Annotated in this window: 53 protein-coding genes and 2 tRNA genes (1 of these 55 cut by a window edge); 18 read left to right on the top strand and 37 right to left on the bottom strand. The window is 62.1% G+C overall.

The window, feature by feature from the left end; genetic code table 11:
• Positions 1-968, bottom strand: the 5' portion of a protein-coding gene (locus tag PQQ53_RS23080) for a DUF3734 domain-containing protein (RefSeq protein WP_408326372.1). It extends 271 nt beyond the left edge of the window; only the first 968 of its 1,239 coding nucleotides appear in the window; the start codon lies at positions 966-968; its stop codon lies off the left edge, out of view.
• Between the two features lie 10 nt (positions 969-978).
• A complete protein-coding gene (locus PQQ53_RS23075) occupies positions 979-1,776 on the bottom strand; it encodes a 3-hydroxybutyrate dehydrogenase (protein WP_408145136.1) in 798 nt (265 codons plus the stop codon).
• 223 nt (positions 1,777-1,999) lie between these two features.
• Between PQQ53_RS23075 and PQQ53_RS23070 the strand changes: the two genes are divergently transcribed.
• Positions 2,000-2,971 carry a potassium channel beta subunit family protein gene (locus PQQ53_RS23070; protein WP_408145134.1) on the top strand — a complete coding sequence of 324 codons (972 nt, stop codon included), beginning with the start codon at positions 2,000-2,002 and terminating at the stop codon, positions 2,969-2,971.
• Positions 2,972-3,176: 205 nt separating this feature from the next.
• On the top strand, positions 3,177-4,022 hold the full coding sequence (locus PQQ53_RS23065; protein WP_408326369.1) for a 23S rRNA (adenine(2030)-N(6))-methyltransferase RlmJ: 846 nt from the start codon (positions 3,177-3,179) through the stop codon (positions 4,020-4,022).
• A gap of 52 nt (positions 4,023-4,074) precedes the next feature.
• Here the strand turns inward: PQQ53_RS23065 and PQQ53_RS23060 are convergent, their stop codons facing one another.
• On the bottom strand, positions 4,075-5,115 hold the full coding sequence (locus PQQ53_RS23060; RefSeq protein WP_408145132.1) for an ABC transporter substrate-binding protein: 1,041 nt from the start codon (positions 5,113-5,115) through the stop codon (positions 4,075-4,077).
• A gap of 356 nt (positions 5,116-5,471) precedes the next feature.
• Here PQQ53_RS23060 and PQQ53_RS23055 point away from each other — a divergent pair, with 356 nt between their 5' ends.
• The gene (locus tag PQQ53_RS23055; protein WP_408326367.1) at positions 5,472-5,714 is read left to right on the top strand and encodes a hypothetical protein; all 243 of its coding nucleotides are present in this window, start codon (positions 5,472-5,474) and stop codon (positions 5,712-5,714) included.
• A 249-nt stretch (positions 5,715-5,963) separates the two neighbouring features.
• Here PQQ53_RS23055 and PQQ53_RS23050 read toward each other — a convergent pair whose 3' ends face one another.
• Positions 5,964-6,110, bottom strand: coding sequence for a DUF3563 family protein (locus PQQ53_RS23050; RefSeq protein WP_121315127.1), 147 nt, complete (start codon positions 6,108-6,110; stop codon positions 5,964-5,966).
• Between the two features lie 304 nt (positions 6,111-6,414).
• A complete protein-coding gene (gene cueR, locus PQQ53_RS23045) occupies positions 6,415-6,837 on the bottom strand; it encodes a Cu(I)-responsive transcriptional regulator (protein WP_408145128.1) in 423 nt (140 codons plus the stop codon).
• 126 nt (positions 6,838-6,963) lie between these two features.
• Here cueR and PQQ53_RS23040 point away from each other — a divergent pair, with 126 nt between their 5' ends.
• Both PQQ53_RS23040 and PQQ53_RS23035 read left to right on the top strand, forming a co-directional pair.
• Positions 6,964-7,197: a heavy-metal-associated domain-containing protein gene (locus PQQ53_RS23040; protein ID WP_408145126.1), complete on the top strand. Its 234-nt coding sequence runs from the start codon at positions 6,964-6,966 to the stop codon at positions 7,195-7,197.
• Between the two features lie 13 nt (positions 7,198-7,210).
• Positions 7,211-8,131 (top strand): dTDP-4-dehydrorhamnose reductase family protein, encoded by a 921-nt coding sequence (locus PQQ53_RS23035; protein WP_408326364.1) that lies wholly within the window; start codon positions 7,211-7,213, stop codon positions 8,129-8,131.
• Between the two features lie 93 nt (positions 8,132-8,224).
• On the opposite strand, the gene PQQ53_RS23030 is transcribed toward PQQ53_RS23035, so the two are convergent.
• The 7 genes from PQQ53_RS23030 to PQQ53_RS23000 all read right to left on the bottom strand — a co-directional run bounded on the left by PQQ53_RS23030 (position 8,225) and on the right by PQQ53_RS23000 (position 18,205).
• The gene (locus PQQ53_RS23030; protein WP_408326361.1) at positions 8,225-11,818 is read right to left on the bottom strand and encodes an error-prone DNA polymerase; all 3,594 of its coding nucleotides are present in this window, start codon (positions 11,816-11,818) and stop codon (positions 8,225-8,227) included.
• A gap of 5 nt (positions 11,819-11,823) precedes the next feature.
• Positions 11,824-13,593, bottom strand: coding sequence for a Y-family DNA polymerase (locus PQQ53_RS23025; RefSeq protein ID WP_408326358.1), 1,770 nt, complete (start codon positions 13,591-13,593; stop codon positions 11,824-11,826).
• The gene (gene imuA / locus PQQ53_RS23020; RefSeq protein WP_408145118.1) at positions 13,493-14,332 is read right to left on the bottom strand and encodes a translesion DNA synthesis-associated protein ImuA; all 840 of its coding nucleotides are present in this window, start codon (positions 14,330-14,332) and stop codon (positions 13,493-13,495) included. Before imuA ends, PQQ53_RS23025 begins: the two co-directional genes overlap by 101 nt.
• A 510-nt stretch (positions 14,333-14,842) precedes the next feature.
• Positions 14,843-15,193: a ribbon-helix-helix domain-containing protein gene (locus PQQ53_RS23015; RefSeq protein WP_408326355.1), complete on the bottom strand. Its 351-nt coding sequence runs from the start codon at positions 15,191-15,193 to the stop codon at positions 14,843-14,845.
• 151 nt (positions 15,194-15,344) lie between these two features.
• Complete coding sequence (locus tag PQQ53_RS23010; RefSeq protein WP_408157556.1) at positions 15,345-16,931, bottom strand: GMC family oxidoreductase; 1,587 nt, start codon at positions 16,929-16,931, stop codon at positions 15,345-15,347.
• Positions 16,932-17,011: 80 nt separating this feature from the next.
• Positions 17,012-17,695: a twin-arginine translocation signal domain-containing protein gene (locus PQQ53_RS23005; RefSeq protein WP_408145112.1), complete on the bottom strand. Its 684-nt coding sequence runs from the start codon at positions 17,693-17,695 to the stop codon at positions 17,012-17,014.
• 111 nt (positions 17,696-17,806) lie between these two features.
• Positions 17,807-18,205, bottom strand: coding sequence for a VOC family protein (locus tag PQQ53_RS23000; protein ID WP_408326353.1), 399 nt, complete (start codon positions 18,203-18,205; stop codon positions 17,807-17,809).
• Between the two features lie 359 nt (positions 18,206-18,564).
• Between PQQ53_RS23000 and PQQ53_RS22995 the strand changes: the two genes are divergently transcribed.
• Entirely contained in the window at positions 18,565-18,975 is a 411-nt protein-coding gene (locus PQQ53_RS22995; protein ID WP_408145108.1) for a PTH2-like family protein, read from the top strand.
• Between the two features lie 33 nt (positions 18,976-19,008).
• Here PQQ53_RS22995 and PQQ53_RS22990 read toward each other — a convergent pair whose 3' ends face one another.
• The 3 genes from PQQ53_RS22990 to PQQ53_RS22980 are packed head-to-tail and all read right to left on the bottom strand — an operon-like array spanning position 19,009 to position 22,188.
• Positions 19,009-19,533, bottom strand: coding sequence for an Lrp/AsnC family transcriptional regulator (locus PQQ53_RS22990; protein WP_408157550.1), 525 nt, complete (start codon positions 19,531-19,533; stop codon positions 19,009-19,011).
• A 6-nt stretch (positions 19,534-19,539) separates the two neighbouring features.
• Positions 19,540-21,201, bottom strand: coding sequence for an acyl-CoA synthetase (locus PQQ53_RS22985; RefSeq protein ID WP_408326350.1), 1,662 nt, complete (start codon positions 21,199-21,201; stop codon positions 19,540-19,542).
• Positions 21,202-21,249: 48 nt separating this feature from the next.
• Entirely contained in the window at positions 21,250-22,188 is a 939-nt protein-coding gene (locus PQQ53_RS22980; protein WP_408326347.1) for an SDR family oxidoreductase, read from the bottom strand.
• Positions 22,189-22,365: 177 nt separating this feature from the next.
• On the opposite strand from PQQ53_RS22980, the gene PQQ53_RS22975 reads away from it, so the two are divergent.
• Both PQQ53_RS22975 and PQQ53_RS22970 read left to right on the top strand, forming a co-directional pair.
• A complete protein-coding gene (locus tag PQQ53_RS22975) occupies positions 22,366-23,070 on the top strand; it encodes a TetR/AcrR family transcriptional regulator (protein WP_408326344.1) in 705 nt (234 codons plus the stop codon).
• 254 nt (positions 23,071-23,324) lie between these two features.
• Entirely contained in the window at positions 23,325-24,191 is an 867-nt protein-coding gene (locus tag PQQ53_RS22970) for a hypothetical protein (RefSeq protein ID WP_408145098.1), read from the top strand.
• A 164-nt stretch (positions 24,192-24,355) separates the two neighbouring features.
• On the opposite strand, the gene PQQ53_RS22965 is transcribed toward PQQ53_RS22970, so the two are convergent.
• Positions 24,356-25,264 carry a LysR family transcriptional regulator gene (locus PQQ53_RS22965; protein ID WP_408326341.1) on the bottom strand — a complete coding sequence of 303 codons (909 nt, stop codon included), beginning with the start codon at positions 25,262-25,264 and terminating at the stop codon, positions 24,356-24,358.
• 150 nt (positions 25,265-25,414) lie between these two features.
• Here PQQ53_RS22965 and PQQ53_RS22960 point away from each other — a divergent pair, with 150 nt between their 5' ends.
• The 3 genes from PQQ53_RS22960 (at position 25,415) to PQQ53_RS22950 (ending at position 29,982) form a co-directional block, all read left to right on the top strand.
• Positions 25,415-27,541, top strand: coding sequence for a 3-hydroxyacyl-CoA dehydrogenase NAD-binding domain-containing protein (locus tag PQQ53_RS22960; protein ID WP_408326338.1), 2,127 nt, complete (start codon positions 25,415-25,417; stop codon positions 27,539-27,541).
• Positions 27,542-27,621: 80 nt separating this feature from the next.
• Positions 27,622-28,830, top strand: coding sequence for an acyl-CoA dehydrogenase family protein (locus tag PQQ53_RS22955; RefSeq protein ID WP_408157538.1), 1,209 nt, complete (start codon positions 27,622-27,624; stop codon positions 28,828-28,830).
• A gap of 12 nt (positions 28,831-28,842) precedes the next feature.
• Positions 28,843-29,982, top strand: a complete 1,140-nt coding sequence (locus PQQ53_RS22950; protein WP_408326336.1) for an acyl-CoA dehydrogenase family protein — start codon at positions 28,843-28,845, stop codon at positions 29,980-29,982.
• A gap of 366 nt (positions 29,983-30,348) precedes the next feature.
• On the opposite strand, the gene serC is transcribed toward PQQ53_RS22950, so the two are convergent.
• The 4 genes from serC to PQQ53_RS22930 form a co-directional block, all read right to left on the bottom strand.
• Positions 30,349-31,443, bottom strand: coding sequence for a 3-phosphoserine/phosphohydroxythreonine transaminase (serC, locus tag PQQ53_RS22945; protein ID WP_408145090.1), 1,095 nt, complete (start codon positions 31,441-31,443; stop codon positions 30,349-30,351).
• Positions 31,444-31,463: 20 nt separating this feature from the next.
• Positions 31,464-32,711, bottom strand: a complete 1,248-nt coding sequence (locus PQQ53_RS22940; protein ID WP_408326333.1) for an ATP-grasp domain-containing protein — start codon at positions 32,709-32,711, stop codon at positions 31,464-31,466.
• Positions 32,712-32,795: 84 nt separating this feature from the next.
• On the bottom strand, positions 32,796-32,993 hold the full coding sequence (locus tag PQQ53_RS22935) for a hypothetical protein (protein WP_408145086.1): 198 nt from the start codon (positions 32,991-32,993) through the stop codon (positions 32,796-32,798).
• A gap of 352 nt (positions 32,994-33,345) precedes the next feature.
• The gene (locus tag PQQ53_RS22930) at positions 33,346-34,275 is read right to left on the bottom strand and encodes a LysR substrate-binding domain-containing protein (protein ID WP_408326330.1); all 930 of its coding nucleotides are present in this window, start codon (positions 34,273-34,275) and stop codon (positions 33,346-33,348) included.
• Positions 34,276-34,488: 213 nt separating this feature from the next.
• Between PQQ53_RS22930 and PQQ53_RS22925 the strand changes: the two genes are divergently transcribed.
• The 5 genes from PQQ53_RS22925 to PQQ53_RS22905 all read left to right on the top strand — a co-directional run bounded on the left by PQQ53_RS22925 (position 34,489) and on the right by PQQ53_RS22905 (position 39,122).
• Entirely contained in the window at positions 34,489-35,403 is a 915-nt protein-coding gene (locus tag PQQ53_RS22925; RefSeq protein ID WP_408326327.1) for an amino acid ABC transporter permease, read from the top strand.
• Between the two features lie 26 nt (positions 35,404-35,429).
• Positions 35,430-36,203, top strand: coding sequence for an amino acid ABC transporter ATP-binding protein (locus tag PQQ53_RS22920; protein ID WP_408326324.1), 774 nt, complete (start codon positions 35,430-35,432; stop codon positions 36,201-36,203).
• 49 nt (positions 36,204-36,252) lie between these two features.
• Positions 36,253-37,575 carry an LLM class flavin-dependent oxidoreductase gene (locus tag PQQ53_RS22915; protein WP_408145078.1) on the top strand — a complete coding sequence of 441 codons (1,323 nt, stop codon included), beginning with the start codon at positions 36,253-36,255 and terminating at the stop codon, positions 37,573-37,575.
• Positions 37,576-37,647: 72 nt separating this feature from the next.
• Entirely contained in the window at positions 37,648-38,148 is a 501-nt protein-coding gene (locus PQQ53_RS22910; protein ID WP_408326321.1) for a flavin reductase family protein, read from the top strand.
• A gap of 59 nt (positions 38,149-38,207) precedes the next feature.
• Positions 38,208-39,122 carry an ABC transporter substrate-binding protein gene (locus PQQ53_RS22905; RefSeq protein ID WP_408145074.1) on the top strand — a complete coding sequence of 305 codons (915 nt, stop codon included), beginning with the start codon at positions 38,208-38,210 and terminating at the stop codon, positions 39,120-39,122.
• A 547-nt stretch (positions 39,123-39,669) separates the two neighbouring features.
• On the opposite strand, the gene PQQ53_RS22900 is transcribed toward PQQ53_RS22905, so the two are convergent.
• From PQQ53_RS22900 to PQQ53_RS22830, 15 genes are all read right to left on the bottom strand, one after another.
• A tRNA-Pro gene (locus PQQ53_RS22900) sits at positions 39,670-39,746 on the bottom strand.
• Positions 39,747-39,809: 63 nt separating this feature from the next.
• Positions 39,810-40,226: a MerR family transcriptional regulator gene (locus PQQ53_RS22895; protein ID WP_408326318.1), complete on the bottom strand. Its 417-nt coding sequence runs from the start codon at positions 40,224-40,226 to the stop codon at positions 39,810-39,812.
• A gap of 45 nt (positions 40,227-40,271) precedes the next feature.
• Positions 40,272-40,682 (bottom strand): integration host factor subunit alpha, encoded by a 411-nt coding sequence (locus PQQ53_RS22890; RefSeq protein WP_075301562.1) that lies wholly within the window; start codon positions 40,680-40,682, stop codon positions 40,272-40,274.
• Positions 40,683-40,751: 69 nt separating this feature from the next.
• Positions 40,752-43,187, bottom strand: coding sequence for a phenylalanine--tRNA ligase subunit beta (pheT, locus tag PQQ53_RS22885; protein WP_408145044.1), 2,436 nt, complete (start codon positions 43,185-43,187; stop codon positions 40,752-40,754).
• Positions 43,188-43,349: 162 nt separating this feature from the next.
• A complete protein-coding gene (pheS, locus tag PQQ53_RS22880; RefSeq protein ID WP_168663730.1) occupies positions 43,350-44,363 on the bottom strand; it encodes a phenylalanine--tRNA ligase subunit alpha in 1,014 nt (337 codons plus the stop codon).
• Between the two features lie 157 nt (positions 44,364-44,520).
• On the bottom strand, positions 44,521-44,880 hold the full coding sequence (rplT, locus tag PQQ53_RS22875) for a 50S ribosomal protein L20 (protein WP_006052502.1): 360 nt from the start codon (positions 44,878-44,880) through the stop codon (positions 44,521-44,523).
• Positions 44,881-44,909: 29 nt separating this feature from the next.
• Positions 44,910-45,107: a 50S ribosomal protein L35 gene (gene rpmI, locus PQQ53_RS22870; protein ID WP_006052501.1), complete on the bottom strand. Its 198-nt coding sequence runs from the start codon at positions 45,105-45,107 to the stop codon at positions 44,910-44,912.
• A gap of 261 nt (positions 45,108-45,368) precedes the next feature.
• Positions 45,369-45,893, bottom strand: coding sequence for a translation initiation factor IF-3 (gene infC, locus PQQ53_RS22865; protein WP_075643546.1), 525 nt, complete (start codon positions 45,891-45,893; stop codon positions 45,369-45,371).
• Between the two features lie 50 nt (positions 45,894-45,943).
• Entirely contained in the window at positions 45,944-47,851 is a 1,908-nt protein-coding gene (thrS, locus tag PQQ53_RS22860) for a threonine--tRNA ligase (RefSeq protein ID WP_408157520.1), read from the bottom strand.
• A gap of 253 nt (positions 47,852-48,104) precedes the next feature.
• Positions 48,105-48,181: transfer RNA gene (locus PQQ53_RS22855), tRNA-Val, on the bottom strand.
• Positions 48,182-48,332: 151 nt separating this feature from the next.
• Positions 48,333-50,576 (bottom strand): RelA/SpoT family protein, encoded by a 2,244-nt coding sequence (locus tag PQQ53_RS22850; RefSeq protein WP_408145038.1) that lies wholly within the window; start codon positions 50,574-50,576, stop codon positions 48,333-48,335.
• 63 nt (positions 50,577-50,639) lie between these two features.
• The gene (locus tag PQQ53_RS22845) at positions 50,640-50,993 is read right to left on the bottom strand and encodes a RidA family protein (RefSeq protein WP_408145036.1); all 354 of its coding nucleotides are present in this window, start codon (positions 50,991-50,993) and stop codon (positions 50,640-50,642) included.
• An 81-nt stretch (positions 50,994-51,074) separates the two neighbouring features.
• Positions 51,075-51,989, bottom strand: a complete 915-nt coding sequence (locus PQQ53_RS22840; protein ID WP_408145034.1) for an alpha/beta fold hydrolase — start codon at positions 51,987-51,989, stop codon at positions 51,075-51,077.
• 293 nt (positions 51,990-52,282) lie between these two features.
• Positions 52,283-52,924 (bottom strand): CoA transferase subunit B, encoded by a 642-nt coding sequence (locus PQQ53_RS22835; protein WP_408157518.1) that lies wholly within the window; start codon positions 52,922-52,924, stop codon positions 52,283-52,285.
• Between the two features lie 2 nt (positions 52,925-52,926).
• Positions 52,927-53,631, bottom strand: coding sequence for a CoA transferase subunit A (locus PQQ53_RS22830; RefSeq protein ID WP_007181110.1), 705 nt, complete (start codon positions 53,629-53,631; stop codon positions 52,927-52,929).
• Positions 53,632-53,890: 259 nt separating this feature from the next.
• On the opposite strand from PQQ53_RS22830, the gene PQQ53_RS22825 reads away from it, so the two are divergent.
• Complete coding sequence (locus PQQ53_RS22825; protein WP_408326529.1) at positions 53,891-54,436, top strand: LuxR C-terminal-related transcriptional regulator; 546 nt, start codon at positions 53,891-53,893, stop codon at positions 54,434-54,436.
• 135 nt (positions 54,437-54,571) lie between these two features.
• On the opposite strand, the gene PQQ53_RS22820 is transcribed toward PQQ53_RS22825, so the two are convergent.
• Together PQQ53_RS22820 and PQQ53_RS22815 are read right to left on the bottom strand one after the other, a co-directional pair.
• The gene (locus tag PQQ53_RS22820; RefSeq protein ID WP_408326314.1) at positions 54,572-55,003 is read right to left on the bottom strand and encodes an acyl-CoA thioesterase; all 432 of its coding nucleotides are present in this window, start codon (positions 55,001-55,003) and stop codon (positions 54,572-54,574) included.
• Between the two features lie 169 nt (positions 55,004-55,172).
• A complete protein-coding gene (locus PQQ53_RS22815; protein ID WP_121315208.1) occupies positions 55,173-55,949 on the bottom strand; it encodes an SDR family oxidoreductase in 777 nt (258 codons plus the stop codon).
• Between the two features lie 188 nt (positions 55,950-56,137).
• Between PQQ53_RS22815 and PQQ53_RS22810 the strand changes: the two genes are divergently transcribed.
• A partial coding sequence (locus PQQ53_RS22810; protein WP_146124425.1) for an FAD-binding protein occupies positions 56,138-56,248 on the top strand: 111 nt, incomplete at its 3' end.

Here is a 56,248-nt window from a genome sequence, read left to right as displayed (position 1 = left end):
CGCTCCAGCACCTCGCGCAGCACGTGCCGGAAACGCTGCGAGCGCTGCAGCATGTCGGTCACGAGACGGGTACGGCTCGAATACTGGATGTCTTTCATGCGCCCCTGAACATCCGTGATGTTATCCGGCACTGGTCCGATCGCGCTCCACAGATCGACCTGGAACGCGAGCGTGTCGCGACGCGGCGTGGTCTGGATCACTTCGTAGAGCGGCGTGTTCGACATCAGGCCGCCGTCCCAGTAAAACTGGCCGTCGATTTCAACCGCCGCGAAGCCCGGCGGCAACGCGCCTGACGCCATGAAATGCTCGGGCCGCAGCGTGGTGTGCGTGTTGTCGAAGTACGCGAAATTGCCCGTGCCGCAATTGACCGCGCCCACCGACACGCGCATTTCACGCGAATTGATCCGGTCGAAATCGCAGAGCGCCTCGAGTGTGGCCTTCAGCGGTGCGGTGTCGTAGTAGCTGGCCATTTGCGGCGGCCCGGACACCGTGGGCAACGGCGGCGGAAACCGCGGCACGAAAAAGCCCTTTTGCCCTTCGACGAGCGCGCCTAGCGCCTGGCTCGCCGTAAAGGCCTTGCGCACCGCGTCGCTGGAGTTGAAGAGTGCATGCTCGATGAAAGCCGGCAATGGCGGCCCGAACGCCGGTTGGCAGATCGTTTCCCAGAACTGCAACAGCCGCTCGACCCGCTTCTCCTGCGGATTGCCGGCAATGATGGCCGTATTCAAGGCGCCAATCGAAATGCCCGCCAGCCAGTTGGGTTCGATGCCGGCTTCGTCGAGCCCCTGAAAGACACCCGCCTGATACGCGCCCAACGCACCGCCGCCCTGCAGCATCAGCGCGACGGTTTCGTAGTTGGGCAAATGGATGCGCCGGCCGGGGTGGGCGGCGGCGGCCGAACCGGCGCCGTCGCCCTCCCCGTCGCCGGGCGCACCCACGCGCGCCCGCTTGAGATTGCGTTGCGCCATGGGCGCCTCCTTATTGCATATACCAGCCGTGGCTCACAATGAAAGACTGGCCGGTCAGTGCCGCCGTCGGGAAGGTGGACAGGAACAGCACCGTCTGCGCGACGTCTTCCACCGTGGTAAAGATGCCGTCGACCGTGCCGCCCAGCATCACGCGCTTGACGACTTCTTCCTCGCTGATGCCGAGTTCCTTGGACTGCTCGGGAATCTGCTTGTCGACGAGCGGCGTGCGCACGAAACCCGGACACACCACATGCGAGCGCACGTTATGCTTCGCGCCTTCCTTGGCCAGCACGCGCGCGAGCCCCAGCAGCGCATGCTTGGCCGTCACATAGGCGGACTTCAGCGGCGACGCTTCATGCGAATGGACCGAACCCATGTAGATCACGATGCCGCCGCGATCGTCCTTGTACATGTGCTTGAGCGCGGCCTTTGTCGTGAGGAAGGCGCCGTCCACATGGATCGCCTGCATCTTCTTCCAGTCCGAGAACGAATAGTTTTCGATCGGATTGACGATCTGAATGCCGGCGTTGGAAATGAGAATGTCGATCGAGCCGAGTTCGGCCGCGATTTTGTCGATGCCCTGATTGACGGCCTCCTCGCTCGTGACGTCCATCGCCACGCCGATTGCCTTACCACCGCCTTTCGTGATTTCTTCCGCAACGGCGTTGGCGCCGTCCTGGTTCAAATCGGCGATCGCGACCGCCGCGCCCGCCGCGCAAAGAGTCAGCGCGATCTGCTTGCCGATGCCGCTTGCCGCGCCGGTAACCACGGCGACCTTGCCGTTCAGATTCGTGTTCAGAGACGACATCCAGAACCTCCATGCAGTTGATGAGCAATGAGACCACAAGCCGCAAGCGGCATGCAGTCAGCCAAACGACATAGGCCGTTCGGCCGAATGCTGCATTGCGGCCAACGCTGCTATTGTGCATGAACCCTGTGAACGCCATAGGTAAAACGCACATCGCGCTTTATCTCTTTAAACTGGATGTTTTCGGCGCAATGCCGGCAGCATCACCCACAAGGAGACATGCATGAATTATCGACGTCTGGGCCGCTCTGGCCTGCAAGTCAGCGAATTGTCCATCGGCTCATGGGTCACTTACGGCAACCAGGTGGATCATCGCGCGGCGCGCGAATCGCTGGCGGCCGCCCGCGACGCGGGAGTCAACTTCTTCGATAACGCCGAGGTCTACGCGGGCGGCCAATCCGAGGAAATCATGGGCCAGGCGCTGAAGGAACTAGCGTGGCCGCGCGTGAGCTACGTGGTGTCCACGAAATTCTTCTGGGGGCTCACGGAAGCGCCGAACCAGTACCACACGCTGAACCGCAAATATCTGCTGAACGCGGTCGACGCGTCGCTCAAGCGCCTGCAACTCGACTATGTGGACCTGGTGTTCTGCCATCGTCCCGATCCGAACACGCCCGTCGAGGAAACCGTCTGGGCGATGAGCGACATGATCACGCGCGGCAAGGCGCTGTACTGGGGCACCTCCGAATGGAGCGCCGACGAAATCCGCGCCGCTTACGAGATTGCGGAGCGGCACCACCTGCACAAGCCGGTCATGGAGCAGCCGCAGTACAACCTGTTCCACCGCAAACGCGTCGAGCAGGAGTACAAGCGGCTTTACGAGGATATCGGCCTCGGCCTGACCACCTGGAGCCCGCTCGCGTCCGGCCTGCTCACCGGCAAATACCGCGACGGCGTACCGGCGGACAGCCGCGCGCAGTTGCAAGGCTATGACTGGCTGCGCAAGCAGGTCACCGATGCGGGCAAGAACAGCGTGGTCGGCAAGCTCGGCGCGGTGGCCGACGAGTTGGACTGCACGATCGGGCAACTCGCGATTGCCTGGATTCTGAAGAATCCGAACGTCAGCACGGTGATCACGGGCGCGTCGCGGGTCGAACAGATCGGCGAGAACATGAGGTCCGCCGAGGTGGCCGCACGAATCACGCCGGAGATCAGGCAGCGCATCGAGGAAATCGTCGGCGACGCCTACGACTGAACGGATTTTCGCCGGAGCGCGTGACGTGGCCCGGGCGGCAGCGGGGCCATGTCACGCGGAACTTACCCAAACCGCAGCGCGGCGTCGCGTACAATACGCGGCCGCGCTGCACACCGGCGCCGTTTGCCCGCTGTGCCGCCGCATTGCACCGCGCACCGCCGAATCCGCCCTGGACCGGCATGCCCTCTTTCAGCGTTTCCTCATCATGCTCAGCTACCGCCACGCCTTTCATGCAGGCAATCACGCCGACGTTCTGAAACACGCCGTCGTGTTGCAGCTATTGCGTTACCTCGGCCAGAAGGACAAAGCCTACTGGTACATCGACACGCATGCGGGCGCCGGCGTCTATTCGCTGAAGGAAGGCTATGCGACCAAAACCGGCGAATTCCAGACCGGCATCGCCAGACTGTGGGAGCGCAACGATCTGCCGCCGCTCTTCGCCGACTACGTCGAGGAAGTCAGCGCGCTCAATCCGGATGGCCAGTTGCGCTTCTATCCGGGCTCGCCGTACATCGCGTGGCGGCAGTTGCGCGAGCAGGACCGCATGCGTCTGTTCGAACTGCACACCACCGAAATCGACGTTCTGCGCCACAATTTCCGCGACGCGGGCCGCCGGGCGATGCTCTACGCGGGCGACGGCTTCGACGGCATTCTCGCGTTGCTGCCGCCTGCGCCGCGCCGCGCGCTGGTGCTGCTCGATCCGTCGTACGAGGACAAGCGCGACTACACGCGCACGCTGCGCTGTGTCGAAGAGAGCCTGAAGCGCTTTCCGACCGGCACCTATGCGGTCTGGTATCCGCAGGTGAAACGCCCGGAATCGCAGCGCTTTCCTGATCAGTTGAAGAAGCTGCAGGAGCGCAACTGGCTCCACGTCAGCTTGACGGTCGGCAATCCGCCCGAGGACGGCTTTGGACTTTTCGGCAGCGGCATGTTCATTCTGAACCCGCCGTATACGCTGGCGAAAATGCTGAAGGACCAGATGCCCTGGCTCGTCAAGGCGCTCGGCGAGGACAAGGCTGCCGGGTTCAAGGTCGAGTATCGCGGCGACTAAGCTTTGCCGCGGATGGCGTCCGGGCCATCAACGCGCACAGCCGGATTCCCGCTCACTTCAATTGCGCCGCTGCCTTGCGCGCGAAATCGTTCGTATAGGTAGCGTTCAGATCGATCTTCTTCGGATCCAACCGGTCATCGAACGAGGCCAGCGCACGCAGCGAGGTCGCCGGGCCGTCGGCCGGCATCAAGCCATCCGGCGAATACGCGTCGCGCACGTTGTGAAAGGCTTCGACATACAGTGCCGAGTCGTTGAGCAGATAAGCCGGGGGCACCATCTTCAGCAGATCGGCATCGCTCGCGGTCTGCAACCAGTGGTTGGCGCGCACGATCGCATTGGTGAGCGCCTGAGTCGTCTTCGGATTCTTCTGAATGAAGCTCTCGGATGCATAGAGCGTGGCCGCGGGCATCGTCCCGCCGAACACCTCTTGCGTGCCTTTCACGGTGCGCGTATCGACCAGCACCTTGATCGCCCCGCTACGCGTCAGCTTGGTCATCATCGGATCGACGTTCGAGAGCGCGTCGATCTGGCCGCCGCTGACCGCCGCCAGCACCGTGGCGCCGCTGCCCACTCCGATCGCTGAAATGTCGCTGCGTTGCACGCCGGCTTTGCGCAACGCCACGGTCAGCACGAGATCCGTCGACGAACCCGGCGCGCTCACGCCGACTTTCGCGCCCTTGAAGTCCGCCAGCGACTTGAGTTGATCAGCCTTCGACTTCACCACCGCGACGACGATCTGCGGGGCGCGGCCCATCAACACGAACGCCCGGTAGTGCTGCCCCTTTGCCTGCATGAACAGCGTGTGCTCGAACGCCCCCGCGCCCACGTCGGCGCTGCCGCCCACCACCGCCTCCAGGGCTTTCGATCCACCCGCGAAATTCTCGAGCGCGACGTCGAGCCCTTCGTCCTTGAAGTACCCCAATTGATGGGCGGCAAGTACCGGCAAATAGTAAAGGCCGGGCAAACCGCCGACGGCCATCGTCAGCGAGGGCATTTCAGGCGCGTCTTTGGCGAGCGCGACGCCCGGCGGCACGGCAAGTGCGAAGAGCGTTACGCAGGCGCTCGCGGCACGGCGGAGCCAGTGAGTGATCATTTGATGTCTCCTCGTTCTATTGCGTCCAAAGCATTGAAGCTGCGCGATACACATCGCCCGAGCCGCTAGCGAGACACTGCGAAACGATTGTCGTCGGAGCGTTTAGCGCACGCCATGCGCCCAAACCCCAATGCCGCGCCGCGCGCCATTCGCCGCGCATGCGCACGCCGGCGAGTTTGGCAAACGCGTGGATGCGCGAGAGCCCGGCAAAGCGTTTGCCGGGCGTGGAAACATCAACGGGATGGGACGCAAGCGCGGGAAGAAAACGCGCCGAAGACGCTTATTGCGGACGAGGCACCGGACGGGGCGGCGGCCGCGAGCCACCGCCCACAGGCAATTGAATATACGGTGCGACGATGATCGGTGTCGACGAATCCGGCGGCGCCAATTCGGCCGGCGTGGCGATTGGCTGCGCGCCAACGATCGGCTGCCACGACGTCGGTCCGGTGCGCATGACCGTGCCGCTCTGCCCGTCGTTGATGCCGCCCTGCGAGTCGAGGATGACTGGCCTGCGCGCGCTGTCCGGCGTGGCCACTGCGTTCGACACGGCGCAAACCGTCGTCAGCAAAGTCGCGGCGGCTACGGACAGGATGGACTGAAGCGAGCGGATAGAAGACATGGGCGGAGCGGTTTGGTTTGAGAATGCCGGATTGCGCTGAGCACGCTTTACCTTACCTCGGTGCCAGCCGCGAAGCTAGTCGTTATTCGCCACGCATAGTGCGCAAGCGCCTACCGCGAGAAAATTCTCGGGTCCAAATGTGACAAAGCCCCGAATCGACGGGGCTCAATGCTGTGCTGCGATCGCCGCGCAATAGGCGCCGGCGGGTCCAACTCGAAGCGGATGAAACTTACAGCGAATAGCCGCTGGTTTCGAGCGAACGGATACGCTGTTCGAGCTGAACGATATCCGACGACGATGCCAGGTAGGCTTCGCGGCGGTTGCGCTCGGCGGTTTCAAACCAGGTGCTCAGCTTTTCAAGAATGTATGCAAACATGATGTTCTCCAAGGATCAGATCGAATCCCCGGTGAAGTTGGACATCAGGGATTTCCCGTAAAAGGGTTAACCCGCATTATAGCCCTATGGTGCAACCGCGCTAGTGAAATGCCCGCATGATGTGCATTCCGTTTTGGAATGGTGCACGCTTGCGGTGCATCTAAACTCTTGATTTAGTTCGGTTCAGAGAGAATTTCAAGTCAGATAGAATGCCGCTCCGCATTTTCAAGCACTTAATTGGTGCAAATTGCCTCCGGTTGCGATAAATTTGCATCTCGGGTTGCACCTGCCTCCGTCCACCGCGTTAGATCGGGTGACAACCCTTCCCCGACACCAGGTCGGTATCGGCAAGGCGTTCGATGATGGGGCAGTCGGGCCGGTCGTCGCCGTGGCAATGGTCGGCGAGATGCGCGAGGGTATCTCGCATATCGGTGAGCTCGGCGATCCGGCGGTCGAGTTCCGCGACGTGCTCCAGCGCGATCTGCTTCACTTCGGCACTGGCGCGCGAGCGATCGTGCCACAGCGCCAGCAGCCGGCGAATGTCTTCAACCAGAAACCCCAGGCGACGCGCCTGGCGGATGAAGCGCAGCGAATGAACCTCCTGCGGACCGTATACGCGATAACCGGCGCTCGTGCGCGACTTCGCCGTCAACAAACCCACGCTTTCGTAATAGCGAATCATCTTCGCCGTGACGCCCGACGTGCGGGCCGCTTCACCGATATTCATGACCGTTTTCTCCAGGGTATGAGTCGATCGTACACCTTCCCATGATGGGAAGGTCCAGCCGCTCGAGTACGGATCGGCAGGCATAATCCAACTACTTCCATTCTGATTTTTCCCGAGGCAATCCCGATGACAATCGAATTCAAGGTAGAGGGCATGAGCTGCCAGCACTGTGTCGCGGCGGTCACGAACGCCATTCGTGAACACGATGCAGCCGCGCAGGTTCAGGTGGATCTGGCGTCCGGCCGTGTGGTGGTCGACTCGGCGCAAACGGTCGACGCGCTGAAAGCCGCCATCGACGAAGCCGGCTACACGGTCATCGCCGTCTCGAACGGGACGGCAACCGGCGGCGCAAACCACTAGGCGGACGCACATCATGTTTAAAGTTGCCGTTATTGGCGCCTCCGGGCTGGTCGGCCGCGCGCTCGTCGACGAACTGGCGCAGCAAGCCGGCTGGGAGGTCGTTGCCACGGCGTTCAGCCGGCCGGCTCCCCATACCGTCGCACTGGATATTCGCGACGCGCAGGCGGTCGAGCAGTTCGTCGAGCGCGAAGCCCCGGACGCGCTCGTGATAGCCGCGGCCGAGCGCCGGCCGGATGTGTGCGAGCACAATCCGGCGCTCGCGCGCGCGCTGAATGTCGATGCGGTGCGCACGCTGGCCGCGGCGGCACACCGGCGTGGCGCATGGACGCTGTCGATCTCCACCGACTACGTGTTCGACGGCAGCCATCCTCCCTATCGGCACGACTGCGCGCCCGCGCCGCTCAACGCGTATGGGTGGAGCAAGCTCGAAGGCGAGCGCGCGCTGACCGAGACCACCGACCTCGGCTGCGTGCTGCGTTTGCCGCTGCTGTACGGCCCGATCGTCAGTTGGGCGGAATCGGCGGTGACGAGTCTCGTGCCGGCGATTGCCGCATCGGCGGCATCGGACGGCAAGCCCGCCATGATGGACGCGTGGGCGATCCGCTATCCCACCTTCACGCCGGATGTCGCGTACGTGATCCGGCAAATGCTCGAACGGCATGCGCACGGCGCAGCGATCCGCGGCATCGTGCAATGGTCGGGCGACGAACCGATGACCAAGTATGAGATCGCCTTGCGCCTCGCCGAAGCCTTGCGGCTCGATGCGCACCTGACGCCGCAATCCACCCCAACCGATGCGACGCCTCGTCCGCATAATTGCCACCTGGCGTCGGAGCGCCTCGAGGCGCTCGGAATCGGCCGCCGCACCCCGTTCGACGCGGCGATTCGGCGCGTGCTGGCCGCGTTTCCCTGGCGCGGCGAGACACCCGTCTGATATCGGATCAACACGCGGATCAACACGCGGATCAACACGCGGATCAACACGCGAGTCAGGATGCGGGGAATCTGCCCGCCCTGGCCGCGACCCTCAATGAAAATCGCGGCTCGTCGTGGCCAGCTCGCCAAGCCACTCGCTGTAATCCTCCAGACGATGGGCGACGAGATGGACCACCTCTCCGCGGTTTTTCTTTTTCGCCTGTCCGGTACGGTTGGCGCTCATCACCTTGCCCTCACCGCCCTCGTTGACGGCATGGGCGCCGCCCGTGGCGACGCCGTCGTCGCGTTGCAAGACGCCGTAGACCGCCAGCAGCGATGAACCCAGCAACGCCTTGCGCTGCTTTTCCACCAGCGACGGCCAGACGATCACGTTGATCGAACCGGTCTCGTCTTCGATGGAAACGAACACCGTGCCGTTTGCCGTGCCCGGCCGCTGCCGCACGGTGACGATGCCGCATGCCCGCGCCAGCGTGCCGTGCCGGCACGCGGCAAGTTCGGCCGCCGTGCGAAAGCGCTGCTGCGCGAGGCGCGCACGCAGCAGCGCGAGCGGATGACGATTGAGCGTGAGTCCGAGGCTCCTGTAATCGTCGACGATCTCGCGGCTTTCCGTTGCGCGCGGCAACGCCAACGGCGCTTCGGCGATCGGTGCATCGCGCAGCAGCTTCGGCACCGTGTGCTGCGCGGTCACGGCCCACCACGCTTCACGCCGATGGCCCGCGATACTGGCGAGCGCATTGGCCGCCGCCAGCGCTTCGAGATCGCGCCGCGTCAAGGCCGCGCGCCGCGCCAGATCGTCGACGTCGGCAAACGGCGCGTCGTGGCGGGCGGCCATGATGCGCTCGGCGGCCCCTTGCGCGAGTCCCTTGATCAGATGCATGCCGATGCGCACCGCCGGACCACGCGCGCCATAGGTGTTCGACGGTTGAAATACGCGCGCGGTCAAACGCTTTGCCGCGCGCCGGATCGTGCGGCTCACCGTCAGGCGCCGCAGAGACAGATCGCGCAACTGCTGCCCGGACAGTACGGCGTACTGACGATGCAAACAGGTCTCGTCCGGGGAAATCCGCCGCCCTTCCTCATCGCGCCGCTCGAACGTCGACTCCCAATCGCTCAGCGTCACGTCGGGAGGCAATACCTTGACGCCATGGCGCTTCGCATCCTGCACGAGTTGCGACGGCGAATAAAATCCCAACGGCTGACTGTTCAGCAAACCGGCCAGGAAAGCAGCCGGCTCATAGCGCTTCAACCACGCGCTGAGATAGACGAGCAACGCGAAGCTCGCCGCGTGACTCTCCGGAAAACCATACTCGCCGAATCCTTCGATCTGGTTGCAGATGCGGTCGATAAACGCCTGCTCGTAGCCGCGCTTGAGCATGCGGTCGCTCAAATCCTTCTGATACTTCGCGAGGTTGCCGCTGCGCCGCCATGCGGCCATCGCGCGCCGCAACTGATCGGCCTGCTCACCGGTATATTTCGCCGCAACCATCGCCAGGTGCATGACCTGCTCCTGGAAAATCGGCACGCCGAGCGTGCGTTCGAGCACGGGCCGCAATTCGTCCTTCGCGTAGTCGATCGGCTCGAGCCCCTGCTTGCGGCGCAGATAAGGATGCACCATGCCACCCTGAATCGGCCCCGGCCGCACGATCGCCACTTCGATCACGAGATCGTAGTACTTGCTCGGCTTCAGGCGCGGCAGCATGCTTTGCTGCGCACGCGATTCGATCTGGAACACGCCGATCGTGTCGGCATGGCCGCACATCTCGTAGACGGCGCGATCCTCGCGCGGAATGTCCTGCACCCTGAATGTCGGAAAGCCGCGTCTCAACGCGACGAATTCCAGCGCGCGCCGAATCGCCGACAACATGCCGAGCGCGAGCACATCGACTTTCAGCAGCTTGAGCGCATCGATATCGTCCTTGTCCCATTCGATCACGCTGCGGTCTTTCATCGTCGCGTTTTCGATCGGCACGAGCCGCGACAGCTTGTCTTTCGCGATCACGAAGCCGCCGACATGTTGCGACAGGTGACGCGGAAAACCGCGCAACTCCTGAGTCAGTTGAATCAGACGCTGTGTGATGTGCGAGTGGGCATCGAAGCCCGCTTCGGCCAGATATCGGGCGACCGCATCCGGGCCGTCCCACCATTGCTGCGACTTGCTGATCCGCTCGATCAACGACACCTCGAGACCCAGCGCCTTGCCGACGTCCTTCAACGCGCTGCGCGCGTGATACGTGATCAGCGATGCCGTCAGCGCGGCCCGATGACGGCCGTACTTCGTGTAGATATATTGAATCACCTCTTCGCGGCGCTGATGCTCGAAGTCGACATCGATATCGGGCGGCTCCTTGCGGGCGCGCGAGATGAATCGCTCGATCAGCATGTTCATCCGCACCGGATCGATCTCGGTCACATGCAGGCAGTAGCAGACGATCGAGTTCGCCGCCGACCCTCGCCCCTGGCACAGGATGTTTCGGGAGCGGGCAAAGCTCACGATATCGTGCACCGTCAGAAAATACTTCTCGTATTTCAGATCGGCGATCAATGCCAGCTCGGTCTCGATCTGCTGGATGCGCTTCAGGTCCATGCCGCCCGGCCAGCGCTCCGTTGCACCGGCCATTACCAGCTTGCGCAGATGGCTCGCCGGCGACTCGCCGGCGGGCACCAGTTCCTGAGGGTATTCGTAGGCGAGATCGTCGAGCGAAAAATGGCATAGCGCGGCGATACGCAGCGTTTCTTCGAGGGTATCGCGCGGATACAGTTTGCCGAGCCGCTGGCGCGTGCGCATGTGCCGCTCCGCATTCGCCTCGAGCGCGTGGCCGCAGGCCGAGAGCGGCTTGACGAGGCCGATGGCGGTCATCGTGTCCTGGAGCGGCTTGCGCGAGCGCGTGTGCATCAGCACGCCACCTGCCGCGACCAGTGGCAAGCCGCTCGCATCTGAAATCATCCGCAACGCGTCGATCTGAAGATCGTCGCTGCCGGTTTGCCACAGTTCGAGTGCGATCCACGCGCGATCAGCCGCGAACGATGCGAGCCAGTGCGCGCAACGCAGTGTGTGCGACAGCGTCGCCGTCCGCTGCGGCACGAGTATCAGCACGCAATCGGGCAGGCCTTGCAGATGCGTCAGATGAGGCAACGAATCGGTGAAGTCGGAAGGACCGAGGCGGTAGCTGCCTTTGTCCGCGCGCGAGCGCGCCAGCGTGATCAGTTCGGACAGGTTGCCGTAACCGTTGCGGTCGATGGCTAGCGCCACCAGCGTGCAGAACGGCTCGCCGGTATCGTCGGTCAGATTGAGTTCGCTGCCGATGATCAGGTGGGGAATGGGTTTTAACGGCCCGTTTTCTGGGGGGTTTTCTGGCAAGGCCGTTGCCGTTGCCGCGTCGTCTGAAGGTGCTTGCGCTTGCGCCGCCCGGACCTTCTCCTCGCGCTCCTTCTGCTGGCGCTCCCGTTCCTGTCTGATCTCCCTCAGCCTCGTGTGGGCACGCACGACGCCCGCGAGCGAGCACTCGTCGGTGATAGCGAGTGCGCTATAGCCGCGCGACATCGCCTGCTCGACGAGTTCCTGCGGATGCGAGGCGCCACGCAGGAAAGAGAAATTGGTCAGGCAATGCAGCTCTGCATACGCCGGCAAGTGGGCCGCGGATGCCTGCTGCGGAAGGCAGGATGGCTGAAGCTCAGAAGTGGTCATGATGCTCAGCCGAACAAACCCTGCAAATACCACTCGCCCTTGATCCGCTCGCGATACACCCAGAACATGTGGCCACGATCGTCGGCCGCGACGTAGTAATCACGCTCGACGATATTGCCGTCCCACCACCCCGCTTCAATCCGCTCGGTACGTGTGAGCATCGTCAGCGGCCGGCGATAGATCGGCCGCTGGTCGCGCATCATCAGGCGTAGCGGCTTATCGAGCATCCAGAGGGGACGAGGCTGCGCAGGTAACGCGCTGTCGGGCAGATCGAGCAATGACTGCGCGTCGCCTGGTTGGCCCATGGATGAAAGCGCGATTTCAGGATCGTTCGATTCGGATGTGCATGAGGTTGCCTGAGTTGCTTGCCCCTGCGCTTCGCCGTCCACGCTCCCCGCTCCGGCAGCGTGCCGCAACTCATCGGTTAGCCAGGTCTTATCCGCTTTGACTTTTGTCCGTCCCTTCACCGGCGAGCGCTTCTTGCGTGCAAACGCCTGCGCCTCGTAGGCATCGACGCGCATTGCCCGCTCAGGGCGATGGTCGTCCTGCACCGACATCTGCAACACGTTCTCCGGTCCCAACCTCGCGCTCAAGCGCTCGAGCAGACGCGCAATCGAATCGCCATCCGATTCGGGCATGGGGAATAACGTGTCCGACTTCCCGGCATATTCGCCGATCTGGTCGGCAACCAGTTTCAACTCGATGACGGGCGCCGCCAGAACGGTCTGATTCAATTTTTCCCGCAACAGCCAGATCAGATGTTCGGCATCGCGCGACGGAATCGCCCACGCGACCTTCAGACTCGATGTCTTCGGAGCATGACGGGAGGCCAATTCATGCTCCAGCAGCAACGTATAACCGCTGAGCGCCGCATGATGCGCGCTCAACCAGCCGGCCAATTGCACGATCAGCCGACGCGCGGCGAACAGTAATGCATCGGCGTGATCGACTCGCGACGGCAACTCCAGTTGCGCATGAAACGACGCCGGCGCACGAAACGCTTCGCGCGGATCGGCGCGCGTGCCGTACGCCTGCGCGAGCAGGTCCAGAATCGCGCTGCCGAAACGCCGCACGACGCCCGAGCGCGGCAAACGACGCAAATCGGCCAGCGTCGCGCAGCCGACGTGCGCGAACGCATCGCGATGCGCCGGCGCCACCGGCAGCAGCGACACGGACAGACCATCGAGCACATGCGCGAGCGACGTCTCCTTGATCACATGCCAGCGACGCCCCTGCCGGGCGCAACGTGCCTGCGCCAATAGCCACGCGCCCCAGGCTGTCGGCGCACAGGCGATGCGCGCCGTATAGCCGAACTCCTTCACCGTGGCCTGCACACGCGACAACAACATGCGCAAGCCGCCGAACAGCCTCAAGCCGGAGCCGACTTCCAGCAACAGCGTGTGCGCGTCGGCGAGCGATACTTTCGGCGTGTAGGTCAGCAACGCAAGCGCTATTGATTCGAATGCCTGAGTTTCGCGGGTAGCGTCGGCGGCAAGCAGCTTGAGCCCCGGCGCCAGCGCCAATGCGTAAGAGCGCGAATGGCCCGCCTGCACGCCGGCGCGCAATGCGTCCAGGTCCGGCATCAGAACGTGCGCGTGATCGGCCAATGCATAACAGCGCCGCTCGGCGATGCCTGCCGCGGCTGGCGGCTGGCTTGCCTCGCGGTCGCACGGTTCACACCGATTCGGTTTCGCGGGCAAACCATCCGGAAGCGACGCGAGAGGCTTCACCGCTTCCAGCGACAAGAGTGGCAATGTGACTGCGATCCACAACATGTTTGACCTCTGTTCCTTGATGGCGGCCGATTCCTTTTTCCGGCAACAAGGCGCTTTGTAAAGGCAGAACGAGACGAAGAGGTTCGGCTAGCGCAGGCCCGCGACGCTTGAAGATATCGATCGACAGGCCAATCTCCTGCAGCCATTGGCGACGATTGATCGTCTGCGCATCGGCCGGCAAGAGCGGCTCGCAGATCATTCGCAATGGCGCGGGTGAAGATTGCGCGGCCGCCTCGACAGGCCGGATCAAAAATGCCAGCGAGGTGGACTCCTGAGCCGCCACTTGCAGGCGCCGAACCTTATCGGCACGCGCATGCGGCAGCCACACCAGCACCGCGCCGATGCCGTCCTGCTTCAATGCCTGAGTGGCGGCCCACAGTGCCTGATCTTCATTTGAGCGTACCCATAAGACGCGCCCGACATCGATGCCCCAAGCCCTCAATGCCCCGGCACACGGCTGATAAGGAGGCGACACGAACAGGACATGCCGTTCGGTCTGCGTCGTCAACTGGCGAAGTGAATGGGCCAGCAAGCGTATTTCGCCTACACCACCATGCTCGATCAGTAATTCCGTCAGGCCGCCTGCCGACCAGCCTTGTCCCGGCAACACACGATCCAGGGCGGCGTAGCCGCTGGAAATCACGCGCGAGCCCGATTCGGCAAGCTCGTTGCCCTGCCACACCTGACGCCGCAATTGCGACGACAGCGTGGTCGTCGCAAGCTGGATCGCTGCTGCCATAGACACGCTCTTTGAATAGGGAATGCTCCGCCCTGCCCGGCATTGAGCTACGCATAAGGCGATCGACGGTACTGTATATTTATACAGTATTTTGGGATGGATGTTAAGGCACGCAGTAGAAGTGGATGTCGGCAGAAGCTGCTCTACGACGCGAGAGGAGCAAGCAGTCGATCATTCCACATTGTGGGATTATCGGTCGGACTGTACGCCGGGCTTAGGGTAGAGCGGCGCATCACGTGGCAAATGAGGAATAAGAACTGCGAAGCACTGATTCAGTTGCCGGTGGGCAACCATGACGTCGGGCATCAGATTCGTATCCGGATCGACACTCAATGACTCTCTGGATGCCTGTTCCACCGAGCGGTGAGCGACCTCGCCCGAAAACTCGCCACGTCGTCGCCGCGTCCGGATTGCGCTTTCGTGTCGAGTGCTGCTTGCGCTCCTGCCTTACCCACAGGACGTTTTCTGTCTTCCGGTATCCGCGCCTGAATTCAACCGCCGGCTTCCACCTCAAACGGTCTTCAGAATTCTCGGCCGTGCCTCATTCACCACGGCCGGCAAGCCAGGCGGCGTGTCGCCAGTACTCGCCCCCTTCTCTGTGCGCATCGACAGATAGCGCAGACAGCACACCCGCAAAAACGACGCAAAATTGGTGGGCATCTCGCCACGCAACGCGATCAGTTCGTCATACAGCTTCACGGCGAACTGACTGGTCGTCAGGTTTTCGCGCGCGGCGATTTCGCACAGCACGTCCCAGAACAGATTCTCGAGCCGCACCGTCGTGATCACGCCGTGAATCCGCAGCGAACGGGTGCGCGATTCATAGAGGATCGGATCGGCGTTGATGTAAATCCCACACATGGCCTGCACTCCCGGTTTGGCGGCGAACATGCCGTGGCGTGTTTCACTGCTTCACTGCGCCACGGCATGCGGCCCGACTGCGTCAACTTACGCCGGCATCCGTCGCCCGACAATCTGGTCGAACCCGCATGCGGCCCCACGGTTTGCACGCTCACACCGCGCGCTTGCCCATCTGCGACGCGATGTGATCGGCCTGGCGGATCGCCAGCGTAACGATCGTCATCGTCGGGTTTTCGGCCGCGCCGGTGGTGAACTGGCTGCCGTCCGCGATGAACAGGTTCGACACCTCGTGCGTCTGGCCGAAGCGATTGCACACGCCGTCTTCGGCTCGCGCGCTCATGCGCGCTGTGCCGAGGTTATGCGTGGACGGATACGGCGGCACGCGATACACCGTCTTCGCGCCGGCGGCCTCGTACACCGCCGTGCCCTGTTTGAACGCATGCTCGCGCATCGCTTCGTCGTTCGGGTGATCGTCGAAATGCACGTTGGGAACCGGCAGTCCGTACTGGTCCTTCACGTCCGCATTCAAGGTCACGCGATTGGTCTCGCGCGGCATGTCCTCGCCGACGATCCACATACCCGCCGTGTACGCGTACTGGTCCATCGCCTGGGCGAACTTCGGCCCCCACGCGCCGGGGTCGAGAAAGGCCGCGTAAAACGGCAGTCCGAGCGAGATGGTCTCCATGTGATAGCCCCCCGCGAAACCGCGCTGCGGGTTGAACACCGCTTCGTCCTCGATGATGCCGGCCATCGTGGTGCCCTTGAACATGTCCACCTGATCGTTGAACACCGCATACACCGAACCCGTGGTGTGGCGCATGTAATTGCGGCCCACCTGCCCCGAGCCGTTCGCGAGACCTTGCGGAAATTTGCTCGAATGCGAGTTCAGCAGTAGACGCGGCGTCTCGATCGCATTACCGGCCACCGCGACGATGCGCGCCTTTTGCCGCTGCAATTTGCCGTTGGCGTCGTAGTAGAGCACCTCTTTCGCCTTACCGCGCGCGTCGGTTTCGATTCGCACGACATGCGCCTGGGTGCGCAACTCCATATGCTTCGTGGCCTGCGCGCGCGGCAACTCGGTATAGAGCGTCGACCACTTCGCACCGGTGCGGCAGCCCTGAAAACAGAAGCCGCGCTGGAAGCAATGCGCGCGATCGTCACGCACTACGCTATTGATCGCCATGTGCCCGGTATTGCATTCCTTGTAGCCGACTTTCATCGCGCCGGCCGACATCACCCTGAAGTTGTTGTTGCCCGGCAAGCCCGGCAGACCCTCAGTGCGCGTCACGCCCATCTTCTTCTCCGCGCGATCGTAGTACGGATCGAGTTCTTCGCGCGTGAGCGGCCAGTCGAGCAGGCTGGCGTCCTTGATGTCGCCGTAGGTGGTCCTCGCCTTGAATTCGTACGGTTTGATGCGCAAGCTCGCACCGGCCCAGTGCGTGGTGGTGCCGCCGACGGTCTTGCAGATCCATGCGGGTAGATTCGGAAAATCCTTGGCGACTCGCCAGGTGCCCGACGTGGTGCGTTTGTCGAGCCACGACAGCATCTGGAACGAGCCCCATTCGTCGGTCGTGAAATCGGCCTGCGTATGCAGCTTGCCCGCTTCCAGCACCACGACGTCAATACCCTTCTGCGCGAGTTCGTTGGCGAGCGTGCCGCCGCCCGCCCCCGAACCGATGATCACGACGACCTTGTCGTCGTTGTGCGAAAAACGCACCTTGTTGTTGTCCTGATCCATATCCTGTCTCCGCTGTCGGCAGCAGCAAGTGCTTCAGCACTTGCTCCGGGCCCATGCAAGATGGTTGCTGTCGTGATTGATTAGCTATCCGTAGGGATCGGCCCACTCGCGCCCGGCGGCGGATCGGGCAACCACGAGAGGCTGTTGAAACCCTTGTTCAGATAACCGCCGTCGCCCGCCGATGCGCCGTAGCCGAAATGGGCGTACGCCATCGTGTTGCTGTACAGCGAGACCACCGCCGTGCTGCGCACCGTGTTGAAAAACGGCGAACCCGCGAGCGCCGCGACATCCTCCGCCTGCGCGGCGGGCTTGCGCGTGAGCCAGTTCGAACCGGCCTGCGCGTCGAGCTGTTTGACGCCGTCGGCAAGTTGCTGGCGCACCGCCGGATCGGCCTTGGCTTTCGCGTCGAGGTCCTTGACCACCAGCGCGTAGACCGCGTTGTCGAGCGTCGCGTGCGGATAGAGTTGGCGCGTGAACGCGAGGATCACTTCGCCCTGGTGCGTGTCGAGCCCCTGCAGTTCGAGCGCCCACGCACGGCTCGGCGCGAGCGTCGACAGAACCGACGAGAACGCGAGCGTGCCCATCAGCACGCCGGTGCCTTTGAGCAGTTCGCGCCGCGTGAGCGGAATGCGCAGTGCCGCGGCGCCAGCCTGCGTCGCGCGTTGCTCGTGATCGTGATCGTGTTCATGGGGATGCTCGTGCCGATGGCGATGCGCGGGACGCGCGTGATCGGACGCGACGATCGGGATGACCGTTGACTTCATGTTTGTCTCCTGTCGACCCGAGTTGGCCCTTTAGCGCCTCACTCGGGTCCCATGCAAATGGTTGTTGTGGGGTACACCAACTGCGCGCGGCGGCCGCCTCGCTGACTTTTACTATTGATAGTGGCCGTAGCGTTCAAGCACTTCGATCTTGTAACCGTCCGGATCCTGAATGAAAAAATAGCGCGCCAGCAACTCGCCATTGTCGTGATGAAATTCGCGCAGATCGTTGGGCGTCATGCCCAGATCGATCAACCGCTGACGCTCGCTTTTCGCATCGTCGACACAGACCGCGACGTGACCATAGCCGTCACCATGCGAATACGGTTCGGCGCGGCCTTTATTCCAGGTCAGCTCGATCTCGGCGTCGGCTTCGTCGTTGCGCAAATAAACGAGCGTGAATTCCGGAAAGTCGAGCCGGTGCGATACGTCGAAATTGAAAGCCGTTTGATAGAACTGTAGCGAACGCGTCAGGTCCTGCACGCGGATCATCGTGTGGATGAGTCTGGCCATCGCTGTCCCCTCCTGTGTGAATCCAGTTTAGGAGGCCGCGCACGCGAGTGGTAATGCACGGCTAAATCGGGCCAGGGACTTGCCCTATGTTGCAAGCGCGTCGACTGCACGGACTTCGTTCGCAAGCGAGCGGTGCAACTGGCGATGCACGCGCTGCCGGCGGCAGGTTGCGTTGCAGCACCCGACCTGGATCAAGCCGGCTCGTGCCGAACCCTATCAGGCAAAACCCGACATCGGCGCCGCGCTAACGCGAGTTCGTCGAAGCCTATTCGTTTTTGCCGCGCGCCCATCCCCACGCGCGGCGATTTTCCATAAGATTCGACTGTGGAGTCTCTCTTGAACATGGAGCGTAGTGCGTAATGGAATTCGATACGAAAGTCGCGATCATCGTGCTGGACGATCTCGCCGTGTGGCAAAAACTCAATGTCACCGCCTTTCTCGCCACCGGCATCGCCGGCGCCGCGCCCGAGGCGCTCGGCCAGCCGTACGAGGACGCGGCCGGGCGCCGGCATGCGCGGCTGCTCGGCCAGCCGATGATGGTGTATCAGGCGGACAACGCGGGTTTGCTGCGCGCGTTTCGCCAGGGCATCGAGCGCGAACTGACGCGCGCCGTGTACGTGAGAGCGATGTTCTCCACCGGACACGACGAAGCGAACCGCGAGGCGTTTCGCGCCGAGCCCGCCGACGCGCCTGATCTCGTCGGACTCGCGGTGCGGGGGCCGAAGAAAGCGGTCGACAAGGCCGTCAAGGGTCTTACGCTGCATGCGTGAGCCATGCCTGAGCTGCAGGCTTCAGTCACCGCGCTACAGGTCCGGGCTCGGGCCGCGCTCCAGATACGTGGTCAGCGCGATATAGCTGCGCGTGCCGGTGAAGCCTTCTATCGCGTGAATGCGCGCGAGCAGTTGTTCGAGCGATTGAGTGTCACGCGTGCGCACTTTCAGCAGCATCGCGCTCTCGCCCGTCACCGTATGAATCTCCTCGACGTCCGATAGCTCTTCTAGCGCGAGCAGTTGCCGCGTGACGGCCCAACTCGTCGTATCGACGTGCACGAACGCAAGCAGCGGCCGGTTCAGTTTGGCGGCGTCGAGTGCGGCGACGGTGCCCTTGATCACGCCTTCCCGCTTCAGACGCCGGGCGCGTTCGTGAACCGCGGGGGCAGACAAAAACAGCAGCTTGCCGAGTTCCGCGTACGTGCGCGTGGCGTCTTCGGCGAGCAGCGCGAGCAGCTTGCGGTCGGTATCGTCGAGTGCGGCGGCGGACGGTTGCAAGGCGGACGTCCTCGATGTTCTGGCGGTTCGGGTGGAGGGTCGGCGAGCGTTCGTGGTCATCGGGTTTCAGGTTTTTGCAGCAGGGTCGTCCGCTTGCGGCGCGAGTCCTGCACGCAGCGCCTTGCGGATGACCTTGCCGGTGGCGGTCAACGGCAGGCTGTCGACGAAGCGGATTTCGCGTGGATATTCATGCGCGGCGAGGCGCGTCTTGACGTGCTGCTGAATCTCACGCACGAGCGCGGCGTCGCCGACGAAACCCGGCTTCAACACCACGAACGCCATCACGATTTCGGTGCGCTCGCGATCCGGTGCGCCGATCACGGCCGCCATCGACACCGCGGGATGACGCAGCAGCGAATCTTCGATCGACGTGGGGCCGATCCGATAACCGGCGCTCGTAATCACGTCGTCGTCACGGCCCACGAAACGGATGAAGCCGTCCGCGTCGCGCGTGCCGAGGTCGCCGGTCAGCAGAAACTTGCCGCGGAATTTCTCGCGCGTCGCCGCTTCGTTGCGCCAGTAGCCAAGGAACATCACCGGATCGGGCGCGGCCACCGCGATATCGCCGATTGCGCCCGGCGGCAATTCGTCGCCGTTCGCATCGACGATCGCGACGTGATGCCCCGGCACCGCCCGGCCGATCGCGCCGAAGCGCGGCTCGAACAGTGCCGCGCACGACGACACCACGACGTTGCATTCGGTCTGCCCATAAAACTCGTTGATCGTCACGCCAAGCGCCGCGCGGCCCCAGCCGATCAACTCCTCGCCGAGCGATTCGCCGCCGCTCGCCACCGAGCGCAACGCGAGATGCCAGCGCTCCGGATGGTCGACGCCGCGCATCATTTTCAGCGCGGTCGGCGGCAGGAAAGTATGCGAGACCGCGTGGCGCGCCATCAGATCGAACGCGGCCTCGCCGTCGAATTTCGCAAAGCGGCGCGCGAGCACCGCGACGCCGTGATGCCACGACGGCAGCAGCACGTCGAACAGCCCGCCGATCCATGCCCAGTCCGCCGGCGTCCACATCAGCGTGGCGTGCGCGGGAAAGCCCTGTTGCGACATCTCGACGCCGGGCAGATGCCCCAGCAACACGCGATGCCCATGCAACGCGCCCTTCGGTTTGCCGGTCGTACCCGACGTGTAGATGATGACCGCGGGATCGTCCGCGCCGGTGTCGACCGGCGTGAAGTCGGGGGACGCATGCTTCAGCGCCTGCCAGAACGAACGCACGGGCGCGGACGGGTCCGCGTGATCCTGCTCGATATCGACGCTGAAGACGTTGCGTAACTCGGGCAGCGCAGCGCGAATCTCGTCGACTTTCTGCACGCCCGCGTGATCGGTGATCAACGCCACCGCGCCGCTGTCGCCGAGACGATGTTCGATCGCGTCGACGCCGAAGAGCGCGAACAGCGGCACGGCCACCATGCCCGCCTTGTATGCGGCGAGGTGCGCGATGGCCGTCTCGATCGATTGCGACAGGAAGATGCCGATCCGGTCGCCGCGTTGCGCGCCGCTTGCCTGCAATGCGTTCGCGAAGCGGTCGGACAAGGTCTTCAATTCGTCGAACGTGTAGCGCGTGGCGCGGCCGTCGGCGTCTTCGACGATCAGCGCAAGACGGTCCGAGCCGTCGGCCCATTTATCGCAGACGTCGACGCCGATGTTGTAGCGCGGCGCAATACGCCACGCGAAATTCGCCGTTAGCGAGTCGTAGGTCTGGCCTTCGAGGTTCATCGTGTCTCCTTCGTGTCGCCGTCGGTTGGCGCTCGGTTGGCGTGGCGCCTATGCGTGCGGCTCGACCGGGTCCTGCAAACCCGTCGGCGGTTCATAGCGCGGAAAACCGTTGTATTCGATCGTACGTTCCGCTCGCGCCAATGGCCACGAATGCCGCGCGTTCGGCACGCCGCCGTCGACGCGAATCACCGTACCGTTGATGAACGCCGACGCTTCCGAGAGCAGAAACACAGCTGCGCTGGCGAGTTCGGATTCGGTGCCGAAGCGTTGTAGCGGCACCTTGTGTTTCAGCGTGCGCAGCAGCGCCTGGTAATCCTCATGGTAGCTGTCCATACCGCCCGATGCGATCCAGCCAGGCGCGACGGCATTGACCCGCACGCCCGCATGGCCCCACTCGCAGGCGGCGGTTTCCGTGAAATTCCATACACCCGCGCGCGCCGCGCCCGAGTGGCCCATGCCGGGCATGCCGCCCCAGATGTCGGCGAGCATGTTCACGATCGCGCCACCGTGATGCTGCATCCATTGGGTATAGCACTCGCGCGACATCAGAAAGGTGCCGTGCAGGTTGTTGCGCACGACCGCGTCCCATCCATTCAACGAAATCTTTTCCAGCGGCGCCGGAAACTGGCCGCCGGCGCAATTGAACAGACCGTCGATGCGCCCCGATTCCGCGATGACCGAGGCGATCGTTTCGCGGACCTGCGCTTCGTTACGGATGTCGCACGGATAGATTCTGTGATCGCCGGCGACGGCCGGATGGTCCGCCGCCAATTCGGCTTGCACCGCTTTCAGTTTGTCTTCGCTGCGGCCGATCAACGCCAGCCTCGCTCCCAACGACGCGAGTTCGTGCGCGGTGCAACGACCTAGTCCGCTGCCCGCGCCGGTGACGACGATCACCTGGCCGCCGAACAGGCCCTCCCGAAAGACGGAACGGTAGCCATTCAATGAAGATGGCGGCGATGAGGTGCGCTGCGAAGCTGTCGGCATGCGAGCTGTCTCCTTCATGTGCTGCTTTTGAATTTTTTGAGTTTAGCTCAAGTTATTAAGACGTGCAGTTCACCGCCTTTATTTTTTAGAACTTTTTCGCAGCCACTTTCCCGATTAAACACATTGAGCTAGACTCAACTAAACTTCCGCTCCACCCGTGATGACATCATTGCCTCGATGAACACGTCCGCCGTTTCCCGTCGCGTGCCAGTGCAGGCGCGCTCCGAGCAGCGCCTCAAGGCGATTCTCGAGGCAGCCCGGCTCGTGTTTTCCGAAGTCGGCTATGCGGGCGCCACCATGACGGAAATCGCGCGGCGCGTGGGGGTATCCGAGGCGACGATCTTCACTTACTTCGCGAGCAAGCGCGATCTGTGCGTTCGCGTACTCGGCAACTGGTACGACGAGATCATCGCGCAGGTGGAAAGTGAACTGCCCTTGATTGCCGGTACGCGCAGCAAGTTCGCGTACCTCGTGCGCACACACCTCTACCGCCTGACCGTCGACGGAACCGGACTGTGCGCGTTGATTCTTTCTGAAGGGCGCGAGAAAGACGACAAGTTCGGCGACGTGATCGTCGAATTGCAGCGCCGCTATACCGCGCCGATGATGAGCGTGCTCGCCGAAGGCGCGGCGAATGGCGACGTCCGCGCCGACATGCCGCTCGGGCTCCTGCGCTCCGCCATCTACGGTCCGATGGAGCACGTGCTTTGGGATGCCGTACGCAAAGAAAAAGCCGTCAATATCGAAACGACCGCTGCTTCTCTTGCCGAACTGCTGTGGCAGGGACTCGTGCCGCCGGATGCACGGCGCGGCGCGCTGCAGCAACTGCGCAGCGATATCGTCGGAGCGGTGAAGCGATTCGAAGCGGCGGTGTCTAAGTAGCGCTGCGGCGCGTCCGTGCATCGTTCATCACATCGGGTGAATGAGGCGCCGTGGGCATGCCCGCTTCGCGCAATGCCGCGCAGGCACGCCAACCTCGACGTTTCGCGCCAACTCGTGTGCGATTACGGCCTTTTGTGCGTGGCGGCCACCCGGTTGGCCTAATATCCGTGGATGTAGCTGTGCCAGGCTCCATACGCTCGCTCGAAACGTATGACGCCTGGCCCCTCACACCGCGCGGTCTTCCCGGATACCTTATGAGCAGAGCACGGTTTGCATCGTTTTGGCACGGTCCCGAACTATCGCCGTATGAAGTAGCGTGTCTGAACTCGTTCACGGCCTATGGCGCCGAGGTCGCGCTATACAGTTACGAGGACATCGCCAATCTGCCCGTCGGCGTAATCGCCAAAGATGCCGGCACGATTCTGCCGCCCGACGCGCTGAATGATTTTCCCATTCACGGCGTGCCCTCGATGGCGCATTTCACGGACTACTTCCGCTTCGTGATGTTCACGAAGACCGACGAAATCTGGATCGACACCGACATGGTGCTGCTGCGCGATTTCGATCTCGACATACCGGGCAATCTGATCGGCAGGGAGACGTCCACCAGCATCTGCACGGCGCTGCTGCGCCTCGATCCCAACGACGCCCGTCTGCACGACCTGATCACACGGGTCGAAGCAATGAAGAGGACCAACCTCAGCTGGGGCGACACAGGGCCGCGTCTGTTGACCGCCGTCTATGGCGTGAAGGCCGGTTTGCCGGAAAGCCTTTTCTACCCCGTGCATTTCGACGACTACTACAAGGTGTTTCTGCCCCAGTACCTCGAAGAATGCTCGACGCTGTGCACCGACGCTTACACGCTGCACCTCTGGAACAATCGTGTCGTCAAGATGGGGCTGTTCAAGCGGATTGGACCACCCGTCGGCTCGTTCCTGCATCAGGTGTTCGCCAGAACCGGCGCGAACAGCTTGTTCCGCGAGTTCTATCCGGCCAACGTGATGCAAACGATGATCGACAACACGGTGCAGAAAGTCGGACGCGACGAAGGCGTACGCAAGCTTCTGCAGATCGGCGTCCCGTTGGTGAAGACGGCGATCGGGCGCAGACTCGGGGTGTGAGCGCCAGCGCGTGCGCGCAGCGCTTTTCTGCTTGTCTGGCAGGCCGGCGTGACGCGTGTCAGCGCAGGCCAAAGGCACACCCCGGTCGAGTGCGCGGCCTGGCGCACGCTGCGCAAGAATTCCCCCCCAATTCCCACCACGGCACCCCGACAACACGCGGGCGATCACGCCACCACGCCCCGCCCCGTGCCACGCGCCTGCTGCAAGACGAACTCGATAAAAGTCGCGGCTGCGCGCGTGTGATGCCGGTTCGGCATGTAAAGCATGTACATGTGCGTGCCGAAGATGCTCAGGCGCCACTCGTCGAGCGCGGTCACTACGTCGCCGCGTTTCAGATCGTCCTGCACGACGTAGTCGGGCACGAGTCCCACGCCCAAACCGGCGAGCACCGCCTGACGCAGAAACAGAAAGTTCTCGGAGATGATCGCCGGCTCCAGCAGCACCTCGTGCCGCTCGTCGCGCAGATAAGCGGCGACGCGCAATTGTCTGCCGACCACGGCCGCCGTGATGAGCGGCGCGGTGCGCAGATCGTCCAGTTTCGCGGGCATGCCGTGCGCTTGCGCGAACGCCGGCGAGGCGCACGCGACGTAGCTCACCGGCCCCATGTCGCGCGCGACCAGATTTTGCGGCGGCTCCGACATGACCCGCACGGCGATATCGACTTCGTCGCGCATCAGGTCCTCGACGCGGTTCTCGAACATCACGTCCAGCACGATGCCGGGATAAAGCCGCTTGAACGCGATCAGCCAGTCGGACATCACGAGCTGGCCGTAGCCGCTCGGCACGCTGAGCCGCACACGCCCCTGCAGGCTCTGCCCGAGCGTCGCGACCGACTCGCGCGCGGCGAGCAGCGCGTTCTGGATCGTGCGGCCATGTTCGTATAGCTGCAACCCGATTTCGGTCGGCTCGACCCGGCGCGTGGTGCGTCTGACCAGTTGCAGCCCGATCGAGCGCTCCAGTTGATTCAGGTGATAACTCACGTTCGCGCGGCTCATTTTCAGCCGGCGCGCGGCTTCGCTCAGGTTGCCGGCGTCGAGAATGTCCACCAGCAAGGTCAGGGAGTTGACGTCCATCACGGCGCCTTTGTCAAAATAATTTTGACAGTCTGTCAATCGTCCATGCGATTGTCAATGAACCTTGACCACTCCACAATCGGGACAATTCGCCAGACCCGGCATGCCCCCAATGCCCCCAATGCCCGATAACAGTCAGGAGACGACACCATGACCCTCAACCCTTCGGCCGACGCCAACCTCGTCATGCGCGAATTGCGCGGCAAGGTGCTGCTCGTGACCATCGACCATGCACCGGTCAACGCGCTGTCCGCCGACGTGCGGCGCGGCCTGCTCGCCGCAATCGAAGCGGCGGATGCCGACAAGTCCATTGAAGCCGTGCTGATAGTCGGCGCGGGGCGTAATTTCATCGCCGGTGCGGATATTCGCGAGTTCGGCAAGCCGCCGGTGCCGCCGTCGCTGCCCGACGTGTGCAACCGAATCGAAGCGTGCACGAAGCCGGTCGTCGCCGCGATTCATGGCGCGGTGCTCGGCGGCGGCCTCGAAGTGGCGCTCGCCGCGCACTACCGGATCGCGGTGGACGGCGCGAAGCTCGGCCTGCCCGAAGTGCAGCTCGGTCTGCTGCCGGGCGCGGGCGGAACGCAACGCACACCGCGCCTGATCGGCGCGGCCGCCGCGCTCGATCTGATCCTCAGCGGCCGGCATGCGGGCGCGAAGGAAGCGCTCGCAATGGGTCTCGTCGACCGGGTCGGCAGCAGCGGCGACATCCTCGCCGAAGGGCTCGCGTACACGCACGAACTGCTGGCCGCGCACGCGCCGGTACGCCGCACGCGCGACGCCAGGGCACTCGCCGATCGCGCCGCGAGCCTCGCAGCCGTCGCGACGGCGCGCGCGGACACCGCGAAGAAGTCGCGCGGCCTGTTCTCACCGCTGAAAATCGTCGAGGCAGTCGAGGCGGCAATCGACCAGCCCTTCGACGACGGCCTGCGACTCGAACGCAAACTGTTCCTGCAATGTATCGACAGCCCGCAGCGCGCCGGTCTGATTCACGCGTTCTTTGCCGAGCGCGAAGTGCTGAAGGCGCCCGAGACGCGCGACGCGAAACCGCGCGCGCTCGATGCGATCGGCGTGGTGGGCGGCGGCACGATGGGCGCGGGCATCGCGGTCGCGGTGCTTGACGCGGGTCTGCCGGTGACGATGATCGAACGTGACGATGCGTCGCTCGCGCGCGGTCGCGCGCACATCGAAAAAGTCTACGACGGCCTGATCGCCAAGGGCCGTCTGAGCGCGGAGCAGAAGGCGCAGATCATGACGCGCTGGAGCGGCAGCACGTCATACGATGCGCTCGCCGGCGCCGACCTCGTGATCGAAGCCGTGTTCGAAGACCTCGCGGTGAAACAGGCCGTGTTCGCCGAACTCGATCGCGTGTGCAAAGCGGGCGCGGTGCTCGCGACCAACACGTCCTATCTCGACATCGACGCGCTCGCGGCCAGCATCTCGCGTCCCGCCGACGTCATCGGCCTGCACTTCTTCTCGCCTGCCAACATCATGAAGCTGCTGGAAGTGGTGGTGCCGAGGCAGGTCAGCGCCGACGTGGTCGCCACCGCGTTCGAGCTTGCGAAGAAGCTGCGCAAGACGCCGGTGCGCGCGGGCGTGTGCGACGGCTTCATCGGCAACCGCGTGCTCGCCGTATACCGCAGCGCCGCCGACGCGATGATGGAAGACGGCGCGTCGCCGTATCAGATCGACGCCGCGGTGCGTGCGTTCGGCTTTCCGATGGGCCCGTTCCAGGTGGTCGACCTCGCGGGCGGCGACATCGGCTGGGCCACGCGCAAGCGGCGCGCGGCCACCCGCAACCCCGCCGCGCGCTACGTGCAGATCGCCGACCGCCTGTGCGAGCGCAGCTGGTTCGGTCAGAAGACTGGCCGTGGCTTTTATCTGTACCCCGAAGGATCGCGCAGCGGCACGCCCGATCCGGAAGTCGAAGCGATCATCGACGCTGAGCGCGTGCGCGCCGGCATCACGCCACGCACCTTCACCGACGAGGAGATCGTGCGCCGCTACATGGCCGCGATGATCAACGAAGGCGCCAACGTCGTGCACGAAGGCATCGCGCTGCGGCCTTTGGATATCGACGTGACCTTCCTGTACGGCTACGGTTTTCCACGCTATCGCGGCGGTCCGATGAAATACGCGGACATGGTCGGTCTGCCGAAGATTCTTGCCGACATCCGCGAGTTCGCTAAAGAAGACCCGCTGTTCTGGCGAGCGTCGCCGCTTCTGATCGACCTCGTGGAACGCGACGCCGATTTCGCGAGCCTGAATCAGTCGGCTTGAGCCGGCCTGTCATTCGACGCAGGCGGGCCGGTGCCATACTCGCCGCACCGGCACGCTCAATCTCTACGGAACAACCCGCCATGGACCTGAACTTCACCCCTGAAGAAGAAGCCTTCCGCGCCGACGTGCAGGCCTTCCTGCGCGACCGCCTTCCGCAACGCCTCGCCGACAAGGTGCACGGCGGGCGCCGCCTCACGCGCGACGACATGGCCGAATGGCACGCGATTCTGAATGCGCAAGGCTGGCTCGCCAATCACTGGCCGAAGGCACACGGCGGCCCCGGCTGGAACGCGGTGCAGAAGTTCATCTTCGAAAACGAATGCGCGCTGGCCGGCGCGCCGCGCGTGGTGCCATTCGGCGTCAACATGCTCGGACCGGTGCTGATCAGATACGGCAGCGAAGCGCAGAAGCAATACTGGCTGCCGCGTATTCTCGATGGCTCCGACTGGTGGTGCCAGGGCTACTCGGAGCCGGGCGCGGGCTCGGATCTCGCGTCGGTGAAGACCACGGCGGTACGCGGCTCGGATGCGCAAGGTGAGCACTACATCGTCAACGGCCAGAAGACGTGGACCACGCTCGGCCATTACGCGAACATGATCTTCTGCCTCGTGCGCACCGCGACCGATGTGCGCAAACAGGAAGGCATCAGTTTCCTGCTGATCGACATGAACACGCCGGGCGTCGAAGTGCGTCCGATCATCACGCTCGACGGCGAGCACGAAGTCAACGAAGTGTTTTTCACCGACGTGCGCGTGCCGGCTGCGAACCTCGTCGGCGAAGAGAACAAGGGCTGGACCTACGCGAAATATCTGCTCACCTATGAGCGCACGAATATCGCGGGCGTCGGCTTCTCGGTGGCCGCGTTCAACCGGCTGCGCAAGATCGCCGCGAAGCAGCTGCGCAACGGCAAGCCTCTCGCGCAAGATCCCGCGTTCGCGGCGCGCATGGCGCGCGTCGAGATCGATCTGGAGAACATGAAGACCACCAACCTGCGCGTCATCGCGGCAGTGGCGGGCGGCGGCGTGCCCGGCGCGGAAAGTTCGATGCTGAAGATTCGCGGCACCGAGATCCGTCAGGAAATCTCGTCGCTCACGCGTCGTGCGATGGGCGCGTACGCGCAGCCGTTCGTCGAGGAAGCGCTGCACGATGGGTTCGACGGCGTGCCGGTCGGCCCCGACGAAGCCGCGAGTGCTGCTTCGCTTTACTTCAACAATCGCAAGCTGTCGATCTTCGGCGGTTCGAATGAAATCCAGAAGAACATCATTTCCAAAATGATCCTGGGACTGTAAGAGGCACACGTCATGAACTTCCAGCACACCGAAGACCGCCGCATGCTGGCGGATACGTTGAACCGTTTCGTCAGCGAACAATATGGCTTCGAGACGCGCGACCGGATCGCGTGCTCGGCGCAAGGTTTCAGTACGGAACTGTGGGGCCGTTTTGCGGAACTCGGCATGATCGGCGCGCTGTTCGATGAAGTGAACGGCGGTTACGGCGGCGGCGGCTTCGACATCGCCGTCGTGTTCGAGAGCCTCGGCCGGGGCCTCGTGGTCGAGCCGTTTCTCGATACGCTGATCGTCGGCCGGGCCGTCGCGAAAAGCGGCAACGATGCGCAGCAAGCCATGCTCGGCGAGTTGATCGACGGCTCGCGGATCGTCGCGCTGGCGCACGGCGAACCGGATTCTCACTACGAGCTGGCCCGCGTGACGACGCGCGCGCAGCGCGGCGGCGATAGCCACGGCGCGTGGCAAGTGAATGGTGCGAAAGCGGTGGTGCAGCACGGCGAACACGCTTCTGTGTTTCTCGTATCGGCACGCACGAGCGGCGCCGACGATGCGGAAGATGGCATTTCGCTCTTTCTGGTGCCTCGCGACGCGGCGGGCGTCAGCGTGCGCGGCTATCGCAAGATCGATGGCGGGCGCGCAGCCGAAGTCACGTTCGACAACGTCACGCTCGGCGACGATGCGGTGCTCGGCGTGGCAGGTGAAGGCTTCGAGATACTCGAATACGCGATTGGTTGCGGCGTACTCGCGTTGTGCTCGGAAGCAGTCGGCGCGATGGATGTCGCGAAGGACCACACGCTCGACTATCTGCGCACGCGCAAGCAGTTCGGCGTGCCGATCGGCAGCTTCCAGGCGTTGCAGCATCGGATGGCCGATTTGCTGCTCGAAATCGAACAGGCCCGCTCGGCGGTGATCAATGCGGCCGCCGCACTTGACGGCGAGCGCCGGGGGCGCGAGCGTGCGCTATCGGCGGCGAAGTACAGCATCGGCAGGATCGGCGCGCTAGTTGCCGAGGAATGCATTCAGCTGCATGGCGGGATCGGTATGACGTGGGAACTGCCGCTCGCTCATTATGCGAAGCGCCTCGTGATGATCGATCATCAGCTGGGGGATGAGGATCATCATCTTGAGAGGTTTGTGGCGCTGGGGGCGGAGTGAGGGTTGTGGCTGTGTGAGAGATGCGTAAGGGGGGCGCGCGCGGTGTGCGCGGCTTTTTTTGCTAACGACGACGCATACGAAAAAGGCCTCACAAGCAATGCTTGTGAGGCCTTGATTTCTTTGGCCGGGGCGAGAGGATCAGATATCTGCCCGCATGTTGACGCTGGCATGCCCCCTCGTCCCAGCATAACGGTCGTCCGACAGCGGCAATCGCGGGCGGCTGCTGTGACATCGACGAACGCGTACTTGCGACCCGCTTCTGCCGTTCGACCCGGCGGCTACCTCGAAGGCAGCTTTCAGGGAGTGCCGCCGTCATTCACGCGTTCGAATCGCACTCCAGGTTAACGTGAGAAGAGCTCTTGCTGTTCAAGCCCGTTCCAGACTGAATTCCGTTAGTGCATTTGCCAGAATGTTCACGGCCTGCTCCGTCACGGCGTTGTAAAGAGACGCCCGCAAACCGCCAATTGAACGGTGCCCTTCCAGTCCAATGATGCCCCGCTCACGAGCCACCTCGATAAACGCATCGTCGAGCCGCGAATCGCCGAACGTGAAAGCCACGTTCATCTGCGAACGCCAGCGCCTGTCCGCGTGAATCGTCACGCCCCCCTCCAGGGCGTCCAGCGTGTCATATAGCCGTCGCGCCTTTCTTTCATTAATGCTTTGCATCGCGTGCAGACCGCCAACATCGAAGCGCAGCCAGCGCGTAATCAACGTCAGCACATAGATCGCAAACACGGGCGGCGTGTTGTAGTTGGAACCATGCGATACATGAGTGCGAAAATCGAGGATTGCCGGCAAACCATCGGGGACGCGTTCAAGAAGCGAACGCTTGATTACCGCTACCGTCACCCCGGCCGGCCCCAGATTCTTCTGGGCATGGGCATAGATCATCGAATAGGCGTCCGGCCGGATGGGCTTCGACAGAAAATCGGACGACATGTCCGCAATCAGCGGTACCTGCGTCGCCGCTTCGCAAACCGGGAATTGCAAGCCTTCCACGGTCTCGTTCGACACATAATGCAGATAAGCGGCGGAGCTGGAGATATCCAGTTGATCGAGATTGGGCAATTGGCGGTAGCCCGTCGCGCGGCCGTCCCATGCAACTTTTGTCCTGGTGACCTTTGCAGCCTCCGATGTCGCCCGCCCGCTCCAGTAGCCGGACGTCACATATTCGGGCGGCGCGAATCCTTCCCCGGCAAAGTTCATCGGGACCATCGCGAACTGCAGACTACTGCCTCCCTGCTGGAAGGTAATGGCGTAGTCGTCGGAGATGCCAAGCAGAACGCGCAAATTCAATTCGGCTTCGTTCAGTATCGAGCGGAACCACTCTGAACGATGGCTCATGCCGAGTACGGAAATGCCAGTTTCCGGCAACGCGTCGATCGCGACGCGCGTCTGCTCCAGGACCGTTTCGGGGAGCGCTCCGGGACCACCGGAAAAATTCAAAGCATTGGACTTCACTATGCCTCCATGGCCAGAAGTTAGATTGAATCCGAGTTCGACGCCGCGCGGCGCAGCATGTCATGAAAGGCGTCAGCGACCCGCCGAATTTGAGGGGCCTTGTAAGGAAAGATGTCCGGGTCGTCCATGTCATGCACGACCATACCCGTCGCTATCTCGAATATGAGCAGTCGGCCATCGCTCGTTTCGGCGCAATCGAATCCTACGTAGTCGAGACCCGTCAATTTGGCGATGTTGTGAAATGCCTCGCGGTGACGTAACGCAAACTCGGCGTCAAAGCTCGCCATCAGGCGCGCTTCTTCGTCTCGCCGATCGGGATGGGCCAACATTTCCGTGTAAGGGTAGTGAACCATCCACTCTCTCGATATGCCCATATGGCACACGAATGGCTTCCCCTCGATTATCACGATCCGGTATTTCCGAAACAGGCCGTCGGCGCTACTGTAGTCGACGAAGGGCGCCATGTAATATTCCGTGGCATCCGACTCTGCCATGTAACGGCCGAGCTCCTGTTCGTCAGACACCTTTGCAAGTCCTTGTCCGGCGTGCGATCCTATCGGGCGGATGATGAATGGATAGTTTCCGTCCAGCACATCGGATAGCTTGAACGCACCCGCAGCCGCTTCATTGACCTGCTCGCGGGACAGGCGCACCGTGTGGGCCATACAGATACCGGGGGCAGCGCCCAGCAGAGCATAGGCGGAGTCGCGCATTGTCTTCGCAACATGCTCGGACCGGTTTAGTATGCGGCAGGCCGCCCCGCTGGTCAGCGACGTAATTTGGGCGAGAACCCCGGCGGTTTCATCTGACGCACATGCCGCCACGAAGATAACGTCGTGCTCGGGTAACTCGGCGTCCACCAGGGGTCGCGCATCGGCATACAGGACTTCTAACTGCAGGTCGGCGTTTTCAAGCAGACATTCAAGAGGCGTGTTCGCCATCAGATCGCCCGGCGCCTTGAGTACGAGCACCTTCAAGGGAGACTGTGTCGTCTGGGCGCTTTTTAGCCGATAACGCCTGGTGATTTGAAACGCTTGCTGCTGGACCGCGAGAGCAGCCGCCTTCTGGTATTTCAATTGGAGCACGAGCGACAAGTCTAGTAGAGCGTATGGGTCGTCATGGCGCTTTACGTGCTCAAGCAGCAATTCGCCCAGCGGCGTCAGATCGTTTCCAGCGGTCGCTGCGCGGAGCAACGTAGCCAGTCCGAGTGGCTGATGCATCCATGGATGGCCGGCATCACCCGTTGCTTGAGTTCGAACAGTATTCATGGATCGCGCATTTCAGTGGAGTGAAAACCCCCGGCCGCAAAAGAATCCGTTTGCCGGTGTTGGTTTAGATGAAGTCCGTCCAGGTCATTGACGGTGACCGTGAGTCGAGACGCGGGCACCCGCCGGCGTCTCGCCGATGTAACCGACCTCTTCGTCGAACCATCTTTGTGGCATCCGCTCGCCCGTCGTTGCTTCACGCTCCGGGGGAACGGCGGCGGCACTCGACTTGTTGACCACGAGGCACAACCTGGCCGAACCGGCGCGTCGGTTTTCAAATGACATGCATCTCTTCCTTCGATATGAACAGCAGGTGTTTGTAATCCGCAACGTGTCTGGCAAGCTGCTTTGATTCCATTGTGCAACTCATGATACGAGCCAGAAGCTGAGCCGAAACGAGGGAACAGAGGGGCGATTGGGCCTCTATTCAGAGGCTTTTGAGCAAGCTCATCGAAGGCCATAACATAGGCCATTGAAAGCAGGATTCCAGTAAGAGACGTCGAAATCGGCAGCCTGAGCTTCAGCAATCCGGCGCTGAGCGACTAATCAGCCTCGCTTATCGGCGTTCGCGTATTTGCGTTCCTGCGCAGAATCTGTAAGCCCATCGTCCTGTTGACGAGGGGCCATGGCTTTTTTGTCAGGTCGGCCAGCGCTTCGACGCCCGCGGTGTTTTCTTTGCCTGGTTGAATTCGAGCAGCAGCATGTCGCGAAACCCCTTTGCCGCCGTAGACAACGGACGAGCGGTCGACGTAATCAGATACGCGCGATAGTCGATGCGCGGCTTGAACGCGGCGATGTGATAGCCGAGATGCGCGAACTCGAGCGCCGACTCGCGGATCACGAGCCCGACGCCCAGACCATGCGCCACCATATGGCAGACCGTCGATGCCCACGGGGTCTCCGCACGAATGCGTCGCTCGACGCCGCTCGAATCGAACACCGCATCGATCGACGTGCGCGCCTTCACCTTGGCTGCCATCGAAATGAAGTCTTCGCCGGACAGATCGGTCGGCTGCAACACAGGTCGTCCAGTCAGGCGGTGCCCTTTGGGCAGAATGCAGACGATCTCCGAACTGGTGATTTCCTCGCTGCGCAAACCCTCGCGATCCGATGCGCGCAGCGCGATGCCGAGATCGATGGTCTGCCGCGACACGGCTTCGATCACGTTATCGGTCGACATCGGCTCCAGCGACGTCAGCAGTTCCTCACGCCCCGCGACATAGCGTGTGATGCGCTCAGTGATCCAGCCCTCGGCGAATGCGGGGAATACGCCGACGCGCAAATAGCCGCGCCGCGTGGTGCCGATTTCTCTCGCCACTTCGTTCAGATAATCGAGGCCGCGATATACCTGCGTGACTTCGGCGAAGAAAATTTCCGCTTCTGGCGTCGGCACCAGCTTGCCTCTGCGCCGCTCGAAAGCGACGAAACCGGCCTCCTGCTCGAAGCGCTCGATCATCCGGCTCACGGCCGGTTGCGATACGTTAAGGCGCTGTCCGGCGGCGGTAATCGAGCCGTGCGTCATCACCGCGACGAACACTTCCATCTGCTTGGCATTGAGCCTGGCCACGAGCCTGTCTCCCCGATTATTGGCGCAACGCGGTGGTGTTGAAAGCCACCGTGCAGCAATCTTAGGGCATTACATAGAGTACGATCAAACGAACAAAATTGTACTGGATGTAATAGTTTTGCCTGCCTATAGTCGCTTCATCGACGCATTGCGCGCCTTTCAAAACGACTGCTTCACGAGGACAGGCCAGTGGACATTGAAGCTCGAGAAGACATGCAGGACCCCGCTGCGTTTTTCGCGGAGACGCCGCTCGCCCGCCGGCAAAATGGCGCAGTGTGCAGGGCCGGCGTTCAGCAGCCTGCGGGCTTGCGCATTCACGCGCGTCCGAAGAGATCCGACTGGTTCTGGTACGCCATGCTGCTTGTCGTCGTCATACTGTTCGTCGAACTGGTCGTCGACAACCCGCGCTGGCAATGGGACATCGTCGCCCATTACCTGTTCAACAAGCGCGTGATGAAGGGACTAGGGAATACGCTGATCCTGACCGCGTTGTCAAGCGCGCTTGGCCTGTGTTTTGGGGTCGTGATCGCCGCCTGCCGGATGGCGGACAACGCAGTGCTGCGCGCCGCCGGTTACGTGTACATCTGGATCATCCGCGCGACGCCGCCGCTTGCGATGCTGCTGTTCCTGTTCTTCCTGTCGGCGCTAATCCCGCGGCTCTATCTGCCGCTGCCGTTCCTTCACGCGAATCTGTTCGACATCGACACCAACCAGATCATCTCGCGCTTCAGCGCGGCCGTGATCGGTCTTGCGATGTACCTCGGCGGCTATAGCGCGGAAATTTTTCGCGGCGGCGTCTCGGCCGTCGATCGCGGCCAGCGCGAAGCCTGCAAGGCGATCGGCATGAGCGATTTCCGCACGATGTGGCATGTAGTCATGCCGCAAGCGGTGCGCATCATCATTCCGCCGCTCGCCAACGAGCTGATCACGATGTTCAAGAACACGTCGCTCGTCACGGTCATCGGATATGTCGAACTCCTGACAACCGTGCAACTGATCTACGCGACCAACTTCGAAACGATTCCGCTGCTGACCGTCGCCTGCATCTGGTATCTGGCGCTGACGAGTCTCGCAATGGCGGCGCAGAGTCTGCTGGAACGTCACTTCAGGAAAGGGGTGCGGACGTGAACGGGATCCTCAAGGACACATCGGCAATGAACGACACGACACGCGTCCTGGACATGCGCGCCGTCACGAAGCAGTTTGGCGACTTCACCGCGCTGGATGCCGTGGACTTCTCGCTGTCCAAAGGCGAAGTCGTCGCGATGATCGGGCCGTCCGGTTCGGGCAAGAGCACACTGCTACGCTGCATCAATATGCTCGAGTTGATCGACGCAGGCAGCATCACCTTCAAAGGCGAAGTGCTCGGCACGGAAATGCGCGGTACGCGCTGCGTACGCCTGCCGAAGAAAGCGCTCGACCAGCAACGCCGTTACTTCGGCATGGTCTTTCAGGGTTTCCATCTATTCCCGCACTATTCGGCACTCGACAACGTGCTGGCCGGCCCGTGCATCGTCGGGCGCAAGCGCAAGCGCGACGTGATGGAGCGCGGCAAGTATCTGCTCTCGCGCGTTGGACTCGCGGACCGAATGCACCACTACCCGGCCGAACTGTCCGGCGGACAGAAGCAGCGCGTCGCGATTGCACGCGCACTCGCGATGGAACCCGAGGTGATGCTGTTCGACGAGCCGACCAGTGCGCTCGATCCGGAACTCGTCAACGAAGTGCTCAACGTGATCAAGGAACTGGCGCTCGCGGGCACCACGATGATCGTCGTCACGCACGAGATGGAATTCGCGCGCAAGGTGGCGAGCCGCGTGGTGTTGATGGACGCCGGCCGCATCGTCGATGAGGGAACACCGGCTTACATCTTCGACGGCGGTGGAACCGAACGCTGCAAACGCTTTCTTTCGAGCCTGCGCACCTAGCGCATGACGGTTAATCGGTGTTTTGGAAACTTCGATCGGGATTGTAAAAATGACTGCTACAGACGGAAAGATCAGAATTGGCCTGTCGATGCGCTATCTGGGTTATCACATGGCCGCATGGCGGCATCCGGATGTGCCGACTGCAGGCGCCATCGATTTCAACTATTTCCTTCGTACTGCAAAGAAAGCCGAAGAGGCAAAACTCGACATGATTTTTTTTGCCGACGGAATCGGCATCCGTGCAAACGATACGCCTAAAGGATCGCTCGCCCGCGACGCAAAGAATGCCGAACTCGAACCACTGACCTTGCTGGCGGCGATCGGCGCGTGCACGTCGCATATCGGCCTCGTCGCGACGGCTTCGACGACGTACAACGAGCCTTTCCATATCGCACGTAAGTATGCGTCGATCGACCATATCAGCGGCGGTCGCGCGGGCTGGAACGTCGTCACGTCGTGGTCGCAGCAGGAAGCGTGGAATTTCAGCCGCGACGAGCATCTCGGCTATGAAGAGCGTTATGAGCGCGCGGACGAGTTTGTCGAAGTGGTCAGGAAGCTGTGGGATAGCTGGGAAGACGACGCGTTTATCCGTGACAAGGTGAGCGGTGTCTTTTATGACGAGGCCAAGCTGCACGTGCCGGATCACAAGGGCAAGCACTTCAAGGTGCGCGGCCCGCTGAACTCCGCCCGCACGCCGCAAGGCCGTCCAATCATCGTGCAAGCCGGTGCCGCCGAAGCCGGACGCGAGCTTGCCGCACGCTATGCCGATGTCGTTTATAGCAATGCAAGCGGCATGGAAGGCGCTAAGGCCTATTACGACGATCTCAAAGGCCGCCTTGCGAAATACGGCCGCAGGCCGGATCAACTTTTGATCATGCCCGGCGTCACACTGTATGTCGGCAAGACGCGCGGCGAAGCGCAGGACAAGTTTGATCAACTGCAAAACCTGATCGATCCGCTTAGCGGACTGGCCATTCTGTACGGCGTGCTCGGCGATCTGTCCGAATACGATCTCGACGGCCCGGTGCCCGATGTCGGCAATCAGCGTGTGCGCAGTATCGCGGAGAATCTGCTGGCGCTGGCGCACAGGGAAAACCTGACGATCCGCCAGATGTACAAGCGCGTGGCCTCGGGCAATAACTGGCAGATCGTCGGTACCGCGGAAGACATCGTCGACGAAATGGAAAAGTGGTTCCGGGCCGGCGCCGCCGATGGCTTCAATATCTGCCCGGCGACGCTGCCCCAAGGTATCGACGACCTGACGCAATACATCCTTCCCGAGTTGCGCAAGCGCGGACTGTTCCGCACCGAGTACGAGGCGAGCACGCTGAGGGGCAATCTCGGACTGCAGCCCCTGCACTTTGGCGACTAGATTTCAGCGACTAAAAGAGTATCGTGCACCGCTTGCCAACGAGCGGTGCCTTTCTGACGCGAGGCGTTTCACATGAGCACCGACACGACCGACCAAGATTTCCGCAATGCGATGGCGCGCTTCACCAATGGCGTCACGGTCATCACGACCGCTACGAACGGCACGCCGTTCGGCCTGATCGCGACATCGGTGTGCAGTCTTTCAGCCGATCCGCCGACGGTGCTCGTCTGCGTGAACCGAAGCGCGAGCGCACACGACGTGATCCTGGGCGCGAAGATATTTGCCGTTAATCTGCTGTCCGCCGATCAGAAGAACGTCGCGCAACGCTTTGCCAGCGAGAAAGGGCCGTCCCGTTTCGATCCGGCGCAATGGACAGCGGGCAAGAGTGGCGCGCCGTTGCTGACCGGCAGTATCGTCTCTCTCGATTGCAAAGTCATCGCGACGCACAACGGGTATTCGCATACGATCTTTATCGGCGAGATCACCGATTCATCAACGCACGACGATCCGTCCGCGCACTGTCTGTTGTGGCATCAGCGTCATTTCGCGGCCGCGGCGATGCAAGCGCGATGAGCGTCACAGCAGAACATACGCTTTAGTCCGGTCAACCCTATTCGAATCATCCCCACATCATGACCAAGCCCGTCCGTTTCACCCGGATCGTTGCGCGACTCACCGTTGTCGCCGTGCTCTGTCTGAGCGTTGCACCGTGCGTCGTGTCACCGGCTTACGCCGAAGACGCGGCGAATCTTGACGCGATCACCGCCAACCCCGCGCTTTTCGCGCTCGTGCCGGAGTTCTATCGTCAGAAGCAACCGATCACGGTTGCGGTCAATCCGGAGATCGCGCCCGTCAAGTTCATCGACGAAGACGGCGATGTGGCGGGTTTCGCGCCCGATCTGATCTCTGCCGCAGCTAAAGTGCTGGGGCTGAAAATCAAGTTTGTGCAGGCATCGTTCGATTCGTTGATTCCGGGCCTCGCGGCGAACCGCTTCGATGTGCTGCTGTCGCTTGGCGATTTTCCCTCGCGCCATAGCAAAGTGACGTTCATCGACTACTTAAACGTCGGCCAGACGATCGTCGCCTCGCCTAAGCGACAGATGACGCTCAAGTCGCTCGATGATCTATGTGGGATGCAGATCGCGCTGCCGCGCGGCACGGCGCCGATGCAACGGGCCAATGAAGTGAGCAACAAATGCGTAGCGGACGGTAAGAAAGCGATCTCGATCGCCACCTATCCGGACACCAACATGACACTGATGTCGCTGACCAACGAAGCAAGCCAGGCCGTGTGGGTCGACTCGCCCGCTGCGAACTACAACATCAAGAAGTTTCCAGACAAGTACCAGGCGGTGTATTACTACGACCTCTCGTCGTACGGAATCGGCTTTGGCGTCGACGAGAACGGCAAGCGGCTCGCTCATGCGTTCCAGCAAGCCCTGATCAAGCTGCAGAAGCAAGGGTTCTATCAAAGTGTGATGCAGAAGTGGGGGCTGTCGGCGAAGGACGGACGCCCCACCTTCCCCGTCAACGATCCGCAGATGTGAAGGCCCAGGCGGGAAGCGAGCCAACCTACGGCCTTTGTTTCTTCCTGCTCTGCGTCGCCACCCAGGCACGCGCGTGCTCTTGACATGCCTTGACTGACGTCTACCGGTCGCAAGGCAAGTACGGGAGAATCAATGTAGGACCGTCATCCGTTGGTCGCAGGTTCGAATCCCTCACGGTACCAAACATCAAACAGAAAGCCGGTCATCGCGACCGGTTCTTTGCATTTCTGGTGGGTGTCCGGTGTATTCCGGTTGAGGACCGTAAGGCCAAGTCGATCGCCCCATGCACTTGCCTCAGGGGGCAGCGATGCGGTGCTCCGTTCCGCCCCCTTGACGCTTTGTTCACCATCCCCGAATAGCGCGTAAATTGTGTGCGACCAAGCGAAACGCCACAACCTGAGTACGGATTCGGGCACCGTCTCGCCCCGTGGAAAATTCCGCTTTGTTCCCGCGAGAGCCGTCCGTTTTGTGGGGGCAAACGTGGGGGCAAATTCCAACCCAAACGAAAAAGGCCTCACAAGCATTGCTTGTAAGGCCTTGATTTCTTTGGTCGGGGCGAGAGGATTTGAACCTCCGACCACCTGCACCCCATGCAGGTACGCTACCAGGCTGCGCTACGCCCCGAACAGCACAAAATTATAACAGACACTTCATTCGATTAGAACCGCTTCGTACGAACAAAGTGACCTAATGCTTCAACAAATCGATCACGTGCAGCAATTCCTTGCGCAACTGTTCGACGTCCACCGCGGCTGTCGCAACCGCAGGCGCCTGTGCGGCGACTGCGCCCTCGCCTTCCTCGACCGATTCAGGCGGCGCACCATGCGCGCCGCCGCCGTGCGAATCGAGCCGGTTGCGCGCGCCGTTGATCGTGAAGCCCTGCTCGTACAACAACTCACGAATCCGCCGGATCAACAGCACCTCATGATGCTGATAGTAGCGACGATTGCCGCGCCGCTTGACCGGCCTCAACTGCGTGAACTCCTGCTCCCAGTAACGCAACACATGCGGTTTCACACCGCATAGTTCGCTGACCTCACCGATCGTGAAGTAGCGCTTCGCCGGAATCGGAGGCAAGACGACTTTTTCGACCGTCGCTGTCATCGTCAGTTAGCCGTCGTAGTGGTTGCGCATGAGCGCGCGAGTCAATCAGCGCGCGAAGCTCGCTTCAGCGCCGTTCTCAACCAGCGCCTTCAGCTTTTGACTTGCATGGAACGTCACAACGCGACGCGCGGCGATTGGAATCGCCTCGCCGGTCTTCGGGTTTCTGCCGGGACGCTGGGGCTTGTCACGCAACTGAAAGTTGCCGAACCCCGACAGCTTCACACTGTCGCCACTCTCCAGCGCATCGCGAATCACCTCGAAGAACGCTTCGACCATGTCTTTCGCTTCCCGCTTGTTGAGCCCGACATTGTCGAACAGCAACTCGGCAAGCTCCGCCTTGGTGAGCGTCGGCGTTTCAGTCGAAACGACGGCGGGTGATGTCGGAATATCGCGAATCATGGCGCTGCGTTGCGCCGTAAGAAGGGCTTCGAAATCACTCGAGTTCATTTCATTCATATCTATCAAATGGCGCGCCAAGCAAAAGACAAAGGATGCGGAAACAGCCGTGCAATTGTTAAATGCGGGTTATCCGCGCAACCGTGCGCCATATACTCGAGCCAGACGTTCCACCAGAGTTTGAATGGCCAGATCGACCGTTTCATCCTGAAGGGTTCCGCCAGTATCTTGCAAGGTCACACGGAACGCAAGGCTTTTCTCGTGAGCGGCCAAGCCACCGGAAGTGTTTGATTTTGGACGAAATTCGTCGAAAAGCGCAACCTTCTGAACGCTCTTGCAAGCGGGTTCGGACTGGGCTTTCTGGAGCTCGTCGAGCAGCGCCTGGACCTCGATTTTTTGATCGACGACCACCGCGATATCGCGACGCACCGGCGGGAATTTAGATACTTCCGCGGGAGTCGGCAATACGCGCTGCATTAATGCTTCCGCTTCGATTTCAAACAGAATCGGCGCATGCGGCAAATCGTATTTCTGCATCCAGCGCGGATGCAATTCGCCGATCCAACCCACTGCGCGGCCATTTACTTCGACACGCGCGCTGCGTCCCGGATGCAAAGCCGGATGCTCCGCTTTCACGAAACGCGCCACCGCCGGCGCCATCAGCGCTTCCAGATCGCCCTTCATGTCGAAGTAATCCACCGTGCGCGTCGGCGCGCCCCACTGCTCGTCGAGCGCGGCACCGTACGCGAGTGCGCCGATCATCTTCGGTTGCGCGAAACCTTCGACCGTCAGCTCACCCGCCTTGATCGACGGATCGTGCAGGAACACACGGCCGGCTTCGAACACGCGCACGCGATCCGCCGCGCGGCGATTCAGGTTCGTGCGCAGCACGTTGATGAGGCTGCCGAACAGCGTCGTGCGCATCACCGATAACTGGCTCGCGATCGGATTAAGCAGACGAACCGGCTTGTCGTTGCCGGCGAAGTCCTGCTCCCACTCGGCGTCAACGAAACTGAAGTTCACCGTTTCAGCGTAATCGCGCGCGGCGAGCGCGTGACGGATCACGTGGATCGAGCGCTGCGTTTCGTTGGTCGGGAGCATTTCGCTGGTCGCGACCGGCGGGCGTGCCGGAATCTTTTCGAAGCCGTAGATGCGCGCGACTTCTTCGATCAGGTCTTCTTCGATTTCGATATCGAAGCGGTACGACGGCGGCATCACCGCGAAGGTATCGCCGTCGCGCTCGAACGAGAGGCCGAGGCGCGTGAAAATCTGCGCGATTTCTTCCGCGTCGATCTGCACGCCGATGATGCGGTTTGCACGCGACACACGCATTTTCACGGGCTCGCGCTTCGGCACGTTGACGATCTGGTCGTCGACCGGCCCAGCCTCGCCGCCGCAGATGTCGAGGATCAGTTGCGTGATGCGCTCGATATGATCGACCGTGGTCGCATAGTCGACGCCGCGCTCGAAACGATGGCCCGCATCGGTCGAGAAGTTGTATTTGCGCGAGCGGCCGCGAATGCTATCGGGCCACCAGAACGCGGCCTCGAGATAGATGTTGGTGGTGTCGAGCGTAACGGCCGTGCTGTCGCCGCCCATGATGCCCGCGAGACTTTCGATGTGCTGCTCGTCGGCGATCACGCCAACGGTTTCATCGAGTTCGACGGTGTTGCCGTTCAGCAGTTTGAGCGTTTCGCCCTTGCGGCCCCAACGCACGTCCATGCCGCCGTGGATCTTGTCGAGATCGAACACGTGCGACGGACGGCCCAGTTCGAGCATCACATAGTTCGAGATGTCGACGAGCGCGGAGATGCTGCGCTGGCCCGAACGCTCGAGGCGCTCGACCATCCAGTGCGGCGACTTCGCGCGCGCGTTCACGCCGCGAATCACGCGGCCGGAGAAACGGCCGCACAGATCGGGCGCGGAGATTTTGACCGGCAACGTTTCGTTGAGCTTGACGTCGACCGGCTTGATGTCCAACGGGCGCAACGGCGCGCCGGTGATTGCCGACGTCTCGCGTGCCACGCCGAACACCGACAGGCAGTCCGCCTTGTTCGGCGTCAGCTTGATCTCGAAAACGGTGTCGTCGAGGTTCAGCGTTTCGCGGATGTCCTGGCCGATCGGCGTCGCTTCCGGCAGGATCATCAGGCCGCTATGATCTTCCGAAAGTTTCAGCTCACGTGCGGAGCACAGCATGCCTTCGCTTTGCACGCCGCGCAGCTTCGAGAGCTTGATCGCAAACGGCGCGCCGCCCTCTTCAGCCGGCGGCAGTTGCGCACCCACCAGCGCAACCGGCACCTTGATGCCCGGCGCCACGTTCGGCGCACCGCACACGATGTTCAGCGTCGCGCCGGTGCCGGCGTCGACCTGACACACGTTGAGCTTGTCCGCGTCCGGGTGCTTGACGACTTCCAGCACCTGGCCGACGACGATCTTCGAGGTCGGCGGCGCGGCCGGCCGCAGGTCTTCGACTTCGAGACCGGCCATCGTCAACGCGTGCGACAGTTCGTCGGTCGTCAGTTGCGGATCGACAAAGGTTCTCAGCCAGGATTCCGGGAATTGCATGGTTCTGTGTACGTTCTGATCAGGTTAGGTCCACGTCCGGCAGGGGCTTCGCGTGACTCGGGATTCGTACCCGTTTCACTCGCAACGCCCCGCCGGGGACGCTGGCGGCATGCACGAGGTGCGATGCCGCGCTCTATGCTTGTCGCGTTCGTACGCGCCGGTTCAGGCGAATTGACGCAGGAAACGCAGGTCGTTTTCGAAGAACAGACGCAGGTCTTGCACGCCGTAACGCAACATCGTGAGCCGCTCGAGGCCGCTGCCGAAAGCAAAGCCGATGTAGCGCTCCGGGTCGAGGCCCATGTTGCGGATCACCGTGGGATGAACCTGGCCCGAGCCCGAAATTTCGAGCCACTTGCCGGCGTTCTTGCCCGTTTCGAACAGCATGTCGATTTCGGCCGACGGTTCGGTGAACGGAAAATACGACGGACGGAAGCGCACGAGAATGTCGTCACGCTCGAAAAATTTCTTCAGGAAGTCGGTGTAGACGCCCTTCAGGTCCGCGAAGCTGATGTTCTCGTCGATCCACAGGCCTTCGACCTGGTTGAACATCGGCGAATGCGTCGCGTCGCTGTCCACGCGATACGTACGGCCCGGCACGATGACCTTGATCGGCGGTGTGTTGGTGCGCGCGTAGCGCACCTGCATCGGGCTCGTATGCGTGCGCAACAGCAGCTGGCGACCGTCGGCGTCTTTGCCGTCGACGTAGAAAGTGTCCTGCATCGAACGCGCCGGATGGTTTTCCGGGCTGTTCAGCGAGGTGAAGTTGTACCAGTCGGTTTCGATCTCGGGGCCGTCGGCCACGTCGAATCCGATCGTACGGAAAATCTGTTCAACGCGCTCCCATGTGCGCATCACCGGGTGCAGGCTGCCTGCAGCGGTGCCGCGGCCGGGCAGCGTGACGTCGATGGCTTCAGCGGCGAGGCGCTGATTCAGCAGCGCGTCGGCCAGCGCCTGACGGCGGGCCGTCAACGCGGCTTCCACTTGCTGCTTGACGAGGTTGATCCGTGCGCCTTCGGTCTTGCGCGTTTCGGGATCGAGTTTGCCAAGGCCCTTCAACAGCTCGGTCAGCGCACCCGATTTGCCGAGAAAGCGCGCTTTCTCGTTCTCGAGGGTGGTGACGTCGGAGGCTTCTGCGAAGGCTTTTTGCGCGTCGGCGACAATCTGGTCCAGATCCATTGATCCCATCATTTCAACGTCAGTGTTCAATCGAAGCAAACTGGTTCTACCAACAAAAACGGGGCTCGGTGAGGAGCCCCGTTTTTGCTGCAACGTCACCGAGACTACCGGATATTCGCTGCAACGAACCACGCAGTGTTAATTGCCAGAAGCGCAATCAGGCTGCAACGGCGGCTTTCACCTGCTGAACGATCGCAGCAAAAGCAGCCTTGTCGAACACAGCCATGTCGGCCAGCACCTTGCGGTCGAGTTCGATCGAAGCCTTCTTCAGGCCGTTGATGAACACGCTGTACGTCATGTCGTGCTGACGCACCGCCGCGTTGATACGCGTGATCCACAATGCACGGAACACACGCTTCTTGTTGCGGCGATCGCGGTAGGCGTATTGGCCTGCGCGCATGACCGCCTGCTTGGCGATGCGATAGACGTTATTGCGACGGCCGCGGTAACCCTTGGCCAGCTTGATGATCTTCTTGTGGCGGGCCCGTGCGGTAACCCCACGTTTTACTCGAGGCATGTCTTGCTCCTATGAGTGTCGGTTAAGGGTTAAGCGAACGGCAACATTGCGCGCACGGAGTTCAGATCGGAATCATGAACTGCCGTCGAACCGCGCAAATGGCGTTTGTTCTTGGTGGTCTTCTTGGTAAGAATGTGGCGCTTGAAGGCCTGACCGCGCTTGACGGTACCGCCCGGACGCACCACGAAGCGCTTTGCAGCACTCTTCTTGGTCTTCATCTTCGGCATGACAACTCCATTATTAGATGGATATGGGTGTGCGGTCGGCCAGATGGCCATCACCCGCCCTTCGAAACCCATTCCACTTGGTATGCAGACCGCCAACACCGCTGGCGGCCGCTTTTCAGGAATCGGCGCGCACTTGCATGCACGCCGCTCCGAAACCTGCCGACACCGCGCCGGACACCCGGCACCGCATCGTTTCAAACTTCAATTCAAACTTATAGCCACCGGAGCACGCACCACGTGGCGCGCCGCCACTCCAGCCACTTACTTCTTTTTCTTCGGAGCGAGCACCATGATCATCTGGCGCCCTTCCATTTTCGGCATCTGCTCGACCTGACCGACTTCGTCGAGGTCCGTGCGCAGGCGCTCGAGCATGCGCATACCGATTTCCTGGTGAGCCATTTCGCGGCCACGGAAACGTAACGTGATTTTCGTCTTGTCGCCGTCATCGAGGAAGCGGATGAGGTTGCGCAGCTTGACGTTGTAATCGCCGTCGTCGGTGCCCGGACGGAATTTGACTTCCTTGACCTGGACGACCTTCTGCTTGAGCTTGGCCTCGTGTTGTTTCTTCGCTTCCGAGTACTTGAACTTGCCGTAGTCCATCAAGCGGCAAACCGGCGGAACCGCTTGCGGCGCGATTTCGACCAGATCCACGTCTTGCTGTTCCGACATGCGGAACGCATCAGCGAGTTTCACGATGCCGAGCGGTTCGTTCTCGACGCCGACCAGACGCACCTCGGGTGCCGTAATTTCACCGTTGATGCGGTGCGCAGACTTATCAGTAGCGATGTTACGTTTCCTCTAAAAATTAAAAAAAACGAGCCGGCCTACCAAGTGGCTCAATTGAACGACTGCACGTCCTGGCGCAGACGCTCAATGAAGGCATCGAGGGGCATCACGCCCAGATCGACACCACCACGGGCACGCACGGCTACCGTTTGGGCTTCACGCTCTTTGTCGCCGACCACGAGCAGGTACGGGACCTTTTCCAGCGTGTGCTCGCGTATTTTATAGCTAATCTTCTCGTTGCGCAAATCGGCCTCAACTCTAACCCCTTGTTTTTGCAACGATTGGGCTAGCGACTGCGCATATTCGGTCTGATTTTCCGCGATATTCATCACGACAACCTGCATCGGCGCGAGCCATGAAGGCATTGCACCGGCATGGTGCTCGATCAGAATCCCGAGAAAACGCTCCATCGATCCGACGATTGCCCGGTGCAGCATGATCGGGCGGCGGCGGCTGTTGTCTTCTGCGACGTATTCGGCACCGAGGCGCTCCGGCAGCACCATATCGAGTTGCAACGTGCCACATTGCCACGAGCGGCCGAGCGCGTCCTTGATGTGGTACTCGACCTTCGGGCCGTAGAACGCGCCCTCGCCCGGCAACTCCTCCCACGTCACGCCGCAGGCCGTCAGCGCCTCGCGCAGGCCCTGCTCCGCGCGATCCCACGTTTCGTCCGTGCCAGCGCGCGCGTCCGGGCGCAGCGACAGCTTGATCTCGACGTTGTCGAAACCGAAATCCTTGTAGACGCTCATCGCGAGCGTGTTGAACGCGATCGATTCGCTGATGAACTGGTCTTCGGTACAGAAAATGTGAGCGTCGTCCTGCACGAAACCACGCACACGCATCAAGCCATGCAACGCGCCCGACGATTCGTTGCGATGGCACGAACCGAACTCCGCGTAGCGCAGCGGCAGATCGCGATACGAGCGCAACCCGTGGTTGAACACCTGCACGTGACCCGGGCAATTCATCGGCTTGATCGCGTAGTCGCGCTTTTCCGATTCCGTCGTGAACATGTTTTCACGATAGTTCTGCCAGTGGCCCGACGCTTCCCACAGCGAACGGTCCATGATCATAGGCGTCTTGATTTCGAGGTATCCGGCGTCGTTCACGCGACGGCGCATGTATTGCTCGACCTGCTGCCACAGCGTCCAGCCACGCGGATGCCAGAACACCATGCCCGGCGACTCGTCTTGCATGTGGAACAGATCGAGCTGCTTGCCGAGCTTGCGGTGATCGCGCTTCTCCGCCTCTTCGAGCATGTGCAGATACGCTTCCTGGTCTTCCTTTTTGGTCCAGGCCGTACCGTAGATGCGCTGCAATTGTTCGTTCTTCGAATCGCCGCGCCAGTAGGCGCCCGCGACCTTCATCAGCTTGAAGACTTTCAGCTTGCCCGTGGACGGCACGTGCGGGCCTCGACACAGATCGGTGAAGCTGCCGTGCGAGTACAGCTTGATCTCGTCGGTCGACGGAATCGATTCGATGATCTCAGCCTTGTACTTCTCGCCAATGCTCTTGAAGTAGTCGACCGCCTCATCACGCGATACGACGCGGCGCGAGACCGGCTCGTCTTTCTTCGCGAGTTCCTGCATGCGCTTTTCGATCTTTTCGAGATCTTCCGGCGTGAAGGGACGGTTGTACGCGAAGTCGTAGTAGAAACCGTTGTCGATGACCGGGCCGATCGTAACCTGCGCTTCCGGATACAGATCCTTCACTGCATACGCGAGCAAGTGCGCCGCCGAGTGACGAATGATATCGAGACCGTCTGCGTCTTTTTCAGTGACGATGGCGAGCGCCACGTCGCGATCGATCAGCGCGGAGGTATCAACCAGTTCACCGTCGATCTTGCCGCCGAGCGCAGCCTTAGCGAGGCCGGGGCCGATCGAGGCGGCCACTTCGGCGACGGTCACCGGATGCTCGTACTGTCGAACAGAACCGTCAGGCAGACGTATCGAAACCATTGCGTTCTCCGTGGTGCCGACCGGCGGCGGCACATACATCAAGGTCAAAAAGCCAAAAAAAATGCGGCCCCGCTTTCGAGGGGCCGCATTCACATTTCCTGCAAACTACATTGGCGAAAGTGGTCCTCGACTAGCGTCGCTCCGAAGTGCTTTCGGTCAACGTTCGCGGTGTCATAACCGTATTCGCCTTTTGCGCCACAAGCGCTTGCTGCAGTTCGCGAAACCCCGGCAAAACCGGAATTTCTCTTTTCGTTGGTAGGCTCGATTGGACTCGAACCAACGACCCCCACCATGTCAAGGTGGTGCTCTAACCAGCTGAGCTACGAGCCTGAAGAAACGAGATTATATGGAGCCCCACACCGCTTGGCAAGTACTTTTCTGCACCGGCTTTAAATTTCTACCCATGTGCGCAAGTGCGTCCTGCGAATGCACGGCAGATAGATGCGCGGCAGAAGCTTCCACGCGCCATCTTACGCACGCGTCAGTTCTTGCGTGATGCGCGCACCACGCCCGTCACCTCGCCGAGCAGCGTGCACGCGCGCTGGATCTGCGAGGCGCTCGACACTTCGACGGTGAATTGCATGAACGCGGCATTGCGGCGCGTTTGCGTCTTCACGCCGATCACATTCATCTTTTCACGCGCGAACACTTCGGAAATATCACGCAGCAAACCCTGCCGGTCCGTCGCTTCGATCGAGAGGTCGACAGGATATACGGATTGGCCACGGCCGCTCATCACATCCGCCGACCACGCGGTCTGCAACACACGCTCCGGCGCGCGCTCGGCCATCCGCCGGAACGTCGGGCAATCGCTGCGGTGAATCGACATGCCCTTGCCACGCGTGACGAAACCGCAGATGTCGTCGGGCGGTGCCGGCCGGCAGCAGCGCGCAAGCTGCGTGAGCAACGCATCGACACCGACCACCAGCACCCCCGTGGACGCTCCGCGCGCGACGCTCGCCCCGCTGCTGCGCTTCTCGAATTGCTCCGGCGCCTCGACTACGGGCTCCGGCGGCGGCGCGTCGTGCAGCGCCTGCTCGACGAGCCGCAGACTGAACTCCTCCTTGCCGACCACGGAGAACAGATCGTCGGTGGCTTTGAAGCCGAGCTTGGCGGCCAGCTGATCGAGATTGACCGACGTCTTGCCCTCGCGCTGCAAGGTCTTTTCGACCATTGCACGGCCGCTCGCGATGTGCTCCTGCAGCTCGACCGCGTTGAACCACGCCCGCACTTTCTGCCGCGCGCGCGGACTGTGCAGATAGCCGAGTTGCGGGTTGAGCCAGTCGCGCGAGGGACCGCCCTCCTTCACCGCGACGATCTCGACCGTCTGCCCGTTCTGCAACTGCGTATTGAGCGGCACCATCGCGCCGTCGACGCGTGCGCCGCGGCAGCGATGCCCCAGCTCGCTATGCAGGTGATACGCGAAATCGACGGGCGTTGCGCCGTGCGGCAGCGGAATCACCCGCGCCTGCGGCGTCAGCACGTAGATATGGTCGTCGTCGAGCGTGGCCTGGCGCAGTTGCTCCCACGGCTGCGCCGCGCGCTGCTCGCCGTGCTCGCCCTCGGTGACTTCATCCTTCCACGCAAGCAGTTGCCGCAGCCACGCAATCTTCTCGTCGTACTTCTCGTTGGCGGCGAACTGCCCGCCATAACCACGCGTGCCGGCCTCCTTGTAGCGCCAGTGCGCGGCCACGCCGTACTCGGCGAACTGATGCATTTCCTGCGTACGGATCTGCACTTCGAACGCACGGCCGTCATCGCCGATCACCACCGTGTGCAGCGATTTGTAGCCGTTCGGTTTGGGCCGCGAGATGTAGTCGTCGAATTCTTTCGGCACCGGCTGCCACAGGTTGTGCACGATACCGAGCACGGTGTAGCAATCCTTGATGTCCGGCACGATCACGCGAAACGCGCGCACGTCGTAGAGTTCGGCGAAGTCGAGTTCCTTGCCGCGCATCTTGCGCCAGATGCTGTAGATGTGTTTCGGCCGGCCGCTGACTTCCGCGCGAATCTGCGCCGCGGCCAGCTCCTCCTGCAGGCGTTCGATCGCCTGCGCGACATAGCTCTCGCGCTCGACGCGCTTCTCGTCGAGCAGCTTCGCGATGCGCTTGTATGTATCCGGCTCTTCGAAACGAAACGCGAGGTCCTCGAGTTCCCACTTCAGCTGCCAGATGCCCAGACGGTTGGCGAGCGGCGCATAGATATCGAGCGTCTCGCGTGCCACGTCCGGTGAAGGCGTGACTTTCGCCGCCGCGTAATACCGCAGCGATTGCAAACGTGACGCCAGACGGATCAGCACCACGCGAATGTCCTGCGCGAACGCGAGCAGCATCTTGCGCAGCGCCTCGACCTGCACGCGGCGCGCGGCCTGTGCATCGCGCCCGACTTCGGGTATCGCATGCTGCGCGGCGCGCAAGCTCACCGTGCCAAGGCGCAGCAGCTTGCGCACGTCGCCGACCAGTTGCGCGACTTCTTCGCCGAATTTGTCGGTGATCACGCGCTCCGGGTCCTGCAGATGCGGCGTCAACGCAAACAGCGCCGCCGCCAGTACCGCCGGCGGATCGACATTGAGCTTGCGCATGATCGACGCGGTCCCCGCCGCGTGATCCGCCAGCGATTCCCCCGACGACAGCCGCACCTCGCCCGCATGCTCGCGCACGAACGCCATCGCTTCGTCGAAAGAAGGAATGGGCTGAGGCGTGCTCGTAACGATTTCGGTATTCATGGTGCGACGGCCCGCCGGGCCAGACGAATCAAGGGAATTTCAACAACGGTGACCGCGCGAGGCCTAGCTGCGCTGCGCCGCGACCACGACGATTTCGACGAGGCACTTCGGGTTGGCGAGTTTGGCCTCGACGGTGGCGCGCGGCGGCGTGTCGCCTTGCGCGACCCACTCGTCCCACACCGCGTTCATGCCGGCGAAATGCACCATGTCCGAGATGTAGATCTGCACCGACAGCAGATGCGACTTGTCGCTGTTCACTTCACCCAGCAGGCGGTCGATGTGCCCGAGCACTTCGCGCGTCTGCCCCGTGATGTCCTGATCCGTGTCTTCGGCGATCTGGCCTGCGAGGTACACGGTGCCGTTGTGCACGGCGGTTTCCGAGAGGCGCTTGCCGACGTGATGACGAATGACTGCCATGAAAAATCCTGAGATGGGTTGAAAGTTGATCCGAATGCGCTCCGCATTGCGCCCATCGAAGACGCCGCGCGAAACCGTCTATTATGACGCGTCGAGCGCCGGGCCGATAAAGAACCGTCTTGCGAGTTCGATCTGATCGGCCGCGAGAAAGGCAGGTGCATGCCCGACGCCGGCGATCTCCGCGCTCGACACGGCACGTCCGGCCGCGACCATCTTCGTAACGGTTTCACGCGACAGCAGATCGGAATGCTCGCCCCGCACTACCAGCACCGGCCCCTGGAACGACGCAAGCGAATGCCAGAGTGCGGCCTCGCCGAGTTTCGTCGCTTCCTCGGTGGTCGCGGCAAACGGCTGCGCGATGCGCGGGTCATAACGGAACAGCCACGCGCCGTCCTGTTCGCGCAGCAGCGGCGTGTTGATTTCACGCCATTCGTCCGGCGTGAGCGGGCCGAAAGTTTGCGCAAGCAACGCGGCGTGGTCGATGCCCTGTTGCAGCGTCTCGAAGCGCGCAGGCTTGCCGAGGTAGTCGCCGATACGTTGCACGGCGCCCGGCTCCAGATGCGGGCCGACATCGTTCAGCAGCAGTTTGCGAATTGGCGTTTCCGGCAAACCGGCCAGCCCAAGCCCGATCAAACCACCCATCGACGTGCCGAACCAGTCGACCGTTTCGACGTTCAGGCGCGCGATCAGCGTGACCATGTCGGCGACGTATTGCGGAATGCCATATAAGTTGGGGTTCGCTAGCCACGACGACAAGCCCCGCCCCACCACATCCGGACACACCACACGATAGGTTCCGGCGAATTGCGCCGCGACGCGGTCGAAGTCGCGCCCGGAGCGCGTCAGGCCATGCACGCACAGCAGCACGCGCGGATTGTCCGGGTCGCCCCATTCGGTGTAGGCGACGCGGTGCAAACCTGCAGCGCTCGCGCACTGCACGTAACGTTGGCGCGGCGCGGGCTGCCCGGCGGCGGAAGCGGAGGTCGGTGCGGTCATCTGGGTTCCTTGCGAAAGCGCTGCGGATTAGCTCGGGCACAGCAGGGACAGACAGGCGTTCAATCTTCAAACGATTGTAAACCGCTTTGCCGCGCGGCAAGGATCGACCGGAAGACATAGGACAGGCTCGGCACGCGCAGTCGGCACAAGCTCGGCACACGCATTGCCCAGGCCCACGACGCGCGGCACAAAAACAGAACGGGCGAGACTCGCGTCTCGCCCGTTTGGGAAACCGTGTGGTTGCCGCCCCGCCGCTCAAAACTCCGATGGCCGGCCGGCGAGCCGCATCGGCCTCAGCTCACCGCGCTCACGTCGAGCGGTGCGCCGGTCTTCGCCTTGATTTCGTCGACGCTCACGCCCGGCGCCAGTTCGGTCACTTTCAGACCGGCATCCGTCACCTCGATCACGCCGAGGTCGGTGATGATCTCATCGACGACGCCTACGCCGGTCAGCGGCAACGTACATTCGTCGAGAATCTTGTGCTGGTCGCCCTTCGCGACGTGCTCCATCAGCACCACCACGCGCTTGACGCCTGCGACCAGATCCATCGCGCCGCCCATGCCCTTGATCATCTTGCCCGGAATCATCCAGTTGGCCAGATCGCCCTTCTTGCTGATCTGCATCGCGCCCAGAATCGCCAGGTTGATGTGGCCGCCGCGAATCATCGCGAACGAATCCGCCGACGAGAAAATCGACGAGCCCGGCAACGTGGTCACCGTCTGCTTGCCCGCGTTGATCAGATCGGCATCGACTTCCTCTTCGGTCGGCGACGGGCCGATGCCGAGCAGGCCGTTTTCCGACTGCAGCCACACTTCCACGCCCGCCGGCACGTGGTTCGCCACCAGCGTCGGCAGACCGATGCCGAGGTTCACGTAGAAACCGTCCTGCAATTCCTTCGCCGCGCGCGCGGCCATTTCGTCACGAGTCCATGCCATGATCAGTCTCCTTTCGCGCGGACGACGCGTTGTTCGATGCGTTTTTCCGGATGCGCATTCAGCACGATGCGCTGCACGAAGATGCCAGGCGTGTGGATCGCGTCCGGATCGAGTTCGCCCACTTCGACGATCTCTTCCACTTCCGCGACGGTGATCTTGCCGGCCATCGCGCACATCGGATTGAAGTTGCGCGCGGTGCGGCGGTAGATCAGATTGCCCGACTTGTCGGCCTTCCATGCCTTGACGAGCGCGACGTCGGCGGTCAGCGAATGTTCGAGCACGTAATGGTTCTCGCCGAACTGGCGGGTTTCCTTGCCCTCGGCGATCAGCGTGCCGTAGCCGGTGTTGGTGAAAAACGCCGGAATGCCCGAGCCGCCCGCGCGCAGCTTCTCGGCGAGCGTGCCTTGCGGCGTGAATTCAAGCTCGAGTTCGCCGGCCAGATACTGGCGTTCGAACTCCTTGTTCTCGCCGACGTATGACGAAATCATCTTCTTGACCTGGCGCGTTTCGAGCAGCAGGCCGAGGCCGAACCCGTCGACGCCCGCGTTGTTGCTGATGCAGGTGATGCCCTGCACGTTCGAATCGCGCAGCGCGCCGATCAATGCCTCCGGAATGCCGCACAGGCCGAAACCGCCGACGGCGAACGTCTGCCCGTCCTTGACGATGTCTTTCAGCGCCTCGGCGGCGCCTGGATAGACCTTGTTCATCAGTATGTCCCTTCCTCTTATGGAAATCCGCAGCCGGAAAAGCCGGCCTCCGGATCGTTGCGGCCGGTATGACGTTCTGCGGGTCGAACCCGACACGTCATTCTAGTCATCCCCAGCGAGCTGTGCGTCCAGGTTACCCTGGACTTCGCACGGTGCCCGCCGCGGACAGCCTGGCCGCGTTGTGATGTGCTCGAAAGAGTACGCTGCGCATGCCATACGGCACAATACGCAAAACTACATAAGTATTTGCCGCCAACCCATGCCCGCCCTGGATTACCGAACCGCATTCCACCTCGCCCCGATCGGACTCGTGCTGTCGCGCGAGCGAATTATCGAAGACTGCAATGACGAGCTCGCATCGATTTTCGGCTGCAGCCGCGAGTCGCTGCTCGGCCAGTCGTTCCAGGTGCTGTATCCGTCGGCGGAGGAATTCGAGCGGATCGGCGCACGCATTCCGCCGATCATGACCGCGCAGGGCAGCTATGCGGACGACCGCATCATGAAACGCGCCAACGGCGAATTGTTCTGGTGCCACGTGACGGGCCGCGCGCTGCAGCGCGCCGACCCGCACGCGGCAGGCGTCTGGACCTTCGAGGATTTGAGCGCGACGCGGCGCGTGGCGGTGGAACTGACGCCGCGCGAACGCGAAATCGCCGCGCAACTGGTGACGGGCAAGACCAGCAAGCAGATCGGCCGGGTGCTGGAGATCAGCCCGCGCACGGTGGACGTCTACCGGGCGCGGCTGATGCGCAAATACGATACGGGGAATGCAACCGAGCTGTTGCAGCGGCTGCTTGGGAATTGAAGGACGGGCGTGAAAATGTGCGACTGATTCGCGTCTTCGCACTCGCGCGGTGAAACTGCGGCACTGGCCGGTCGGCTAACGAACTCCACCGGAGGATGAACGACATGTCCGGCAGCGTTCAGTCCACTGCACCCATCAAGCCGCCCTGACCAGCGCGGCACGCTCGATGGTCGCGCGCAGCAGATCGGGCACCGGCACCGACTTGCCCGCCGCGTAATCGATCCAGACGCAGCGCGCGGCGCCACGCGCATACACGGTGTGCGGGTCGTCGGCACGCACCAGCTCGAAGCCGGTGTCGAAGCTGCTGCGCCCAGGGGTTGCCACCGACATCCGGCCGATCACGTCGCCGGGATAGTGCAGTTGCTTGAGAAACTCCATCGACGCATTGACGATCACCGGCCCCTGCCCATTGCTATCACCGCCGATGAACCCCAGTTGCTCGAACCAGGAAATCCGCACCTGCTCCATGTAGCGGAAATAGACCGTGTTGTTCACATGGCCGAACGCGTCCATGTCGCCCCAACGGATCGGCATCGACATCTCAAAAACTGCGTGAAAATCGCTCATCGTACTTCCGTTCTTCTTACTGCCTGACAGGATTGAAACCCACTCGACACATGGGCTGACCGGCGTGTAGCCGGCCCGCCCATGCGCTGCAAGATAACGCGGGCGCTCCTGCAACGGAAGCCCCGCACGCGTAAAACACTTTCTGCGAACCAGCGTCAATCCGGCCCGCTCACGCGAGCCCGAAGCCGTCGTCGGCGGCGATGATCGAGCCGTTGATGAACTGCGATTCGTCAGCCGCCAGCAACAGCAGCAGCCCGTCCAGATCGTCCGGCTTGCCGACGCGATGGCGCGGCAGCATCGACACCAGCTTCTGCCCCTGCTCCGTCGACCAGTGATGATGGTTGATCTCGGTGTCGATATAACCCGGGCAGATCGCGTTGACGTTGATGCCGTGCTTGCCCCACTCCAGCGCCATCGCCTTCGTCATATGAACGACGGCCGCCTTGCTCATCGAATACAGGCCGATCTGCGGCAACACGCGCAGGCCCGCCATCGATGCGATATTGATGATCCGGTATGACGGCTTCTGCGCATTGTTGCCGCGCATGATCATGCGCTTGGCGACTTCCTGCGCGACGAAGAAGGCGCCGCGCGTATTCGTGTCGAACACATATTCGAAGTCGGCCGGCGTAACCTCGGTGAGCTTCTGCGTGGTCGACACGCCCGAGTTGTTGACCAGAATATCGATCGTGCCCGCCTCGGTCTCCGCGTGCGCCACCGCCGCCTTGATGCTCTGATAATCAGTCACGTCGAGCGACACGACATGTGCCGCACCGCCCGACGCCTCGATCTCCGCGCGCAGTTCCTTCAGCCGCTCGGTGCGCCGGCTTGCCAGCACGACCTTGGCGCCCGCCTGCGACAACACCTGAGCAAAGCGCTTCCCCAACCCGCTCGAAGCACCGGTAACCAGCGCGACCTTGCCTTCCAGATTGATCGAACGGCCCATTGACGTTCCTTGTTCGGTTGTAACGACAGATACGGTTGACAGGTGCGGTAGGACCGTCGCTGCGGGTCGATACCGTAACATACAAATAGAACGATCGTGCTAATCTATGCTCCTCCGGTTGCAGTGCGGGGATCGATCGCCCACAATACGAACCCGAAAAAAGCATTCTAACGGTAAGAGGAGCATCAATGACCCCCGCAAGTCTCATTGAGCAGTACGGCCCACGCGAGTCGATGGAATACGACGTCGTGATCGTCGGCGGCGGCCCGGCTGGCCTGTCCGCGGCGATCCGCCTGAAG

The organism is Paraburkholderia strydomiana, from assembly GCF_046030495.1.
Classification (GTDB): Bacteria; Pseudomonadota; Gammaproteobacteria; order Burkholderiales; family Burkholderiaceae; genus Paraburkholderia; species Paraburkholderia strydomiana_A.
Note: the sequence above shows the minus strand (reverse complement) of the source record. Positions and strands in the feature narration are given on the sequence as shown.

What these genes read in the sequence shown, in the direction of transcription:
- PQQ53_RS22920 (WP_408326324.1), top strand. Translation starts at nt 35,430, where the DNA reads ATGAACGACACGACACGCGTCCTGGACATGCGCGCCGTCACGAAGCAG.
- PQQ53_RS22835 (WP_408157518.1), bottom strand. Translation starts at nt 52,924, where the DNA reads ATGGCATGGACTCGTGACGAAATGGCCGCGCGCGCGGCGAAGGAATTG.
- PQQ53_RS22995 (WP_408145108.1), top strand. Translation starts at nt 18,565, where the DNA reads ATGGAATTCGATACGAAAGTCGCGATCATCGTGCTGGACGATCTCGCC.
- rpmI (WP_006052501.1), bottom strand. Translation starts at nt 45,107, where the DNA reads ATGCCGAAGATGAAGACCAAGAAGAGTGCTGCAAAGCGCTTCGTGGTG.
- PQQ53_RS22935 (WP_408145086.1), bottom strand. Translation starts at nt 32,993, where the DNA reads ATGTCATTTGAAAACCGACGCGCCGGTTCGGCCAGGTTGTGCCTCGTG.
- PQQ53_RS22915 (WP_408145078.1), top strand. Translation starts at nt 36,253, where the DNA reads ATGACTGCTACAGACGGAAAGATCAGAATTGGCCTGTCGATGCGCTAT.
- PQQ53_RS22970 (WP_408145098.1), top strand. Translation starts at nt 23,325, where the DNA reads ATGAGCAGAGCACGGTTTGCATCGTTTTGGCACGGTCCCGAACTATCG.
- pheS (WP_168663730.1), bottom strand. Translation starts at nt 44,363, where the DNA reads ATGGATCTGGACCAGATTGTCGCCGACGCGCAAAAAGCCTTCGCAGAA.
- PQQ53_RS22840 (WP_408145034.1), bottom strand. Translation starts at nt 51,989, where the DNA reads ATGACCGCACCGACCTCCGCTTCCGCCGCCGGGCAGCCCGCGCCGCGC.
- PQQ53_RS22955 (WP_408157538.1), top strand. Translation starts at nt 27,622, where the DNA reads ATGGACCTGAACTTCACCCCTGAAGAAGAAGCCTTCCGCGCCGACGTG.
- thrS (WP_408157520.1), bottom strand. Translation starts at nt 47,851, where the DNA reads ATGGTTTCGATACGTCTGCCTGACGGTTCTGTTCGACAGTACGAGCAT.
- PQQ53_RS23055 (WP_408326367.1), top strand. Translation starts at nt 5,472, where the DNA reads ATGATCGGTGTCGACGAATCCGGCGGCGCCAATTCGGCCGGCGTGGCG.
- PQQ53_RS23010 (WP_408157556.1), bottom strand. Translation starts at nt 16,931, where the DNA reads ATGGATCAGGACAACAACAAGGTGCGTTTTTCGCACAACGACGACAAG.
- PQQ53_RS22960 (WP_408326338.1), top strand. Translation starts at nt 25,415, where the DNA reads ATGACCCTCAACCCTTCGGCCGACGCCAACCTCGTCATGCGCGAATTG.
- cueR (WP_408145128.1), bottom strand. Translation starts at nt 6,837, where the DNA reads ATGAATATCGGTGAAGCGGCCCGCACGTCGGGCGTCACGGCGAAGATG.
- PQQ53_RS22950 (WP_408326336.1), top strand. Translation starts at nt 28,843, where the DNA reads ATGAACTTCCAGCACACCGAAGACCGCCGCATGCTGGCGGATACGTTG.
- PQQ53_RS23015 (WP_408326355.1), bottom strand. Translation starts at nt 15,193, where the DNA reads ATGTGTGGGATTTACATCAACGCCGATCCGATCCTCTATGAATCGCGC.
- pheT (WP_408145044.1), bottom strand. Translation starts at nt 43,187, where the DNA reads ATGCAATTCCCGGAATCCTGGCTGAGAACCTTTGTCGATCCGCAACTG.
- PQQ53_RS22890 (WP_075301562.1), bottom strand. Translation starts at nt 40,682, where the DNA reads ATGAATGAAATGAACTCGAGTGATTTCGAAGCCCTTCTTACGGCGCAA.
- rplT (WP_006052502.1), bottom strand. Translation starts at nt 44,880, where the DNA reads ATGCCTCGAGTAAAACGTGGGGTTACCGCACGGGCCCGCCACAAGAAG.
- PQQ53_RS23050 (WP_121315127.1), bottom strand. Translation starts at nt 6,110, where the DNA reads ATGTTTGCATACATTCTTGAAAAGCTGAGCACCTGGTTTGAAACCGCC.
- PQQ53_RS23030 (WP_408326361.1), bottom strand. Translation starts at nt 11,818, where the DNA reads ATGACCACTTCTGAGCTTCAGCCATCCTGCCTTCCGCAGCAGGCATCC.
- PQQ53_RS23040 (WP_408145126.1), top strand. Translation starts at nt 6,964, where the DNA reads ATGACAATCGAATTCAAGGTAGAGGGCATGAGCTGCCAGCACTGTGTC.
- PQQ53_RS22845 (WP_408145036.1), bottom strand. Translation starts at nt 50,993, where the DNA reads ATGGCAGTCATTCGTCATCACGTCGGCAAGCGCCTCTCGGAAACCGCC.
- PQQ53_RS23070 (WP_408145134.1), top strand. Translation starts at nt 2,000, where the DNA reads ATGAATTATCGACGTCTGGGCCGCTCTGGCCTGCAAGTCAGCGAATTG.
- PQQ53_RS22815 (WP_121315208.1), bottom strand. Translation starts at nt 55,949, where the DNA reads ATGGGCCGTTCGATCAATCTGGAAGGCAAGGTCGCGCTGGTTACCGGT.
- PQQ53_RS23005 (WP_408145112.1), bottom strand. Translation starts at nt 17,695, where the DNA reads ATGAAGTCAACGGTCATCCCGATCGTCGCGTCCGATCACGCGCGTCCC.
- PQQ53_RS22830 (WP_007181110.1), bottom strand. Translation starts at nt 53,631, where the DNA reads ATGAACAAGGTCTATCCAGGCGCCGCCGAGGCGCTGAAAGACATCGTC.
- PQQ53_RS22990 (WP_408157550.1), bottom strand. Translation starts at nt 19,533, where the DNA reads ATGACCACGAACGCTCGCCGACCCTCCACCCGAACCGCCAGAACATCG.
- PQQ53_RS22850 (WP_408145038.1), bottom strand. Translation starts at nt 50,576, where the DNA reads ATGAATACCGAAATCGTTACGAGCACGCCTCAGCCCATTCCTTCTTTC.
- PQQ53_RS22925 (WP_408326327.1), top strand. Translation starts at nt 34,489, where the DNA reads ATGCAGGACCCCGCTGCGTTTTTCGCGGAGACGCCGCTCGCCCGCCGG.
- PQQ53_RS22895 (WP_408326318.1), bottom strand. Translation starts at nt 40,226, where the DNA reads ATGACAGCGACGGTCGAAAAAGTCGTCTTGCCTCCGATTCCGGCGAAG.
- PQQ53_RS22940 (WP_408326333.1), bottom strand. Translation starts at nt 32,711, where the DNA reads ATGAATACTGTTCGAACTCAAGCAACGGGTGATGCCGGCCATCCATGG.
- imuA (WP_408145118.1), bottom strand. Translation starts at nt 14,332, where the DNA reads ATGGCAGCAGCGATCCAGCTTGCGACGACCACGCTGTCGTCGCAATTG.
- PQQ53_RS22905 (WP_408145074.1), top strand. Translation starts at nt 38,208, where the DNA reads ATGACCAAGCCCGTCCGTTTCACCCGGATCGTTGCGCGACTCACCGTT.
- PQQ53_RS22910 (WP_408326321.1), top strand. Translation starts at nt 37,648, where the DNA reads ATGAGCACCGACACGACCGACCAAGATTTCCGCAATGCGATGGCGCGC.
- PQQ53_RS23065 (WP_408326369.1), top strand. Translation starts at nt 3,177, where the DNA reads ATGCTCAGCTACCGCCACGCCTTTCATGCAGGCAATCACGCCGACGTT.
- PQQ53_RS23075 (WP_408145136.1), bottom strand. Translation starts at nt 1,776, where the DNA reads ATGTCGTCTCTGAACACGAATCTGAACGGCAAGGTCGCCGTGGTTACC.
- PQQ53_RS23025 (WP_408326358.1), bottom strand. Translation starts at nt 13,593, where the DNA reads ATGTTGTGGATCGCAGTCACATTGCCACTCTTGTCGCTGGAAGCGGTG.
- PQQ53_RS23035 (WP_408326364.1), top strand. Translation starts at nt 7,211, where the DNA reads ATGTTTAAAGTTGCCGTTATTGGCGCCTCCGGGCTGGTCGGCCGCGCG.
- PQQ53_RS23000 (WP_408326353.1), bottom strand. Translation starts at nt 18,205, where the DNA reads ATGGCCAGACTCATCCACACGATGATCCGCGTGCAGGACCTGACGCGT.
- PQQ53_RS22975 (WP_408326344.1), top strand. Translation starts at nt 22,366, where the DNA reads ATGAACACGTCCGCCGTTTCCCGTCGCGTGCCAGTGCAGGCGCGCTCC.
- PQQ53_RS22965 (WP_408326341.1), bottom strand. Translation starts at nt 25,264, where the DNA reads ATGGACGTCAACTCCCTGACCTTGCTGGTGGACATTCTCGACGCCGGC.
- PQQ53_RS23060 (WP_408145132.1), bottom strand. Translation starts at nt 5,115, where the DNA reads ATGATCACTCACTGGCTCCGCCGTGCCGCGAGCGCCTGCGTAACGCTC.
- PQQ53_RS22980 (WP_408326347.1), bottom strand. Translation starts at nt 22,188, where the DNA reads ATGCCGACAGCTTCGCAGCGCACCTCATCGCCGCCATCTTCATTGAAT.
- PQQ53_RS22820 (WP_408326314.1), bottom strand. Translation starts at nt 55,003, where the DNA reads ATGAGCGATTTTCACGCAGTTTTTGAGATGTCGATGCCGATCCGTTGG.
- PQQ53_RS22825 (WP_408326529.1), top strand. Translation starts at nt 53,891, where the DNA reads ATGCCCGCCCTGGATTACCGAACCGCATTCCACCTCGCCCCGATCGGA.
- PQQ53_RS22985 (WP_408326350.1), bottom strand. Translation starts at nt 21,201, where the DNA reads ATGAACCTCGAAGGCCAGACCTACGACTCGCTAACGGCGAATTTCGCG.